Genomic DNA, 56,775 nt, shown 5'->3' with positions numbered 1-56,775 from the left:
TGCATCATGGGCGGCATCGGCGCGGCCAGCGTGCCGGGCGGTTCGCTGCCGGTGATCGCGACGATCCTGGTGACCTTCGGCATTCCGGCCGAAGGCATCGCGCTGATCCTGGGCGTCGACCGGTTCCTGGACATGTGCCGGACCACGGTCAACATTGGCGGCGACATGGTGGCCTCGGTCGTGATCGGGCGCAGCGAGGCCGCGCACGACCATGACGACCTCGAAACCGGCGCCGACGGCCAACTGCATGCGCACCACGTGCACGGCGACCCCGAAGCGCGGCAGCGGCCGGGTTGAGTCCCGGCCGGTCGCCGGCGGCCGCGCGATCTGCGCACGGGCCGGCAGCGGAGCGGCGGGCATGGGACAATGGGTGCTTCCGTCCGCCGCTCCCGAGCCCATGACCACGCCGACCCGTCGCGAACTCGCCAACGCCATCCGCTTCCTTGCCATCGACGCGGTCGATGCCGCCAAGTCGGGCCACCCCGGCATGCCGATGGGCATGGCCGACATCGCCGAAGTGCTGTGGAACGACCACCTCAGCCACAACCCGGGCAATCCGGGCTGGATCGACCGCGACCGCTTCGTGCTGTCCAACGGCCACGGTTCGATGCTGCAGTACGCGCTGCTGCACCTGTCGGGCTACGACCTGCCGATCGAGGAGCTGAAGAACTTCCGGCAGCTGCACAGCCGCACCGCCGGCCACCCCGAGCGCTACGAGACGCCGGGCGTCGAGACGACCACCGGGCCGCTGGGGCAGGGATTTGCCAATGCGGTCGGTTTCGCGCTCGCCGAGCGGCTGCTCGCTCAGCAGTTCAACCGCGATGGCTTCGACATCGTTGACCACCGCACCTGGGTGTTCCTGGGCGACGGCTGCTTGATGGAAGGCATCTCGCACGAGGCCGCGTCCCTGGCCGGCACCCTCGGTCTGGGCAAGCTGGTCGCGTTCTGGGATGACAACCGCATCTCGATCGACGGCAACACCGCCGGTTGGTTCACCGACGACACCCCGGCGCGCTTCGAAGCCTACGGCTGGCGCGTGATCCGCGACGTCGACGGCCACGACGCCGAGGCGATCTCGCGCGCGATCGGCGAGGCCGTTGCGCAGGACGACCGTCCGGTGCTGGTGTGCTGCCGTACGACGATCGGCTTCGGCTCGCCGAACCGCGGTGGCAAGGAGTCCTCACACGGCGCGCCGCTCGGCAAGGAAGAGTCGGACGCCACGCGCGCCGCGCTCGGCTGGACGCACGGCCCGTTCGAGATCCCCGAGGCGATCCGCGATGCCTGGCGCGCGAATGCGGCCGGCCAGGCTCGCGAGGACGCCTGGAACCAGCGCTTCGAGGCCTACCAAGCCGCGCATCCCGAACTGGCGGCTGAGCTGCTGCGCCGCACCCGCGGTGAGCTGCCTGCCGATTTCGCCAAGGCCGCGGACGCATTCGTCGCCAAGCTGCAGGCCGATGGCCCGACGATCGCCTCGCGCAAGGCTTCGCAGATGACGATCGAGGCGTTCGCGCCGCTGCTGCCCGAACTCGTCGGCGGCTCGGCCGACCTTGCGCACTCGAACCTGACGCTGTGGAAGGGCTGCAAGACTGCGGCCAGCCACGACGCCGATGCGAACTACGTCTACTACGGCGTGCGCGAGTTCGGCATGAGCGCGATCGCCAACGGCCTGGCGCTGCACGGCGGCTTCGTGCCGTTCGACGCCACCTTCCTGGTGTTCAGCGACTACGCCCGCAACGCGGTGCGCATGAGCGCGCTGATCCCGGCGCATGCGATCCACGTCTATACCCACGATTCGATCGGCCTGGGCGAAGACGGCCCGACGCACCAGCCGGTCGAGCACCTGGCGAGCCTGCGCTACATCCCCAACAACGACGTCTGGCGCCCCTGCGATGCGGTCGAGTCGGCGGTGGCCTGGAAGTCGGCGGTGCTGCGTAGCGACGGCCCGAGTTGCCTGGTGTTCTCCCGTCAGAACCTGCCGCACCAGGCGCGCGAGGCGGCGCAGGTCGCCGATATCGCGCGGGGCGGCTACGTGCTCAAGGACGCCGCCGGCACACCAGAGCTGATCCTGATCGCGACCGGCTCGGAAGTCGGGCTGGCGATGGAGGCGGCCGCGCAGCTCGGCGACGGCGTGCGCGTGGTGTCGATGCCCTCGACCGACGTGTTCGAGCGCCAGGACGCGGCCTATCGCGAATCGGTGCTGCCCAATGCGGTGCGTCGCCGCGTCGCGATCGAGGCCGGCGTCACCGGCTTCTGGCGGGCGTATGTCGGCCTCGACGGCGCGGTCATCGGCATCGACCGCTTCGGCGCCTCGGCCCCGGCGGACAAGCTCTACCCGTACTTCGGCATCACCGTCGAAAAGATCGTCGAGGCAGCCAAGGCGCTCTGAGCGCCGCGGCCGTCCCGATACCCGAAGGCCCGCGCAAGCGGGCCTTTTTTGCGCTCAAAACCGGGGTCAGCGTGCAATTTCGTCCAGTGAAATTGCACTCTGACCCCGGTTTTTGGCCTGCGCCGTGCGTCAGGAGGCTTTGGGCGCGGTTGCGTTCTTCAGGTCGTGCTTGCTGCCGCCACGGCAGGTCGGCGAGTCGGGCACCTGCGCCTCGGCTGCCCACTCCTCGGGTGTGAACGTGTGCAGCGCCAGGGCGTGGATGCGTTGCATCTGCTCGCCCAGCGTGCGGTAGACGAGCTGGTGGCGCTGGATCGCGCGCTTGCCCGTGAACGCCTCGCTGACGACCACCGCCTTGTAGTGCGTCTCAAGCCCGCGGCTGTGCATGTGGCTCTCGTCGTGCACTTCCAGGTGGCTGGGTTGCAAGGCGGCGAGGGCATCGCGCAGGTGGTCGGCTCGCGTGGTCATGGCATCGGCAGGGCAAGGAGGCAATGGTCATGATGGCGGCGATGGGCGGCATTGCAATCCCTGGCGGACTGCACGCATACCCCTCGTCGTCGGAACGGCGGGCAGTTGGCGTGTTCGGTGCCGGCAGGCCGCATGCCAGCACGGCACCTGTCCGGGGGCGCATGGAGGCTTGCCGGGGCCGGTCAGTCGCCCGACAAGGGGGGCGCGCTGTCGGCTGTCGCGGTGCGGCGCAGCCCCAGTGCGAGCAGGCGCGCGAGCAGGCGCTCTTGCAGCCCGTGAGGCGCATCGAGGGCCATGCGTTGCAGCGCGGCGGTGTCGTCGGTCCTGCCCTCACGTAGCGCCGCGAGCATGGTGCGCAGCTTGCCGGCACGGGTCGCGGAGGCCGATTTGAGCCAGGCCAACGCCTGCAGCAGGCGCTGTTCGACGGCGTCGAAGTCACTGCCCAGCGGATAGGCCGGCAGGGTGCCATCGCGGCGCAGCGGTGCCAGGGCGTCACGCAGGCGTACGGCGGTGTTCCGGTTCCAGGCCGGTGGCCGGACGAAGCGGGGATCGAGCTTGCCGGCCGCACGGGCGCGTTCGAGCAGCGCGGGCTGGTGCTCGGCATCGGCTATGCGCACCATCGCCCGCACGCAGTCCTCGTCGGTCGCGCCGCGCACGTCGGCGATGCCGTACTCGGTGATGTAGAGGTCGCGCAGGTGTCTTGGGATCGTCGTGTGCCCGTACTGCCAGCGGATGTTCGATTCATAGCGGCCGCCGGCCTCGCGCGTGGCGCGCAACAGCAGCGCCGAGCGCGCGTCGGGCAGCGCGTGTGACATCGCGACGAAGTTGTACTGCCCGCCCACGCCCGAGACCACGCGGCCATCGTCGAGGGCATCGGAGACCGCGGCGCCGAGCGCGGTCGCCATCATGCAACTGTTGAAGAAACGCGCATCGCGGCGCTGCAGGCGCTCGAGCCCTTCGTCGAGTCCGTAGAGCTCGTTGACCTCGCCCACGCGTTTCATGCCGATGCCGCGCCGGGTGTCGTCGTCGAGCCCGCGCAGCCAGGCGTAGAAGTCCGGCGAACCGAGGTAAAACGCGCCGTGCAGAAACTCCCCGTCGCGCTCGATCAGCTCCCGGTCCAGCGCGCTGGCGGTGCCGTCGTTGGCCCGCCGCATCAATGCGGCCTTGTCGACAACCTTGCGGCGGATCACGCCGACCTCGACCAGGCGCTTGAACCCCTCGTTGATCATTTCGCTGCAGCCGTACAGGCCGGTCTCGAACGGGTCGAGTCCACCGCAGGCCACGACGGTGGGATGCGCGATCAGGTCGGGATCGAGCGCCTGCAGCACCCGGCGGTAGGCGGCGTTGTCGATGTGGCGCAACGCCAGCGCGTGGCACAGCGCGTCGGCCAGCGCGCCGATGCCGATCTGCAGCGTACCGCCGTCGCGGACCAGCGTGCTGGCGTAGAACCCGATCGCGTAGTCGGCATCGGACACCGGCTGCCGCGGCAGGCCGAACAGGCGCGGGTACGGGGGCGGCGGCGTCACGACGAGGTCGAAGAATCCGGCATCGACCGCGGCCGTCCCGCCGAGCCACGGCAGTTCGGGGTCGATTTCGGCCACCAGCAGCGGGCGCGGGTGACCGGCCTGGACGAGGGCGTCGATGGTGTCGAAGGTCAGATCGGTGTTCGACGACAGCGACAGGCGGCTGCCGTCCTCGTTGGCCGCAACCTTCTGCACCAGCACGTTGACGCCTCGGTCGACGAGCGCGCGCGCCACGTGCGTGTAGTTGAGGCTGGCGTAGCGGCGCTGCGCCTGGGACGAGCCCAGCATCGCGCCGGACTGCATGTAGAACTCCTCGACGCTGATGTGCGGCGGCAGGGCGTCGCGCATCAACGCCTTCACGTAGTCGAGCCGGATGAAATCCTCGCCGAAGTGGCGTCGCGCGAATGGGCCGAGGAAGCGGCCCTGCAGGTCGCCCCCGCCCGAAGGCGGGTCGAGCGACAGAGCGGTGTAGAGGGTGAGCGGGCGCGAGGGGTCCGCGACTGCAGCGGCGTACAGGGCGTTGAGCAGCCGGTGCGGTTTGCCAATGCCCAGCGGGGCCCCGATGTGCAGCGGGCCGTCGACGTGGGCGCGGATGCGGGCAACGGCGGCGTCGAAGTCTTGGAGATGGGACGTCATGCCGGCAAGCCTACCGGACGTGCGCCTGGTCGCGCAGGCGGGCGGCGCTGCGTGTGGTTCGTGATGACGCATTCCCAAACCGGGGGCAGCGTGCTTGACTTCTTTATTCGGTGCGATGGGCTGGGTGATGGTGCTCGAAATTACACTCTGACCCCGGTTGTGGCTCAGGCGGCCGGGGTGCGCGGCGATTGCGCGGCGATTGCGCGGCGGTCGCGGTGACGTCGTCGATCCGCCAGTGGACGGCGCGGGCGGTCTCGCGCACGGCCTGCGCCATCGCGGTGCTGAGGGTGCCGTCTTCGGTCTCCACGAACACCACGCCCGACAGGCGTAGGCCTTCTTCATGGAAGCGCACGCGGCACGTGCGGACGCCGTCGAGGGCGCGAACGGCTTCGCCGACCCGGGCGGGCAGGGGATCGTGATCGCTGCGGTCGGCGTGCTGCGGGCGGGCGTCGTGCATGTCGCGCACGGCGTTGCGCAGGTTGCGCACCCCATCGCGCAGCACCTCGATGGCGATGAAGATCGCGGCCGCGGCGTCTGCCCACCACAGGCCGAAGCCGATGCCGAGCACGCCGGCGATGCCCGCGAGCGCGGTCATCCAGTCGGCCTTGTTCATGTCGGCGTCGGTGTAGAGCGGCTTGGACGACAGTTCGAGCGCCACCTTGAGCTTCAGGCGGCCCAGGATCACCGGCGGGATTGCCGAGACGGCGAGCGCGGCGATCATCAACCAGCCCTGCCAGACCACCGTGTCGCCGATGACGACGGTTCCCACGACCGGACGCGCCCGGGTGATCAATACGTGCAGGCCGTCGAGCACGAGCAGGGCGCCCATGCCGGTCAGCGCGACCGAGGACGCGAGGAAGGTGATGTCGAACGCGCGCTCGCGACCGTTGATGTAGGTGCGATCGACGCCGCGAGCGCGAAAGCGCAGCGCGATCAGGAACGCGGCCGGCGGCAACAGGCTCAGCAGGTCCTCGACCAGCGCGGTCTGCATCGCCTTCGAGCCGCCCATCGCGACGTACATCATCACCGACACCGCGCCCAGCAGTCCCAGCGACCACCAGCACAAGTGGGCGGCGCGCTGAAGTTCGCGCTGCTGCGCCGGCCCGAGCGGGTCGGGCGTGCGTTCGACGGGCGGCGGTTGCGGACGGAGGGCGTCGGCGCTCATCGCAGCGTCCGCTCGCGGGCGTGGAGATAGCGGTCGATCGACAACTGCCAGGCGTTCTCGGCGGGTGGCAGCGCGAACCGGCGTCGGGCGAAGCCGCCGCCGGGGGCGCGCAGTACGAACGCGCGCGACCAGCCGACATCCGTCCAGGGAGAGTCCGTGCCATGACCGCCGACGACCAAGTGCAAGCGGTTGCCGAGCAGGGCCGTCATCAACGGGTCGTGTCCGCCCTCGACCCACTCGATCGTGTAGCCGTGGTCGCGCGCGAAGGCCTGGACGAGTTCGATCTCACGACCGGTCGGCGCCCGGCCAGCGCGCACTTCGACGAACGGCGGATCGTGACTGACCCCGACACGCATGGTCTGTCGCGCGCGCTCGGTACTGCCCTGGGCATCGCGTGGGTAGCCGTCGCAAGCGCTCAGCGACAGCAGAAGCAGGGCGAGCCAGGCGCGGATGAACATGGAGGGCGTTATCGGCCAGCCGATGTGCAGGCACGGTGGATGCCAGACCGTCCAGAACCGGGGTCAGAGTGCAATTTATGGTTACGTTTGCGGGGAAATTGCACTCTGACCCCGGTTTGGGTGGCGGGATTGATTGAGAATCGTTAGCATTCGCGTATCGGCGCGATGCGGCTGTGTCGCGCGGTTCCCCTCCCCGCCACAACCAGAAGAATCCCCATGCGCCGTCGTCCTCTGCATGTCGCCCCCATCCGGCGGGCACCGCTCGCCTGTGCGACTCTGGTCGCGCTGTCCTCCCTGGGCTTCGCGTCGGGCGCGATCGCCGACGATGCCGCCGACCGGGTCACCACCCTCGACGGTCTGCAGGTCAAGGGCGAGCGCGCCGAGGGCTACTCGGTGCGCCGGACGTCGGCCGGTACGCGCTTCGACCTGACTGCGCGCGAGATCCCGCAGTCGGTCAGCATCATCAGCCACGAGCGCATTGCCGACCAGAATCTCGATGACATCATCGACGTGCTGGCCAACACCACCGGTGTCAGCAGCACGCAGTCCGACAGCGAGCGCACCGAGTTCTATGCACGCGGGTTCTACATCGACAGCTACCAGTTCGACGGGCTGCCGACCCAGATGGTGCAGAACTGGAGCTATGGCGATTCGGGGCTCGACCTGGCGCTGTACGACCGTGTCGAGATCGTGCGTGGGGCGACCGGCCTGCTCAGCGGCGCGGGCAATCCGTCGGCCTCGGTCAACCTGGTCCGCAAGCATGCCGACAGCGCCGAGCTGACGGGTAGCGTGTCGCTCAACATCGGCGAGTGGGGCCGTAACCGCACGACTGTCGACGTGACCACACCGCTCAATGCCAGCGGCACCGTGCGCGCTCGTGCGATCGGCAGCTATCTCGAGACCGATGCCCAGATGGAGCGCTACAGCCAGCGCAAGCAGTTGGGCTACGTGGTGATCGATGCCGATCTCACGCCCGACACCCAGCTCAGCGTCGGCTACGACTACCAGCACAAGCGCGCCGACGGGGCGACGTGGGGCGGCTTCCCGATGCTGTATTCGGACGGTACTCGAACCCCGTACGGCCCATCGTTCAACGCCAACCCCGAGTGGACCTACTGGGACACCACCAGCAAGCGCGCGTTCGCGACCCTCACACATGCCTTCGCCAGCGGCTGGAACCTGCGCGTGGGCGCCACCCACGACCGCACCAAGGCCAACGACAAGCTGTTCTACCCGGCATACAACGACTGGGTCACCGGCGGCTCGCTGCTCGACCGCGACACCGGTGCGGGCGTGACGCCGTCGGCGGGCCTGTACAACACCGAGCGCCAGGTCGACGCGGTGGACGGCTATGTCGAAGGCCCCTTCCAGCTGTTCGGCCGCGAGCATCAAGTGATGGGCGGCCTGAGCTATAACAAGCGCGACTTCGCCAACTACGGTGATTACCAGGGCGGCTGGGCACCGATCGTCTATCCGGACGACCTCCGGAACTTCCCGCAGCCGATCTGGAACCCGCTGAGCCTGGCCAGCGAGGGCACCATCACCCAGAAGGCGGCCTACGCGGCCACGCGCCTGTCGCTGGCCGATCCGTTGAAGCTGATCGTCGGCGCGCGCTACACCGAGTGGCAGAGCGAGGGCGAACTGGCCGATCGCAGCCACACCTCGACCACGCCGTATGCCGGCCTGGTGTTCGAGATCAACGACACGTATTCGACCTACGCCAGCTACACCGAAATCTTCCAGCCGCAGGTCGCGCGCGACATCAATTACAACTATCTGGATCCGGTCGACGGCAAGAGTTACGAGGTGGGTGTCAAGGGTGCATGGTTCGACAACCGCTTGAATGCATCGTTCGCTGTATTCCGGATCGAGCAGGACAACGTGGCCCAGATCACGACCACACCGATTCCGGGCCATCCGAACGAGTTCGCCTCCATCGCCGCGCGCGGCACCGTCAGCCGTGGCTTCGAGTTCGAGGTGAACGGCCAACTGGCACCGGGCTGGAACGCGACGTTCGGTGCATCGCGCTACGTGGCCAAGGATATCAATGGCGCCGACATCAACACGCGCCTGCCGCAGTCCACGCTCAAGGCGTTCACCAGCTACACCCCGCGCAGCCTGCCGGCGCTGACCGTCGGCGGCGGTGTGAACTGGCAGAACCGTATCTACTACCCGGTGCCGGCCTACGACCTGCAGCTCGAGCAGAGCGGCTATGCGCTGGTCAACGCCTTCGTGCGCTATCAGCTGGGTTCGGAGTGGACCGTGCAGGCCAACCTCAACAATCTGCTGGACAAGGAATACTTGGCGCAGGTCAACGGTTACGGCGCCTACGGCGAGAAGCGCAACGGCCAGCTGACCTTCACCTACAGCTTCTGAGCCTGCCCGCAGGCACCCTGCCTGCGGTTGCGCACGGGGCGTCGCGACGACCGCGACGCCCGTTCGGGTACTTCACTGGTCGAGCATCTCCGGCCGAAACAGCGCGCGCAGCGAGCGCGTCGGGCCGGCGATCATGAAGCGACCGTCGCCCCGGTAGTGCACGGTCCGCGGCCATACCGGCCGCGCCGCGACGTGTGCGCGGACCACGCGCCAGACGAACAGCGGATAGTCGGCGGTGATCCGGGTCTCGTGCAGCCGGCATTCGAAGTTCGCATGGCACTCGGCGATCCGTGGCGCCCCGACGTCGGTCGCCGCCTGCGCGGTCAGCCCGAAACGTTCGAACTTGTCGCCCTCACGGCCGCTGCAATTGCCGATGCCCACGACGGTGTCGAGCAGGGCATCGGTGGGAAGGTTGATCACGCATTCGCGACTGCGCTTGGCCAGTGCGTGGCTGCGATTGGCCTGCCAGATGTAGGTGCCGACCAGGTCGTCGCCCAGCATCATGTGCCAGCCCAGCGTCATGATCCCGCGCTCGCCGCGGTGGGCGGTCGACAGCAGCACGACCGGTCCCGGTTCCAGGTAGCGTCGGGTGTGTTCGACCGGAACCGACTGCTTGCGTGGACGACGCATCGGCGATGCCTTGAGGCGAGAGCGCTCAGTGTGTGCGGCGCGCCGTCGGGGAGGCGTGACCGCGGCGCCATGTCGCCAGTACCAACGTCAGGGTCGCGAGCAGACAGAGCAGGCCGAACACGTCGCCGACCCGCGCGTAGGGCGTCATGCCGGGTGAAGTGCGTGGCAACTCGGCCAGGAGCCGGGCGCCGGGCAGTGGTGCACTCGGCGCCTCGGCGATAAGCCGGCCCCAGCCGTCGCTGACGCTCATCAGGCCTTCGCGCGCGGGACGAACAACCGCGTAGCCATTCTCCACCCCGCGTACCAGGGTCATGCGCGCGCCCATCCAGGCGTCGACATAGTCGAAGTCCCAGGCCGGCACCAGCATCAGTCCGACAGCATCGCGACCGTAGCGGCGGCCGACGCTGGCGAAGTGCATGTCTTTGCAGATCGCAAGGCCAGTCCGCAGGCCGTCGATCTCCTGCACCGCGATCTCGCTGCCGTGGCGGTAGCCCTGGCGGCGCTCGGGCGGGGCCAGCCGCAGCTTCTCGTAGTCCTGGCGCAGCCGCCCTTCGGGGTCGAACAGCCAGGCCTGGTTGCGCGGCGCGCGGCCATCGTCGATCCCGACGCCCACTTCGAGCCACACGCCGTGCTGGCGGGCGAGCGCGGCGAAGTCGCGTTGCCAGACCGTCGCGGCTGCGGGCGCCAGGATGGCGGCCTTCTCCGGCAGCACGATCAACTCGGCGCCTTCGTCGGCCAGTTGGGCCACCAGGCGGGCATAGCCCTCGCGGACTTCGGTCGCGACGGCCTCGGGCATGCGCGGCAGCACGAGGTCGTCGATCGACGCCAGACCGATGCGCAGGTGGCCGCTGGCCTCCGGGGCAGCTTGCAGTCGGGCGCTGCCGTAGCCGAACGCCGCCAGCGGCACGATTGCGGCCACGGCGAGCGCGAGGATGCGCTGCCGGGCAGGCCAGGAGGTCGCGAGCCACAAGGCGAGCCCGGACGCGGGCAGGCAGAGCACGAACAGCAGGGCCGGCGTGCCGCCCAGCGCGGTGGTCTGCAGCATCGGCAGCCACTCGCTCTGGCTGTAGGCGGCGCTGCCCCACTGGCCGTCGGGCAGCTGTCGGCCCATGACCAGGTCGATGGCGGCCCACGTCAGTGGGTAGGCCAACACGGTCCACCAGCGGGCGAAGCGCAGCACGATGCGCTGCGCCAGCATGATCGCCAGCCACCAGCCCGCTGCGAACCCGCACACGGCGAGCGCCGCGAACGGGGCCGGCATCAGCATGCGCAGATAGCTGGCATAGGTCGTGGCCGCGACCAGCGTGGCGATCAGGACCGCCAGGTGCGCCAGCCCGCGGCGGCGCAGCGACAGCGCGAGCCACAGTGTAGGTACGGGGGCGAACCAGATCAGCCAGGCATTGGGCTCCGGCCCGATGGCCGAGCGCAGCAGCAGGCCGGCCGCCACCGCAAGCAGGACAACGACGATGGGACGCTGAAGCAGCGACGGAGTGCGCGACTGGAGCATGGGTGCCGACACGAGATGCGGGAGCGGCAGGATGGCGATCCCAGGCGACGGCACGCAGTGCCGAAGGTCATCGATGTGTGAGCGCTTCGCCCTCACAGCGCGTCGTCGATGCGACCGGTCCGTCGAGCACATGCACGGTATCGGCCAGCCGCCGGACCTCGTCGGGATGGTGACTGACGTAGAGCATCGGCAGTCGGACTTCGTCGCGGACGCGCTGCAGCCAGGGAATCAATTCCTCCCGGCGCGCCTGGTCGAGCGCCGACAGCGGCTCGTCGAACAGCAGCACCGCCGGCTGCGAAAGCAGGGCGCGGCCGATCGCGACGCGCTGCGCCTCACCGCCCGACAGGTGCGCCGGTCGTCGCGCGAGCAGATGGCCGATGCCGAGCAGCTCGACCACGTCATCCAGCGCAATGGTCTGGGGGCCCGTGTGGCGTCCGTAGCGCAGGTTGCGCCGCACATCCAGGTGCGGGAACAACCGGGCGTCCTGGAACACGTAGCCCACGCGTCGCCGATGCACCGGCAGGTCGATCCGGCGTGCGCTGTCGAACAGCACGCGGCCGTCGATCTCGATGCGCCCGGCGTGGGGGCGCACCAGGCCAGCGATCGCATTGAGCACACTGGTCTTGCCTGCGCCGGATGGCCCGGTCAGCGCAACCACGCGCTGATCGGCGTCGATACGCACCGCGCGCGCGAAGCTGCCCAGGCGCAGCTGGATGTCGATCGCCAGGCTCATGCGTCACGGCCTGTGCGCTGGCGGCGAACCAGCCACTCGGAGGCCAAGAGCGCCGCCAGCGAGATCGCGACCGCGACCAGCGCAAGGCGCCAGATGCCGGCTTCGCCGCCGGGCACCTGCAGCAGGCCATAGATCGCCGAGGACATGGTCTGCGTTTCGCCAGGGATGTTGGAGACGAAGGTGATCGTCGCGCCGAACTCGCCCAGCGCCTTGGCGAATGCGAGGACGGCGCCGGCCACCACGCCCGGCCAGGCCAGCGGCAGCGTGATCGTCAGGAATACGCGCCACGGCCCGGCGCCGAGCGTCGCGGCCGCCTGCTCGAGCCGGCGGTCGACGTTCTCGATCGACAAACGGATCGTGCGCACCATCAGCGGAAAGCCCATCAGCGCGCTGGCGAGCGCGGCACCGGTCCAGCGGAACGCGACGCTGATGCCGAGGGTCTCTTCGAGCCACAGGCCCACCGGGCCGTTGCCACCGAGCATCACCAGCAATGCGTACCCCACCACGACCGGCGGCAGCACCAGCGGCAGATGCACCAGGGCGTCGAGCAGCGCCTTGCCCGGAAAGCGCCGGCGTGCCAGCAGCCAGGCGATCGCGATGCCGAGCGGCAGGCTGCCGAGCGCGGCCGCGGTCGCGACCTTGAGGCTCAGCCCGATCGCGACCAGCTCGTCCGGCGAGAAGGCGTACCAGGCGGTCGACGCCATCGTGCGGCTCAGCGGATCGTGAAGCCGTGGCGGCGGAAGATCTCCGCCGCGGCATCGCCGTCGAGCCAGTGCATGAACGCGTCGGCCTGGCGCGGTTGCGCACTGCCCGCCACCCGCGCGACCGGATAGATGATCTCCGGATGGCTGCCGGCCGGAAACGTCGCCAGCACCTTGACCCGCGGCTCGGCGCGCGCGTCGCTTGCGTAGACCACGCCCAGCGGCGCCTCGCCGCGGGCGACCAGCGCCAGCGCGGCGCGCACGCTGTCGGACTCGGCGACGCGTGGGCGCAGCACGCTCCAGGTGCCGAAGGACTCGAACGCCGCCTTGGCGTACTTGCCGGCCGGCACACTGGCGGTGAGGGCCAGCGACAGCCGGCCGCGCGGGCCCAGCAGCGGCAGCAGGTCGCTGCGCGCGTCCAGCGCGAACGGCTGCGCGGCGCTGTCGGCCGGCGCGATCAGCACCAGGCGGTTACCCAGCAGGTTGCGTCGCGATGCGGCGTCGATCATCCCGCGCTGCGCCAGCCAATCCATCCAGTCCTGGTCGGCGGAGACGAACACGTCGGCCGGCGCGCGCTGCGCGATCTGGCGCGCCAATGCCGAACTGGCCGCGTACGACACACGGACCGGCTGGCCGGTCTGGCGCGTGTACTGCGCGGCGGCGGCATCGAGCGATTCCTTGAGGCTGGCGGCCGCGAACACCGTCAGCGGGGCCTGCGCGGAGGCGGGCACGGCCGCGAACAGGAGCAGGGCGGGCAGCAGCCAGGCACGGAGATGGCTGGAGAACGAGGGGAGCATCGCAAGGCGTCCGGTTCGGGATCAGGGGGCAGCGACCACGACGATCTGCTCGACCTGGCGCACGCTGCGCGCCGCGCGCGTGTCGCCGTCGATCACCAACCGCAGTGGACCGTGGGCCGCATCCAGCGGCTGGCCATCGCAGCGGTCGGCCAGCAGGACGGTGCGGCCACCGAGCGTGGGGTCGAGCTCGGCCAGCGAGAACAGCGCACGGTAGCCGTCGCGCGCGCGCACCAGCACGTAGCGTGTCAGGTCGCCGCCACGCAGCGGGGCGACCGGCATCGCGCCGCTGGCCTGCAGCAGCGCAGCCAGCGACACGCCTTCGCAACGGCGTGCATGGCCGTGGTCGTCGAACGCGAGGTCGCGCCGTTGCAGCGTCGCGCGCGCGCCCTCGTCGAGCGGCACCACGTGCGGCGATGCGGCCACCGGTGCGGACGCGCGCCCGGCGGTCGCATGCCCGCCTGCCTCCTGCGCGCCGGCCCAGGCAGGCAGCATCAGCAACAGCGCTGGCACCAAGCGGCGGGACAGGGGCATCGTCGGACCTCGGCGTTATGTTCGTCCGAGAATAACGATGCGGCGATACCGGGTAAAGCGCGGGGGCATCGCGTCGCTACAACGTGTCGATCGGCAGCTTGAGATAGCGCACGCCGTTGGCTTCGGGCTCGGGCAGCGCCCCGGCGCGCAGATTGGTCTGCACCGCCGGCAGCAGCAGTGCCGGCATCGCCAGTGTCGCATCGCGCGCGGTGCGCATCGCGACGAACGTTGCTTCATCGATGCCCTCGCGCACGTGGATGTTCTCGCGCCGCTGGCAGCCGATCGTCGTCTCGCAGGCCACCGGGCGACCGCCCGGCCCGTAGTCGTGGCAGACGAACACGCGGGTGCTGTCGGGGAGGGCGAACAGCCGCTGGATCGAGCGGTACAGCGTCGCCGCATCGCCACCCGGGAAATCGCAGCGCGCGGTACCGCCGTCGGGCATGAACAACGAGTCGCCGGTGAACAGCGCATCGCCGATCAGATACGCACTGCTGTCGCTGGTGTGTCCGGGCACGGGGATGGCCCGTGCGGTCATCTCGCCGATGGCGAACTCGGCATTGGGCGCGAACAGTCGGTCGAACTGCGAGCCGTCCTCCAGGACGTGTTCGCCGAGGTTGAAGATCGGCCGGAAGGTCTTCTGCACTGTGCGGATGCCCTCGCCGATCGCCAGGCGGGCGGCGGGCAATTGCCGGCGCAGCCAGTCGCCTGCCGAAAGATGATCGGCATGGGCATGGGTTTCCAGGATCCACTGCACGTCGAGCTCGTGGCTGCGCACATGATCGAGCAGGTGGCCGGCCGACACCGTGGCGGTCCTGGCCGATGCGGCGTCGAAGTCGAGCACCGGGTCGATGAGCGCAGCCGCGCGCGAGCGCCGATCGCGGACGACGTAGCTCCACGTGCTGCTGGCGGCGTGGAAGAACGGGGTGACCTCGGGCGGCATGGACGGCTCCTGCGGGCGGGCCAGCGCACTGTAGGAGCCCGCCGTGACGGGAAGGTTCGCGCGATTCAGGGCGCCGCGGGCGCCAGCGCGGCATTGAGCAGGGCGCCGAGCCGGGCGCCGGCGTCGCGCAACTGCCGCTCGGCGGTCGGTAGGTGGACGCTCACATAGTCCTGGCCGAGCCGGCCGCGCGCGGGATACACGCCGGGTGCGACCGCGATGCGGCAGGCGGCTTCGGCCCAGTCCTGCGCGGGCGGTGGCAGCACGCGTGCCGCGGGTGCAGGCGGCGGCAGCGTGCTCAGATGCGCCAGCCAGTCGGCATCGCTGCGCCCGATGCTGTTGAGCATGCCGCTGTCCCAGAACGCGTGCAGGTTGGTGCCGCGTCCGCGGTGATTGATCTGGTGGGTGTTGCCGCCCTTGTCGTGGGCGTAGCCGGCGTGCATCGGCTGGTGCGCGTCGCCGACGAAGTGCACGACGAACTTCAGCGCGGTGACGCGTTGTGCGCGCGGACGCGCGGTGTCGGCCAGGATCGCGGTCTGGGCGACGATCGCCTCGACCACGCAATCGCCGTTCGGGCAGTCGCGCGTGGCCTGGTAGCGGCAGGCCGACTCGCCGATGTTGACGTAATGCCATTTCGCCGAGCGGCGGCCCAGTGCCGGGTCGTGCTCCCGCAGGGCATCGGCCCAGGAGGCGATACCACCCAGGGTTGGATCGGGTTCGCCTGCGAGCAGCGCATCGACCTGCGCCCGCGCCTGCGGCGTGAGGTCGCGCTCGGCAAGCTGGGCGACCAGCCGGTGGCCGAGTTGGCCCCAGGCGAGTGCGGACGAGGAGGTCGCCGCGAGGGCGAGCAGGCAAAACGACAGAACGAAACGGCGCATCCGATCCATTGTATCGGATGCGCCGCCTGTCGGACTCGATGGATCAGAACTTCAGGACGTACGCCGCGCCGTAGACCAGCGGGTCGATGTTCGCGGTGCCCAGCTTGACGCCATCCACGCGGACATCGCTGTCGATGTCCATCCAGCGCGCGTCGACGCGGATCGCACCGTTGCCGACCTTGAAGTCGACGCCGACGTGCGCGGCCAGACCCCAGGAGTTGCTCAGTGCCAGACGCGATCCGGCCAGCGCACCGCGAGTTTCTTCGTCGAAGAAGGTGGTGTAGTTGACGCCGACGCCAACCAGCGGCGAGACCGCGCCGGCGCTGTTGAAGTGGTACTGCAGGCTCACCGTCGGCGGCAGGTGCTTGGTGCTGCCGACCTTGCCCAGGCCCTTGATGTCGATGTCGTGGCGGAAGGGCGTGGCGGCCAGCACTTCGACGCCGAGGTTGTCGCGCACGAAGTACTCGACCGCGATCGTCGGGCGGGTGCTGCTGCCGATCGACAGCGGCAGGGTGCCGTTGGCCAGCGTGCCGTTGTCGGACTTGGGATTGACGTTGTGGGCGCCGATCGCGACGGTCCACTCGCCGGCCGACTGGGCGGCGGCGGGGAGGGCGGGAACAGCGCAGGCGAGGGCAAGCAGGGCAATGGACAGCGGACGCATCGTGGCGGTCTCTTCGTGGGAACTGGCGCCAGTCTCCGCCGCTTGCCAGGTGTGCGCCTTGATCCCGATCAACGCCATGGCGATCGTTCTGCGCTTGGGCCGCGCGACTACGCGCGATCCGGGCTCGCGGTAGAATCGGCGGTGCTGTCTCCGATGCCGGCATCGCCGGCATGGCGTTCCTTCCCTTTCACGTGCCGCACCCGCGCGGCTGCAGGAGTCCGGATTCATGGCGATCAAGGTAGGCATCAACGGCTTCGGCCGCATCGGCCGCAACGTGCTGCGCTCTGCGGTGGAGAATTTCGACGGCGAGATCGAGATCGTCGCGATCAACGATCTGCTCGAGCCCGACTACCTGGCCTACATGCTGCAGTACGACTCGGTGCATGGCCGGTTCCAGGGCGAGGTGTCGGTCGACGGCGACACGCTCGTGGTCAACGGCGCCCGGATCCGCCTGACCCAGGAACGTGACCCGGCGAACCTGAAGTGGGACGCGGTCGGCGCCGAGGTCGTGATTGAGTCCACCGGTCTGTTCCTGACCAAGGACACCGCGCAGAAGCACATCGATGCCGGCGCCAAGAAGGTCATCCTGTCGGCGCCGTCGAAGGACGACACGCCGATGTTCGTCTACGGTGTCAACCACGACAGCTACGCGGGCCAGGCGATCGTCTCCAATGCCTCGTGCACGACCAATTGCCTGGCCCCGCTGGCCAAGGTCATCCACGACAAGTGGGGCATCAAGCGTGGCCTGATGACCACCGTGCACGCGGCGACCGCGACCCAGAAGACCGTCGACGGCCCGTCCAACAAGGACTGGCGCGGCGGTCGCGGCATCCTGGAGAACATCATCCCGTCCTCGACCGGTGCGGCCAAGGCGGTCGGCGTGGTGATCCCCTCGCTCAACAAGAAGCTCACCGGCATGAGCTTCCGCGTGCCGACCTCGGACGTGTCGGTGGTCGACCTGACCGCCGAACTGGAGAAGCCGGCGACCTACGACGAGATCAAGGCCGAGATCAAGGCGCAGAGCGAAGGCGCGCTCAAGGGCGTGCTGGGCTACACCGAGGACAAGGTGGTGGCGACCGATTTCCGCGGCGATGCGCGCACCTCGATCTTCGATGCCGAGGCCGGCATCGCGCTCGACGCCACGTTCGTCAAGCTCGTGGCCTGGTACGACAACGAGTGGGGCTACTCCAACAAGTGCCTGGAACTGGCCCGGGTGGTTGCCGGCAAGTAAGCCGTCGCACGCCCATGCTCGACCCGAAGCCCCGCCTCGTGCGGGGCTTCTCGTTTTCGCGCCCGGCCGGGTAAGGTGCGCCCAGACGCGCCGTCGGCGCGGACGGATAGGCGCCATGGAAGCATTGCTCTTGCTGGGGGTCGCGCTGTTGGTGGCCGTGCCGGTCATGCTGATCGTCACGGCGGTGGCGGTCTCCGACCTGCGTCGCCGGGTGACCGGGCTCGAGTCCCAGCTCGAAGCGCTGCAGGCGCGCGCGAGCGCAACGCCGGGCGCGGCGGTCGCTGCCGCTGCGCCGGCGGCGGACGGGCAGGACGACGCGTTCGACGATGCCTCCAGCCCATGGGCTGATGACGGCCCAATCACAGACCGCAACCAGGCGTCGTCGTTGGCCAACCCCTCGCCGCCGCGGCCTGCCTCGGTGCCACCGCCGTTGCCGTCGGCACCGCCGCGCGCGGCCTGGCTCGATGCCGACCCAGGTCCCGCGCCTGTTCGGTCCGAGACGGCGCCCGGATCGCCGACGCCGCCGGCAGGTCCCGATCCGCTGTCGCGTGCGGCGCGCTGGGTGCGCAGCTGGTTCACCACCGGCAACGTACCGGTGAAGATCGGCATGCTGGTGCTGTTCGCCGGCGTCGCCGCACTGCTCAAGTACGCCAGCGACCAGGGGTACCTGTCGGTGCCGGTGGAGCTGCGGCTGGCCGCGGTCGCGGCCGCGGCGATCGGCGGCCTGGCGTTCGGCTGGCACCGCCGCGACAGCCACCGCACGTTTGCGCTGAGCCTGCAGGGCGGGATGATCGGCATCCTGCTGCTGGTCGTGTTCGCGGCGTACAAGCAGTTCGGCCTGCTGCCCGGCAGCATCGCGTTCGCCGCCAGTGTGGCGCTGGTCGCCGGTGCCGGCGTGCTGGCGGTGCTGCAGAATGCCCGCGCGTTGGCGGTGTTCGCGGTGCTGGCCGGGTTCCTGGCGCCGATCTGGCTGTCGAGCGGCGGCGGCAGCCATGTCGCGCTGTTCGCGTACTACGCGGTGCTCAATGCCGCGATCCTGGGGATCGCCTGGTTCCGGGCTTGGCGGGTGCTCAACCTGCTGGGCTTTGCCTTCACCTTCGGCATCGGCACGATCTGGGGCGTGCTGCGCTACACCCCTTCGGACTTCGCCACGACCCAGCCGTTCCTGGCGCTGTTCTTCGCGTTCTACCTCGCCATCCCACTGCTCTACGCGCGGCGCCGGCCGCCGTCGCGGCGCGATCTCGTCGACGGCTGCCTGGTGTTCGGCACCCCGCTGGTCGCGTTCTCGCTGCAGGCCGGCCTGCTGCAGGGGCGCACGTTCGCGCTCGCGCTGTGCGCGCTGGGCGTGGCCGCGGTCTACGCCGCGCTGGCCTGGGCGCTGCTGCGGCGCCGCCGTGAGGCGGTGCTCGGCCAGGCCTACGCACTGCTCGCGGTCGGCTTCGCCACGCTGGCGGTGCCGCTGGCGCTGTCGGCACGCGCGACCGCCTGCGTGTTCGCACTTGAAGGCGCCGGCCTGGTCTGGCTGGGCCTGCGCCAGCGCCGCCTGCTGCCGCAATTGTCCGGCGTGGGGCTGCAACTGGCCGCGGCGGTGGCCTATGCGCTCGGCGCCACCGCCTGGCCGCGCCCGGTCGAGCCGGTGTTCGCCAACGGCGGCTTCGTCGGTGCGTTGCTGATCGCGCTGTCGGGCCTGGCGATTGCGGCCGCCTACCGGCAGGCCGGGCGCGTGCCGGTCGCGCGCATCGCCTATGTCTGGGCGCTGGCCTGGTGGCTGGGCGCCTGGAGCCAGGAACTGGCACGCGCAGTGCTGTCGACTTGGCTGCCGGACGCGATGCTTGTGCTGGCCGCGGTCACAGGCTGGCTCGCGGCCGAGGTCCATCACCGACGGCCCGACCCGGCGCTCGGTGGGACGCTGTTCGCCGCGCTGTTGGTCGCTGCGCCGTTGGCGTTCTGGCAGATGCATGCACACGTGCAGCCGTTCGCCGGCTACGGCGCCCCCGCCTGGGCGGTGTTCGCCGTGCTTGGCTTCCGCGGCCTGGTGTGCCTGCGCGCGGGCGAGGATCGCCTGGCGCGCGCTGCGCAACTGCTGTGGTGGCTGCTTTGGCCGCTGGTGCTGTCGCTGCTGCTGGCACACGTCGCCGACATGGCCGGGCTGGCCGGCGGCTGGTTCGCGGTCGCGATCGCCTTGCCATGGCTGGTCGTCTCGGCGCTGTCGTTGTGGCGTTGGCCATGGCTGGCGCAGCCGCTGGGCGAGCGCTTCGATCCGGTGCGCACGTTGTTGCGCGGCGTGTTGTTGAGCGTGCTCGCGTTGTGGTGGCTGGTCGCGCTGGGTAATCGTGGCGACAGTGCGCCGCTGCCCTGGATTGCGTTGCTCAATCCGCTCGACCTGGCCCAAATCGCCGTTGTGCTGCTGTTGGCCCGCTGGATGTGGTCGCCCGATGGCACCGCGCCGCCGGGCGCGCCGCGCGTCCCGCTGCTGTCGCTGCTGGCGTTCGTGCTCTTCACCGCGATCACTCTGCGCGCCGCGCACCACTGGGGCGGCGCGCCGTGGAATCCGCGCCTGGCCGGCAGCAGCTTGGCCCAGACCAGCCTGACGGTGGTCTGGAGCATTCTTGGTGTGCTGGGCTGGATCATCGGTTCGCGCCGCGGCCAGCGCGCGCTTTGGCTCGCCGGTGCGGTGCTGATGGCGGTGGTGCTGGCCAAGCTGGTGCTGGTCGATCGCGGCCACCTCGGCAACCTTTGGGGCATCGGCTCGTTCATCGCCTACGGCCTGCTGTGCACGGTCGTGGGCTTCTTCGCGCCGGCGCCGCCGCGCGCCGTCGCTCCCCGCGAGGAGGCGCCCGCATGATCCGATTCCGTCCCGCCATCGCTGCCTGTCTGCTCGGCGCATCCGCGCTCGCCGCCGCGCAAGCGGACTTCGCTGTGCAGTGGCCACTGACGCTCGAGGAGCCGTCGGCGAGTGCCTATCGCATCACGCTCACACCCGAGATCTACGCCCAGCTCTGGTCGCCGTCGCTGCGCGACGTGATCGTGGTCGACGGTGACGGCCGACCGGTGCCGGCGGCCTTCGTCGATGCCTCGATGGCGCCGGCGACGCCGACACGGCGCGAACTGCCGTGGTTCCCGCTGCCCGCCGACACCGGGCGCCGTGATGGCGACATCGCTGCGATCAGCGAGATCGCCGCCGACGGGAGCCTGCGGCGTGTGCAGATGCGCGCGTCGGGCGGCGATGCCGCCGGTGCGTTCCTGGTCGATGCCAGCGCGATCGAGGGGCCGGTGGACGCGCTCGCGCTGCGCTGGGACGACGCGCAGCCGCCGTTCGAGCAGGCCTACCGGATCGAGATGTCGGACGACCTGCGCCAGTGGCGCAGCGTGCACGATGAGGCCCGGGTGCTCGACCTGCGCCGCGACGCCCAGCGGCTGATCGAACGGCGCATCGCGTTGCCCACCCCGATCCATGCGCGCTATCTGCGACTCACGCCGCTGCGTGCGGCCGCCGCGCCGCTCCGGTTGCAGGCGGTCGAGGCCGAACTGGCGCCGGTGCAGGCGCCGGTGGCCTGGCACTGGCAGGTGCCGGCACCGCAGCCGGCCGGCGAGCGCGGCGCGATCGTCTATCGCAGCGATGGTCGCTTCCCGGTCGAGCGGATCGAGATCGCGCTGGCCGGCAACGGCACCGGGCGCTGGACGCTCGAGCGACGCGATGCCGACGATGCCCCCTGGCGCGTCGTGGCCGCCGATCACGTGGTGTACCAGGCCGGTAGCGGCCCGGACCTGCGTCGGTCGCCGCCGTTGGCGCTACCGGCGCCGGTCCGCGATCGCCAATGGCGGTTGACGCCGACCACCGCGGCGCCGGGCGCGCCGCCGGCGCTGCGTCTGGGTTACCGGCCCGAGACGCTGGTGTTCGTCGCCGAGGGGCGTGCGCCCTATGCGTTGCAGGCCGGCAGCGCCCGTGCGGCGCGCACCGATGCGCCGGTCGCGCCACTGCTCGATGCGCTGCGCGCCCAGCATGGCCCCGGCTGGCGTCCGGCGAACGCCGCGCCCGGCGCGATGGCACCGCTGGCCGGCGCGGCGGCACTGCAAGCGCCGGTGCCCACGCGCGACTGGAAGACTTGGACGCTGTGGGGGGTGCTGCTGCTCGGCGTGCTCGTCGTGGGCGGCTTCGCGCTGAGCCTGCTGCGCGGGCGCAAGGACGTCTGAGGCCACTGCGCCGCGTTTGCCTGTCCGCGACGGCTGCGCCGACAATGCCGGGTGCGCACCGCGTGCCGGGCTGCCTGTCACGCACGATTCCGAAGCCGCAATGCGGCGCCATGGAGGGCATGGCGCGACCCTTTTCCTTCTTTTCAAGCGAGTCCAGTCCCCATGACCATCGTTCGCATGACCGACCTCGACCTTTCCGGAAAGCGTGTGCTGATCCGGCAGGGCGAGCCGGTCTGAGCGGACTGCCCTCAGGCAGTACGCGCGGCGAGCGCCCGGCCAGGGATGGCCGGGCCGGTGCATCCGAAGCCGCAATGCGGCGCCATGGAGGGCATGGCGCGGCCCTTTTCCTTCTTTTCAAGCGAGTCCAGTCCCCATGACCATCGTTCGCATGACCGACCTCGACCTTTCCGGAAAGCGTGTGCTGATCCGACAGGACCTCAATGTCCCCGTCGACGGCGGCAAGGTCACGTCCGATCAGCGCATCCTCGCCTCGCTGCCGACGCTGCGTCAGGCGCTGGCACAGAACGCGGCCGTGATGGTGACCTCGCATCTGGGCCGGCCGAAGGAGGGCTGCTGGAGCGAGGCCGATTCATTGGCCCCGGTCGCCGCGCGCCTGTCCGAGCTGCTCGGCATCGAGGTGCCGCTGCTGCGCGACTGGGTCGACGGCGTCGAGGTCGCCCCCGGCCAGCTGGTGCTGCTGGAGAACTGCCGCATGAATGTCGGCGAGAAGGCCGACGACGAGGCGCTGGCGCGCAAGTACGCAGCGCTGGCCGACGTGTTCGTCATGGACGCGTTCGGCACCGCGCATCGCGCCCAGGCCTCGACGCACGGTGTGATCCGCTTCGCGCCGCAGGCCGCCGGCGGTCCGCTGCTGATGGCCGAGCTCGACGCATTGGCCAAGGCGCTCGACGCGCCGGCGCGTCCGCTGCTGGCGATCGTGGCGGGCAGCAAGGTGTCGACCAAGCTCGAGCTGCTGTCGTCGCTGGTGGGCAAGGTCGATCAGTTGATCGTCGGCGGCGGCATCGCCAACACCTTCATCGCCGCGCTCGGGCACGGGGTGGGCAAGTCGCTGGTCGAGACCGATCTGATCGACACTGCCAAGCAGATCATGGCCGACGCCAAGGCGCGCGGCGCCGAGATTCCGGTGCCGACCGACGTCGTGGTGGCGCCCGCCTTTGCGGCCGATGCGCCGGCGACGGTCAAGGCCGTGGACGCGGTCGAGGCCGGCGACATGATTCTCGACATCGGTCCGGACACCGCGAAGCGCTATGCGGCGATGATCGCCGACGCCGGCACCGTGGTCTGGAACGGCCCGGTCGGAGTCTTCGAGTTCGATGCGTTCGGCCACGGCACTGAGGCGCTGGCGCGTGCGATCGCCTCGTCGAAGGCATTCTCGATCGCTGGCGGCGGCGATACGCTGGCCGCGGTCGACAAGTACGGCATCGCCGACGAGGTGTCCTACATCTCGACCGGCGGCGGTGCGTTCCTGGAGTTCCTCGAGGGCAAGACGCTGCCGGCGGTCGCGGCGTTGGAGGCGCGCGGGGCGTGAGCGGGAATGCGCTGTTCTTCGATCTCGACGGCACGCTGATCGATTCGGAGCCCGGCATCCTGGGCGGCATCGCGCATGCGCTCGAGGTACTGGGCCATGCGCCGCTGTCGCGCGAGACGCTGCTGCCGTGGATCGGTCCGCCGCTGCGCGACAGTTTCGACGCGTTGTTTGCCGGGGATGCAGCCCGTACCGAGCGCGCCATCGCGGTCTATCGCGATCGCTACGACACGATCGGATGGCGCGAGCACGCCGTCTATCCCGGTGTGGCGGAGGCGATCGAGACGCTGCGGGCCGATGGCCGCACGCTGGCGGTGGTCACCTCGAAGAACGAACGCTTTGCGCGGCGCATCGTCGAGGGCCTGCCGTTCGGCGATGCATTCGCGACGATCGTCGGCGCAAGCGACGACGGCGTGCGCCGCTACAAACGCGAACTCATCGCCGAGGCACTGTCGCGGCTGGCGTTGTCGGCCGCGTGCTGCACGATGATCGGCGACCGGCGCATGGACATGGAGGGCGCGCGCCAGCACGCGATGCGCGCGATCGGCGTGTCGTGGGGCTTCGGTTCGGCCGACGAACTGCGCAAGGCCGGCGCCGACCAAGTGGTCGATTCGCCGGCTGCGCTGGTCGCACAGGTGGGCTGACCGTAAGCGGTCGCCATGCCGTTGCAAGCGTTTCCAAGTAAGCTCGCAGGCGGCATGCCGTTCCGGGATGCCTCGGGCGCGTCGCCCGCCAGCGCGCGCTTGACCATCGGTGGACACTAAGATCGCGGAATGACTGCCAACGAATTGACTCCCGTCCCGGCGCATCGGCGCCGTACACGTATCCTCGCCACGCTCGGACCTGCCACCGACGCGCCGGGCGTGCTCGACGCGCTGATCGCCGCCGGCGTCAATGCCGTCCGCCTCAACTTCTCGCATGGCGACCCGGCATCGCAGAAGGTGCGCGCCGAGGCTGTCCGCGCCGCGGCCGACCGAGCCGGGGTCGAGATCGGCATCCTGGCCGACCTGCCGGGCCCGAAGATCCGCATCGAAAAGTTCGCCGACGGCAAGGTGACGCTGCGCGCAGGCGCGCGCTTCGACCTGGTCGCCGACCCCGACGCGCCCTTGGGCACGGTCGACGAGGTCGGCGTCAGTTATCTCGGCTTGCCGGACGACGTGGCGGCAGGCGACGTGCTGCTGCTCGACGATGGCCTGATGCAGTTGCAGGTGACCGCGGTGGAGGGCGTGCGCATCGTCACCACCGTACTCAACGACGGCGTGCTGTCGAACCGCAAGGGTCTCAACAAGCAGGGCGGTGGCCTGTCGCTGGGCGCGTTGACCGATCACGACCGTGCGCTGATCAAGATCGCCGCGGAGATCGGTGTCGACTTCATCGCGGTGTCGTTCTGCCGCAATGCGGCCGACATGGAAGAAGCGCGTTCGATCGCGCGTGCGCATGGCAGCGATGCCGCGCTGGTGTCGAAGATCGAACGTACCGAGGCAATTGAGAATCTCGCCGAGATCATCGATGCCAGCGACGTGGTGATGGTCGCGCGCGGCGACCTAGGTGTGGAGATCGGCGACGCCGAACTGCCGGGCCTGCAGAAGAAAATCATCCGCGAGTCGCTGGCGCGCAACAAGGTGGTGATCACCGCCACCCAGATGCTGCAGTCGATGGTCGAAAGTCCGATGCCCACGCGCGCCGAGGTGCTCGACGTGGCCAACTCGGTCATCGACGGCACCGATGCGGTGATGCTCTCGGCCGAGACTGCCGCCGGTGCGTATCCGGTGCGCGCGGTCGAGGCGATGGCGCGGGTCTGCGTCGGCGCCGAGCGCCAGTTCGCGCAGGACACCGACTTCGAGAAGGCGCAGCGCAACCTCGAACGCGCCGACCACGCGATCGCGATGGCCGCGATGTTCCTGTCCGAGCACGTCGGCGTCGGCGCGATCGTCGCGATGACCGAATCGGGCGGCACCGCGCGCTACCTGTCGCGTTTCCGCGGCGGCGCGTCGATCTACGCGTTCTCGCGCCACGCCGGCGCACGTCGGCGTATGTCACTGATGCGCGATGTGTTCCCATTCAACTACGACAGCCGCGGTCAGACCCCGCGCGAAGCCGCGCGCGGCAGCATCCGCCTGTTGGTCGACGCCGGCCTGCTGGGGCCGGGCGAACGTGTGGTGTTCACCAGTGGCGAGCACATGGAGACACACGGCGCGACCAACACCCTGCGCCTGCTGCAGGTCGGCGGCGACGGTCGGGCCGAGGGCCTGGGCGAGCTGTAGCCGGCCCGTGCGCGGGACCGCCACCGGCTGTCCCGCGCGGCCTGCGCGGATCGCGACGTGCTGTAAACGTTTTCCCCGACGTTGCACGCGATTTCGGCGCGCGGCGGCGCTGGGCGCTGGGCGCTTCGTCGAAGCCGGCGGGCTATAATGGGCGCCTTTCCCCGCCGATGGACGTCACCGCCACATGAGCATCGAACAGCTTGCAGACATCGCCCAGGCCATGGTCGCCCCGGGCAAGGGCATCATCGCGATCGACGAGTCCACCTCCACCATCGCCAAGCGGTTCGAGGGCGTGGGCATTCCGAACAACGAGGAGAACCGTCGCGCCTACCGCGAACTGCTGCTGACCACGCCCAAGCTGTCGGACCACATCAGCGGTGCGATCCTGTTCGACGAGACGATCCGTCAGTCGACCAAGGACGGGGTGCCGTTCGCCAAGTACATGAGCGATCACGGCATGATCCCGGGCATCAAGGTCGACAAGGGCACGCACGCGCTCGCCGGGTTCCCGGGCGAGGTCGTCACCGAGGGCCTGGATGGGCTGCGCGCGCGCCTGGAGGAGTACTACAAGCTTGGCGCCCGCTTCGCCAAGTGGCGCGCGGTGATCAACATCGGCGAGGACATCCCGTCCGGCACCTGCATCGAGGCCAACGCCCACGCGCTTGCCCGCTACGCGGCGCTGTGCCAGGAGCAGGGCCTGGTGCCGATGGTCGAGCCGGAAGTGCTGATGGACGGCAGCCACGACATCGAGACCTGCTATGAGGTCACCGAGGTCACGCTGCGCGCGCTGTTCGACGCGCTGTACAACCAGAACGTCATGCTCGAAGGCACGATCCTCAAGGCGTCGATGGTGCTGCCGGGCAAGGACAGCGGCGAGACTGCCGAGGTCGACGAGGTCGCCGAGGCCACGCTGATGTGCCTGAAGTCGGCGGTGCCGGCGATCCTGCCGGGCATCGTGTTCCTGTCGGGCGGGCAGAGCGACGAGCAGTCGACCGCACATCTGGATGCGATGAACCGCCTTGGGCCGAACCCCTGGCCGCTGTCGTTCTCCTATGGCCGTGCGATGCAGCAGGCCGCCTTGAAGCTGTGGTCGCAGGACCTGGCCAACAACGTCGCCAAGGCGCAGGAGACGGTGTTCGCCCGCGCCCGCGACAACGGCCTGGCCGCGCAGGGCAAGTGGAAGAAGGGCTGAGCCTGATCTCCCGTTCGCTCATCGAAACGCCGGCCTTGCGCCGGCGTTTCGCGTTGTGGGCCCGCCCCGTCTGTCCGCCCCCAAAACCCAAAAACCTGCAAAACCGGGGCTCCGTGTCAATTTCGCCCCCGCCAATTTGCCCTCTCACCCCGGTTTTCGGGTGCGCACCTGAGTCGGCGGCCTGACCGCTGGTCGTGCGGCTCAGGCCGCCAGCGCCGCGGTGTAGCGCGCCAGCATCACCGGGTCGTGGCAGCAGAACAACACGTCCAATGGGTCCTCGGCCAGGCTGTCGCGCACTTGCGCCACGGCGATCGCGACCGCGGCATCGGGCGGGTAGCCGTAGATCCCGCAGCTGATCGCCGGGAACGCGATCGACGCCAGTCCATGCACCCGCGCCAGTGCCAGCGCGTTGCGGTAACAGGCGGCGAGCAGCGCTGGCTCGCCGTACCGGCCGCCCTGCCAGACCGGGCCGACGGTGTGGATCACATGGCGCGCCGGCAACGCGAAGCCAGGCGTGATCCTCGCTTCGCCGGTCGGGCAACGGACACCCGGCCGCGATTCGGGCAGGGCGCGGCAGGCATGCAGCAGCGCCGGGCCGGCCGCGCGATGGATGGCGCCATCGACGCCGCCGCCGCCGAGCAAGGACGGGTTGGCGGCGTTGACGATCGCGTCGACCTCACAGCGGGTGATGTCGGCATGCAGGGCGCGGAGATGGTCCATCGGCGCAGCATATCGACGGCGGCTGGATGGTGGCATCACGCCGTCTGCGCGATGCTGGCGGCCGATCCTGTCCTTGAGAGCGACTTTTCGATGAGCGATCGCGCGCCATTGCACGTCCCCTCCCCCGTCCACGATCTGCTGCGCCGCGGGCGCAAGGTGGAGGCGATCAAGATTCTGCGCGATGCCAATCCGGGGCTGTCGCTGCGGGCCGCCAAAGACTCGGTCGACGCACTTGACGGGCGCGACGACCGGTACCGCCCGTCATCGCAGGCGAGCCCCGTGGGCGAGGCGACGCTGCCCACCGAGGTCGCGGCGCGGATCGCGACGGGCAACACCGAGGACGCGGCGCGGCGCTTGCGCGAGTTCGACCCGGCACTCGACGACGAGGCGGCGCGGCAGACCGTGTCCCGGCACGCCTCGCCGCTGCTGCGCGAGGCGCGCCAGGAGACCGTGGTCGCCGGCGATAGTGGCCGCTACGGCTGGCTGCTCTGGGTGGCGCTGCTGTTGGCGCTCAGCGTCGGCCTGGCGCTGTGGATGGCGCGAGGCTAGCGCCGGGTCGCGCTCAGGGCAGGCCCGCCAGCCAGTCGTCGTCCGAGCCTTCGTTGACGTCGGCAAACAGCGGCGTGGAGAAGTAGCGCTCGCCGGTGTCGGGCAGCATCGTCAGGATCACCTCGCCGTCGCTGGCGGTCTTGGCGACCTCGAGCGCGGCGGCGGCGGTGGCGCCGGCCGAGATGCCGACGAAGATGCCTTCTTCGGCCGCGAGCCGGCGCGCGGTCTCGATCGCCAGCCCGTCGTCGACCGAGAGTACCTGCGCGGCGATGTCGCGATTGAGCACCTCGGGTACGAAGTCCGGGGTCCAGCCCTGGATCTTGTGCGGCGCCCAGTCCTTGCCTTGCAGCATGGCCGCGCCCGCAGGTTCGGCCGCGGTGACCTTGACCTCGGGCCGCGCGACCTTGAGGACCTCGCCCACGCCGGTCAGCGTGCCGCCGGTGCCCCAGCCGGTGACGAAGTGGTCGAGCCGGCGGCCGGCGAAGTCGCGCAGGATCTCGGCCGCGGTGGTGTTGCGGTGGTAGGCGGGATTGGCGGGGTTGGCGAATTGGCTGGCGAGGAACCAGCCGTGTTGCTCGGCCAGTTCCTTGGCCTTGCGGACCATGCCCGAGCCGCGCTCGGCGGCCGGGGTCAGGATCACCTTGGCGCCGTATGCGCGCATCAGCTTGCGGCGCTCGATCGAGAACGTCTCGACCATCGTGGCGACGAACTTGTAGCCGCGCGCGGCCGCGACCATCGCCAGAGCGACGCCGGTGTTGCCGGAGGTGGCCTCGACGATCGTGTCGCCAGGCTTGAGCAGGCCGCGGCGCTCGGCGTCGAGGACGATGGCCAGGGCCAGGCGGTCCTTGACCGAACCGCCAGGATTGAAGGATTCGACCTTGGCGTAGAGTGTGACGTTGGCCGGCGCCAGCCTGTTCAGCCGGACGATGGGCGTGTTGCCGACGGTGTCGAGGATGCTGTCGTACAGGGCCATGGGGAACTCGCGGGGGCAGGCGCGGTGCGCGGTCGTCCCAGACTGCGACAAAACGCGCCGGCGGACCATGCGTTGACATGGAACGCTGTTTTTTCGACACCATCCGATGGCACGGTCGGCGTCACGGGCCAGCGGGTACACTCCGGCGCTTTCACCGTCTCAGGGTCCTCCCTTGTCCGAGCTAGCCCCAGGCCGCCGCGGCACCGTGTCGTGCGCGCTCGTCGCCCTCCTCGCATCGATGCTGGCCGCCTGTGGCAGCCCCGAAAGCGCGGCCCGCCCCGAGGGCGGTGCAGCGGTTCCGGTGACGACGACGGTGACCGCGCTGCGGGACTGGAACGACACGGTCGCGGCGTTGGGCACGGTCAAGGCACGCGAGTCGATCATGCTCACGGCCAAGGTCAGCGAGACCGTGCAGCGGGTGCATTTCGACAGCGGCGACGATGTCGATGCCGGCATGGTGCTGGTCACGCTGACCGGCGGCCAGCAGCAGGCGGCGCTCGAGGCGGCAGAGGCGGCGGCGATCGAGGCCGAGCAGCAGTATCGTCGCGGCGCCGGCCTGGTGGACCAGCAGTTGATCGCGCGTGCATCGCTCGACACCCTGCGGGCGACCCGCGATGCCGCCCGTGCGAACGTCGCCGAGATGCGGGCCAATGTCGGCGACCGTACCATTCGCGCGCCGTTCGCTGGCGTGCTGGGCATCCGCCAGGTCAGCCCGGGCGCGCTGGTGACGCCCGGCACCGCGATCGCGACGCTCGACGACATCTCGACGGTCTATGTCGACTTCCCTGTGCCCGAGACCCGGCTGGCGGCCATTGCGCCGGGTCAGCGGGTGTTCGGGCGCAGTGCCGCGTATCCGGCCGACGAGTTCGAGGGCGTGGTGCAGACGATCGACGCCCGCGTCGATGCCAACACCCGCGCGGTGACGGTGCGGGGCGCCTTCGGCAATCCCGATCGCCGGCTGCGGCCGGGCATGCTGATCCAGGTGCGGCTGCAGCAGCGCACGCGGCAAGCGCTGATGGTGCCGGAGATCGCGGTGATCCAGGTCGGCCGCGACACGTTCGTCTACCGCGTTCGCGAGGATGAGACGGTCGAGCAGGCGCCGGTCGAGATCGGTGTGCGCCAGGATGGCCTGGCCGAACTGGTCGAGGGTCTGACGCCAGGCGAGCGCATCGTGCTCGACGGCACGGGCAAACTGCGGCCGGGCATGAAGATCGTCGAAGGCACGGTGCAGGAGGCCAAGGCGCAGCCGGCCGAGGACGCCGACGCGCCAGGAGACGAGGTGCGATGAAACTGTCGGATGTCTCCATCCGCCGGCCGGTGTTCGCGGCCGTCATGAGCCTGTTGCTGGTGGCGCTGGGCATCATGGCCTTCACCCGGCTGACGCTGCGCGAGTTGCCGAACATCGATCCGCCGATCGTCTCGGTCGACGTCAGCTATCCCGGGGCATCGGCTGCCGTGGTCGAGACCCGCATCACGCAGATTCTCGAGGACGCGCTGTCGGGTATCGAGGGCATCCGCACGATCGAGTCGCGCAGCCGTAACGGTCGATCCGATGTCACCATCGAGTTCAACCTGAGCCGCGATATCGAGGCCGCCGCCAACGACGTGCGCGATGCGATCAGCCGGGTCATGGATCGGATGCCGGTCGAGGCCGACCCGCCCGAGATCTCCAAGGTCGAAGCCGACGCCGACGCGATCGTCTGGCTGAACCTGCGCTCGAGCACGATGAACACGCTCGAGCTGACCGACTACACCGACCGTTACATTCTCGATCGTTTGTCCTCGCTCGACGGCGTGGCGCGTGTGCATCTGAGCGGTGGGCACCGCTATGCGATGCGGATCTGGCTCGACCGCGACGAGATGGCTGCGCGCAACATCACCGCCGCCGATGTCGAGAACGCGTTGCGCACCGAGAACGTCGAACTGCCGGCCGGCCGGATCGAGTCGCAGACCCGCGACTTCACGTTGCGCGTGGAGCGGGGCTTCCGCGAGCCGTCGCAATTTGCACAGATCCCGGTGCGCCGCGGCAGCGACGGTTACGTCGTGCGTCTGGGCGATGTCGCGCAGATCGAACTGGGCTCGGCCGAGCGGCGCTCCTACATGCGCAGCAACTCGGTGCACAATGTGGGCCTGGGCATCGTGCGCACCTCGACCGCCAATGCACTCGATGTCGCACGCGCCGCGCGCGCCGAGGCCGAGCGCATCCAGCAGACGCTGCCCGAAGGCACCGAGATTTTCGTCGCCTCCGACAACACCGTGTTCATCGACGCGGCGATCACCCGCGTCTACTGGACGCTGGGCGAGGCGATGGCGCTGGTGTTCCTGGTGATCTGGTTGTTCCTGGGCAGCCTGCGCGCGGCGTTGATCCCGGCGCTGACCGTGCCGGTGTGCTTGATCGCCGCGTTCATCGCGCTGTACGTGTTCGGCTTCTCGATCAACCTGCTCACGCTGCTGGCGCTGGTGCTGTGCATCGGCCTGGTCGTGGACGATGCGATCATCGTGCTGGAGAACGTGCAGCGCCGCGCCGATCTGGGCGAGCCGCCGCTGGTGGCCGCGCGCCGCGGCACCGCGCAAGTCGCCTTCGCGGTGACCTCCACGACCGCGGTGCTGGTCGCGGTGTTCCTGCCGGTCGGCTTCATGGAGGGCAATTCGGGGCGGCTGTTCCGCGAGTTGTCGGTCGCGCTGGCCGGCGCGGTCGCGCTGTCGGCGTTCATCGCGCTCACGCTCACGCCGATGATGTGCTCCAAGCTGGTGCGGCCGCACACCAAGCAGCGCGGCTTCAATGCGTGGATGAACCGGCAACTGGCGCGGCTGGGCAGCGGCTACGGCCGCCGCGTGGACACGCTGGTCGCGTTGCCGGCCGGGCGCCTGTTGTTGCTGCTCGTGGCGGCGATCGCGGTGTGCGTGGCGGCCGCGGTGCTGCTGTTTGCGCGCGTGCCCAGCGAACTGTCGCCGGCCGAGGACCGCGGGCGGTTCTTCGTCGGCGTCGACGGCCCCGAGGGCGCGGGCTTCGACTACACCGTCGGGCAGATGCAGCACGTCGAGGCGATCTTCGCGCCACTGGTCGGCGACGACCAGCCGATCGCCCGCGCCAACTCCCGCGTGCCGCGCGGCTGGGGCGGCAGCGAGGACATGCACACCGGCCAGGTAATCGTGTTCTTGCAGGACTGGAAGCACCGCAAGGAAAGCACGGTCGACGTCGTCGAGACGTTGCGCGCCGAGTTCGCCAAGCTGCCCGGCGTGCAGGTGCGCGCCAATGTACCGGGCGGTCTGGTCGGCAGCCGCGGTCAGCGCTACCAGTTGGTGCTCGGCGGGCCGGACTACGCGGAGATCGCGCAATGGCGCGATCGCATGCTCGCGCGCATGCGCGAGAATCCGGGCATCCAGGACCCCGACTCGGACTACAAGGAAACGCGGCCGCAGATGCGCGTGGACATCGACCGCCAGCGCGCGGCCGACCTGGGCGTGTCGGTGCAGGAGATCGGACGCACGCTCGAGACGATGATGGGCTCGCGCCAGGTCACCACGTTCGTCGACAACGGCGAGGAGTACGACGTGCTGCTGCAAGCCGGACGCAAGCGGCGCATGAATCCGGCCGATCTCGCCGACACCTATGTGCGCGGTCGCGACCAGGCGCTGGTGCCGTTGGCCAATCTGGTCACGCTCAGCGAGATCGCCGAACCGGGCAGCTTCAACCGCTTCAACCGGCTGCGTGCGATCACCATCAGTGCCGGGCTGGCGCCCGGCTATTCGATGGGCGAGGCGCTGGAGTGGACGCGTCAGGTCGCTGCCGAGGAACTGCCCGACTATGCGCAGATCGACTGGAAGGGCGAGAGCCGCGAGTTCCAGGAAGCCGGTGGCGCGGTGCTGCTGACGTTCGCGATGGCATTGATGATCGTCTACCTGGTGCTGGCCGCGCAGTTCGAGAGCTTCATCCACCCGCTGGTGATCATGTTGACCGTGCCGCTGGCGGTACTCGGTGCGTTGCTGGGCCTGTGGGCGACAGGGGGGACGCTGAACCTCTTCAGCCAGATCGGGATCGTCATGCTGATCGGCCTGGCGGCCAAGAACGGCATCCTGATCGTCGAGTTCGCCAACCAGTTGCGGGACGAGGGGCGGAGCGTCCGCGAGGCGATCGCCGAGGCCTCGGCGGTGCGCCTGCGTCCGATCCTGATGACGTCCACCGCGACGATCGTCGGCGCGATCCCGCTGGTCGTGGCCGGCGGTCCCGGTTCGGCGAGTCGGGCGACGATCGGCATCGTGATCATCTTCGGCGTCGCATTCTCGACCCTGCTGTCGCTGTTCGTGGTCCCGGCGTTCTACGCCCTGCTCGCGCCGTTCACGCGCTCCCCCGAAGCCCTGGCCCAGGAACTCGAGCGCCTGGAAGCCGAAACCCCCGCCGTCGGCGGCCACGCCTGACCCAAGAACCGGGGTCAGAGTGCATTTTTAGGTGCAATCGGGCGCGCGAAATTGCACTCTGACCCCGGTTCTGGGTGGAGGCGGGCGATGCGTTGGGACGACGTGCGGCTCGAAGGCGACGGCTTCGTGCTGCGACGCTGGCGCGACGCCGATCTCGAGGCGTTGCTGCGCCATGCCGACGATCCGCTGGTCGTGCGCGGGCTCAGCGACCGCTTTCCCCATCCCTATACGCGCGCCGACGGCGCGGCGTTCCTGGCTGGTGAGGTCGTCGACCTGTCGGGGCCGGTGCTGGCGATCGACATCGACGGCGAGGCCTGCGGCAGCATCGATGCCCGCCAGGGCGCGGGCGAACGCGCGCATTCGGCCGAACTCGGCTACTGGCTGGCGCGCGTGCACTGGAACCGCCGCATCATGCGCCGGGTGGTCACGGCCTATGTGCCCTGGGTGATGGACGCGCTGGACCTGAGGCGCCTGCAAGCCAACGTGCTCGACCTCAACCCGGCCTCGGCGCGGGTGCTCGTCTGCAATGGCTTCGTGGAGGAGGGCCGGCTGCGCGGCGCAGTACGCAAGGCCGATGGGCTGCACGATCTCCGGCTGTTCGGGCTGGTGCGCGAGGGTCCGCCTTCCTCGGGCTGACCCGAGGCGTGGGAAGGCGCAATGTCCGCAGCTGCGACAGTGCGTCGCATTCGACCCCCTGATCGTGGAAAATCGATCCTTCGTGTGTCGTCCGCGTCATCCGCCCCCGTCCAGCCCGGAGCCAGACCGATGGATCAACTGCTCACCGCCCTCAATGGTCTGATCTGGAGCAAGGCGCTGATTGCGCTGTGCCTGGGCGCCGGCCTGTGGTTCACGCTTCGCACGCGCTTCATGCAGGTGCGCGGCTTTGTCGAGATGACCCGACTCACCTTCACCGGCCAGAAATCCGATGCCGGCGTGTCTTCGTTCCAGGCACTGGCGATGTCGATGGCCGGGCGCATCGGGATCGGCAACATCGCCGGCGTCGCCACCGCGATTGCGTTTGGCGGCCCGGGCGCGGTGTTCTGGATGTGGGTGATGGGGTTCCTCGGCGCCTCCACCTCCTACGTCGAGTGCACCCTGGCGCAGATCTACAAGGAAAAGGATGCAGAGGGCCGCTACCGCGGTGGCCCGGCCTACTACATCGAAAAGGCGATGGGCCTGAAGTGGTATGCGCTGGCGTTCGCATTCGCGACCCTGGTGGCAGCGGGCCTGCTGATGCCAGGTGTGCAGGCCAATGCGATCGCCGACAGCATCGCCAACGTCTGCGCTGGCAGCACGGTCTGCGGCGACCTGTCCGGCCAGTGGATGGGCATCGATGCGCGGATCGCGCTCAAGGCGGGCATCGGCATCACCGTGGCGCTGCTGCTGGCGGTCATCATCTTCGGTGGCGTCAAGCGCATCGCCGCGTTCGCCGAACTGGTGGTCCCGTTCATGGCGATCGCCTACATCCTCACCGCAGTCACGGTGATGGTCATCAACTACGATTTCGTGCCGACGATGTTCCGCATCATCTTCGAGAGCGCGTTCGGCGTGCATGCCGGGTTCGGCGCAATGCTCGGGTTGGCCGTGGAATGGGGCGTCAAGCGCGGCATCTACGCCAACGAGGCCGGTCAGGGCACCGGGCCCCATGCCGCCGCGGCGGCCGAGGTGTCGCACCCGGCCAAGCAGGGCTATGTGCAGGCCTGGGCGATCTACTTCGACACGATGCTGGTCTGTACCTCGACCGCATTCCTGATCCTGGCGACGGGGATGTACAACGTGGTCGGCCCCGAGGGGGCGATGCTGCACGAGGCGCTTCCGGGGGTGGAGGCCGGATCGGGCTTTGCGCAGGCGGGTATCGAGTCGATTCTGCCCGGCTGGGGCGCCCTCTTTGTTGCAATCGCGTTGTTCTTTTTCGCGTTCACCACGATCATGGCCTATTACTACATGGCCGAGACCAACCTGACCTACCTCAACAAGCACGTGGCGCGGCCGGGGCGGACGCTGCTGCTGCGGGTAGCGCTGCTGGGCATGGTGATCTTTGGTGCGATCCGCAGCGCCGAGATGGCGTGGATGCTCGGCGACATCGGCGTCGGCGTGATGGCCTGGCTCAACATCGTTGCGATCCTGATCCTGCAAAAGCCGGCGTTGCAGGCGCTGCGCGATTACGAAAGCCAGAAGAAGCAGGGGCTCGATCCGGTCTTCGACCCCGATAAGCTGGGCATCCGCAATGCCGACTTCTGGAAACGCACACCATGACCGATGCAGGACGTCGCCCGCCACGCGGGCCGGCAGGACGGGGCGAGGTCGGTCCCAGGCAGGCCAGCCCGTGGGGCGCACGCGCAGTCTCGCCGGCCGGCCCGCGAATCGCGGCTGTGGCGCCCGGCGGTGACGGCGACGGCGGCGAGCGCCGGGAAATGCGTCTGTATGGACGCAACGCCATCGATGCGGTGTTCGCCAAGCGGCCCGAGGCGATCCGCAAGCTGTATCTGCTCGAGGCGCGCATCCCGCAGTTGCAGCCCATGCTCAAGTGGTGCGCGGCCCATCGTGTGGGCTACCGCGTCGTCGGCGAGGACGATCTGCGCAAGCTGGCGGCGAGCACGCATCACGAGGGCATCGTCGCCGACGTGCTGCGCGAGGCGCCGCTGCCGCTCGGCGATTGGCTGCAGGCGTTGCCCGCGGGGCCGGCCTGCGCGCTGTGGCTCGATGGCGTCGGCAACCCGCACAACCTCGGCGCGATCCTGCGTTCGGCCGCGCACTTTGGCGTCGGTGCCGTGTTGCTGCCCAGGGACGCCACGCTCGCGCTGTCGGGCGCGGCCGCGCGTGTCGCCGAAGGCGGCGCGGAGGCCGTGCGCTTCGTCCGCCTGGGCCGGGAGGATAACGCGTTGGCGCAGTTGCGCAGTGCCGGCTTCCAACTGGCGGCCACGGTCGTGCGCGGCGGCGAGGATCTTTTCAAAGCCGCGTTGCCGTCGCGGCTGGTCTACGTGCTCGGCGCCGAAGGCGAGGGCATGGACGCGGCACTCGCCGACGCCTGCGATCGCAAGCTCGGCATCCCGGGCAGCGGCGCGGTCGAAAGTCTCAACGTCGCCTCGGCTACCGCCGTGCTGCTGGCCCAGTGGGCCGCCCTCCGGACGTGAGGGCGGCGCTGCGCGCACGCGCGCGCCACGGCGTCGCTCCGCTCGCGTACGCACTCGCGGCGCTCTATCTGCTGGCCGGTCTATGGGCAATGTGGCGACTTGCACCGCGGGTGCCCTATGCAGACGGCTGGCGCTACATCGCGGTCTTGGCGGACGCGCGGTTCGTCGACGGGGTGCTGATGGTCAGCAACGGCCACCGCGAGGTGCTCCCCAACATGGTCCGCTGGCTTGACTTGCGGCTGTTCGGCGCCTCGCAGGGACTGCAGATCCTGGTCGGCATCGGACTGCTGCTGGCGACGCTCGCGGCGCTGTGGCGCCCGCTGGCGACGGCCAGGCCTGCAGTGCGCGCGGTCGCCTTCCTATGGGCGGTGGTCGGGCTGTGCTGGCTCGGCAACGCGCGTGCGCTGGTCCACGCGCAGGAAAGCGTGCACGCCTATCTGGTCACGCTGGCGCTCGCGCTGGGCGTGGGTCTGCTCGCCGCGCGGCCGCGCAATGCTGCGCAGGCGTGGTGCCACGGCTGGCTCGCCGGTACTTGCGGGCTCGTGGCCACGTTCTCGTTCGGATCGGGCATCGCATGCTTCGGCGCGTTTGGAGCGGTGCTGTGGCTGCGCCGCGCGGCTTGGCGTGACGCCGTCCCGGTGCTGCTCTGCGCGGGCGTGGCCGTAGGGATGACCATACTCGCCGGCGTCGGCGGCGAGCGGATCGGCGTTGCGCCGGTCGTGCAGGCCGATCGCCTGTTGCGCTGGCTTGCCGCCCCGTCGCTGTACGCGGCGTGGCCGCTGCTTGACCCAGAGATGGCGGCACGGCTTCCAGTCGCGCCGGTTCGTAGCGTTGCCGTGGCAGTGTCGGAGTGCATTGCGGCGATGGCCGGTTCGGCGCTGACCGCGCGCTGGCCGCATCTGCTCACCGGTGCGCTTGGCGCGGCCTGGCTTCTGGTCGCGAGCTTACACTGCCGTCGTGCGCCGGCCGTGCAGGTGGTTGTGGGTCTCGGGATTGCTTGGTTCGCACTGGGCGTGGGCGTGCTGATCGCGCTGGCGCGGCTGGAGTACTTCACATTGTTCCCGGACCAGTTGCTGGCGACCCGCTACGTCGTCTGGTCGAGCCTGTTCTGGGCGGGCCTGGCGTACGCGGCTGTCGCGGGTGCGCGCACGGCGATTGGACCGTTTGCCGCGCTCGTCGTTGCGGCACTGCTGCTGCCCAGCCAGCTCTGGATGTGGCGGTACGCCGAACGCATCGCGCAGGTCGCGACCCCGATCGCTGCTTCGGTGGCGGTCGGTGTGCTCGATCCCGAGTTGACGCTGGGCGAGAACGTGGTCGAAGAACTCCGCGTGGCCGCCGGGCCGCTTGCGCGACGCGGCGCTGCGATGCATGCCTGGCCTGAGGCCCGCTGGCTTGGGCGCGCGCCGGGCACCGACGTTGTGCGCGAGAACGACGTCGGCACCGTGACGGTTGCTGTATTCGACGACGACCTCGTGCCCGACCGCGTGGCGCAGCGGGTCACATTCGCCGCGCCGCAGGAGGGCTTGGATCGCTGGCTGCTGCTCGATGCTGACGGCGTCGCGCGCGGTCTCGCGCTTCGTGATCCGCTCGATCGCACGCGCGCGATCGGCTGGATGCAGGACGCGAGCGCCGCATCACCTCGCGTGGCGACGCTACGGGGCGACGCCGACAGATAAGCCCGCGTCGGCGATCGTGATCCGCGGCGTGGCTCTGCTGCAAGAGGCAAGTGTCATTGCGTGCCGATGCGATGCGGGACGTGGCGACTGCGCCGCTGTGCCGTGTGGGCCACCGGCATCACACGGACGACGAGTACGCGACCCGCGTCTACACGGCGCGCGATCACGCGCGTCGACGTGAGGCGGGCCGGCGCAGCGCCCCAAGGAGGGGGCAGAGAGGCACGCTGATCGAGACGCGAGCCGCGTGGTGACGGCCCATCAGCGCCCGCCGCCTGTCCATCCTCCGGAACCGGCCCGGCCAGGGCGTCGCCGCGACTGCCGATCAGTGCGCGGGGGAGTCGTGCGCCTTGGGCGCGCTGCCGAAGCTTTCGTCGGACTCTGCGGCCAGCCACGCGAACACTGCATAGGCGGCCGTGTTCTGCGCGACCGCGTCGGGGTCGACCTTGTCTAACGTATCGTCGGCGTTGTGGTGCAGATCGAAGTAGTCGGTGCCGTCCTGGCCCAGCCAGCCCCAGGCACCGCCCTTGGCCGCCAGCGGCGAGATATCCGGGCCTGGGCTGCCCTTGTCCTGCAGATAGTCGATCCCGAGCGGGCGCAGTACCTCGGCGATCGCATCGCTGGTCGCACGCTGCCCCGCCGGGGCGCTGGTGTTGAAGCCGTAGATGCGACCGGCGCCGAAGTCGCTCTCGGCGCCGATCACATGCCGGGCGATCACATCGGCGCCGCCATGCGCCTCGGCGTAGGCGCGCGCGCCGAGCAGGCCCTGCTCTTCGTTCGCGAACGCGACCACGCGCACGCTGCGACGCGGGCGCTGCGGCTGCTGCGCGATCAGGTGCCCGGCGGCCATCGTGATGCCCACGCCCGAGGCGTCGTCGACCGCGCCGGTGCCCAGGTCCCAGGAATCGAGATGGCCGGCGATCAGGACGATCTCCTCCGGTCGCTCGCGGCCGGTGAGTTCGGCGATCACGTTCTGCGACGTGTACTCGCCGTTCCAGCCGCAATCGAGTGCAAGCGCGACTTCCACCGGTCCCAGCCGCAACAGGCGCGCGAGCTGGTCGGCGTCGGGCAGCGACAACGCCGCCGACGGGATCGGGGTCACGTCGGCATCGAAACGGGTGATGCCGGTGTTGGCGACCCGATGCGGACTGGTGCCGATCGAGCGCATCAAGTACGCGGCGGCGCCCTTGCGCGCGGCGATCGACGGCCCGCGACTGCGGATCGCACCGGCGGCGCTGTACCCGCTGCCGTCGCGCGAGCGCGCCATCGGAATATCGACGAACACGATGCGCCCCCGCAGCGTCGCCGCGTCGGCGGCCTCGAGCGCGGCCAGGCTGTCGAAGCGCACGATCTGTGCCGACACCTCGCCCCCGGGACTGCCGCCCAGTGCGGTGAGCACCAGCGGCTGGGCATGGGCGCCGACGACCGCCGCGCGCTCGCTGCGCCGTTCCCACTTCGGGAAGGTCACCGGCTCGGTCCATACCCGGTCGTAGCCGAGTTCGACGAACCGCGCCTTGGCCCATTCGACCGCGCGCGCGTCGGCCGCGCTACCGGGCAGGCGCGGTCCGATCTGCGTGGTCAGCGACTCGATCAGCCGGTAGGCAGTGCCGTCCTGCAATGCGCGCTCGCGCAACTGCGCTGCGGCGTCCAGTGACGTCTGTGCCACCGGCGCGGATGCGGTCTCGCGCGCGGTCCCGGTGCCCGGAACCAGCAAGGCGCCCGACAGCAGGGCCAGGGCGAGAGCGTTGAGAAGGGGGGCAGGGCGCATGCGCGATCTCCGGCTGCAATAGGAACGGGCCGCGCGCATTGTCGCGCGCGGCCCGCTCGAGGCGATGTGCCGGAGGTCCCGGCGCAGGATGCGGATCAGGCGAGCGGCGCGTCGGGCTTGCGCAGGCAATCGCGGATCTCGCGCAACAGCTTGACTTCCTCGCTGGGTTCGGCCGGCTTCTCTTCGACCGGCGCCTCGGCCTGCTTGCGCTTGAGACGGTTGATGAAGCGCACTGCGATGAAGATCGCGAACGCGACGATGATGAACTGCACGATGGTGTTGACGACGTTGCCGATGCCCAGCACCAGCGCCGGGATCTCCTCGCCGGCCGCGTCGACCTGGGCCGCGCGCAATGTGATCGCCCATCGGGAGAAATCGATGCCGCCGGTCAGCAGGCCGATGAACGGCATGATGAGGTTTTCGACGAGTGCGGTAACGATCTTGCCGAACGCCGCGCCGATGACGACGCCGACCGCCAGGTCGATGACGTTGCCGCGGACGGCGAATTCCCTGAACTCGGCGAGTATGCCCATGATGTCTCCTGCGCGGTAAGTGAGATGCGCACGGGACTATAGCGGGGCCGAAGTCACCTTGCAGTGGAGGTCGAGCACGTCGTCGAGCCGGGCGACACAGACATCGCCCGGCTGCAGCGCAGCGACGCCGGCCGGGGTCCCCATGAACACCAGATCGCCGGCGCGCACCGCGAACAGCTTGGACAGTTCGTGCAGGATCTCGGGCACGTCCCAGATCAGCTGCGCGAGCGTCGACGATTGCCGCAGCACCCCGTTGACTTCGAGCGACAACGTCCGCGGCGACAGCGCGCCGACGGCGGCGGCCGGCACCAGTTCGCCGACCGGTGCCGAGGCGTCGAAGCCCTTGGCCACGTCCCAGGGCAGGCCCTTGGCCTTGGCGGCGGCCTGCAGGTCGCGACGGGTGAGGTCCAGGCCGACCGCGTAGCCGTAGACAAGCTCGGCGGCGCTGTCGACCGGCAGTTCGCCGGGCGGCGCGTCGCGGCCGATGGCCACGACCAGTTCGACCTCGTGATGCAACTCACGCGTGGCGCTGGGGTAGGGCACCTCGCCGGAAGTGACGACCGCATCGGCAGGTTTGGAGAAGAACACCGGCGTGCCGCGCTCGGCCTTCGACGCTGGGGCCTGGGCGCCCATTTCGCGGGCGTGGTCGGCGAAATTGCGGCCTACGCAGTAGACGCGCCGGACCGGGAACTGGCCGCCACCGCGCACCGCCAGGCGGGTCGGCGCCGCGGCGGGCACCACGTCGTACGACGGATCGGTCATCGGCTCAGCTCTGGCGTTCGGGCGCCGCTGCACTCAGCGCAGCAATGGCTGGTCGCGATTGCGCACGACGCGGTACTCGGCCTCGACGATGCGCTCGTCACGGGGCGGCGTCGCATCGCCGCGCATCAGCAAGCGGCGGGCAAGCCCGAACAGCAGCATTGCGGCGCCGACGAACAGGCCGGCCACCAGCAACACCGCGAGCAGGGCAACGCCGACCAGGCCCAGCAACACCCGCAACGCCGGGTGCCGCGGCTTGCGCGGCGCGAACACCGCACGGACACCGGAGGCATCGAAACGGGCGTGGAGATCGCGGAAGAAGGCGTTGGACATGGCGGCTGCAATGCTCGTGACACAATGGCCGGGTTGGCCGAGGGGTCCAGTATCGGTCGCTCGCCTCCTGGAGTTGTAATGCCTTCGTTAAATCCATGTGACGACGCCCGCTTGCTCGCGCTCGATGCGATCGCCGATGGCGGCTTTGCGGAGGTCGAAGGTGTGGTCGACGGGGAGGCCGAGTCGCTGGTGTTGCACCGCCACGGCAGTGAGGTGCGCGCCTGGCTCAATATCTGTCCGCATGCCGGCCGTCGTCTCGACTGGGCGCCCGGTCAGTTCCTGGCCTCCAAGGACGGCCATCTGGTCTGCGCCGCGCATGGCGCGAGTTTCAATACCGCCGATGGCGTGTGCGTCGCCGGGCCGTGCAAGGGCGAAGCGCTGCGTGCCGTGCCGGTGCAGGTGCGCGAAGGGCAGGTGCTGCTGGGCTGATTGCCGTCGGCGCCGGTTGCCGTCGGCGCCGGGGGGGGGGCGGCCGCGTCAGTGGAACAGCAGGTTGACCATCAGCACCACGATCGCGGTGTACATCAGCGAGATCGGCAATCCGATCCGCCACAGTTGCTTGGCCGTGTAGCCGGCCGGGCCGATGATCATCGACATCACCGGATTGGACTGGGTGACGAAGTTGTTGGAGGCCGACAGTGCGACGATCAGTGCAAATGCGGTCGGGTTGCCGCCGGCGGCCAGCGCCAGATTGATCGCCAGCGGGACCACGACGATCGTCGCGCCGACGTGGCTGATGACCAGCGAGAACGCGGTGGTCAGCAGCGCGACCGCGATCTCGAGCAGCCAGACCGGAAGGCCGGTCGGCAGCCGCTCGATGCTGTGGCCGGCGACCCAGGCTGCCGCGCCGCTGGAGTCCATCGCCCAGCCAAGCGGGATCAGGCAGGCCATCAGGAACACGGTCTTCCAGTTGATCGCGCTGTAGGCCTCGTCCATCTTCAGCACGCCGAACACCAGCATGCCCGCCACGCCGGTCATCAGCGCGACCGAGGTGGGAATGCGCGAGGACAGCGCGATCAGCATCGTCACGGCGAAGATCGCCATCGCGATCTTGAACTTGTGCGGCCGCTGCTCGCCCTTGGGATAGTCGGTCACGATCAGGAAATCGAGCGACTTGGCGGTGCGCGCCAGGTCCTGCCAGATGCTGTGCAGCACCAGCATGTCACCGGCGCGCAGGGTCATCTTGCGCACGTTCTCGCGCAGCACCGTCTTATCGCGATTGATCGCCAGCAGGCGGACGCCGTACTTCCTGCCCAGGCTCAGTTCGGCGGCCGACTTGCCGATGAACTTCGAGGTCGGCGGGATCACCGCCTCGGCGATGCCGGCGCGACTGGGATTGAACAGGTCGCCGAAGTGCCGCAGGCGCGAACTCATGCGCAGGAACTGGTTCTGCGCGAAGTCGGCCACCTGCTGCCGGGGGCCCATCGCGCCGAGCACGCTGCCCACCCAGATGCGTGAGTCGGCCGGCGGTGCCAGGCGCGACTCGTTCTCCGACTTGAGCGCCAGCAGCAGCGGCGCGTGGTGGATCGCCTCGGCCTCGGCAAACGTCATCCCCACCAGCGGACTTTCTGCAGTGACCACGAGCTCGAAGACGTCGCCTTCGATGCCGTAGGCACTGGCGAAGTAGCTCTGGGTGCGCGCCGGGGTCACCGGGCCGTCGCCGCCGTCGCTCAGTTCGCCCAACTGCCGGTTGCCGAAGAAATGGAAGTAGGCGAGCCCGGCGATCAGCAGCGCCAGGCCGATCGGCAACGGCGCGAACATGTTCAGCGATTCCAGTGTCGCCGCGCCGGAGGGCATGTTCGCGTTGGCCGCGGTCAGCAGGTCGTTGAGCAGGATCAGCGGCGAGGTGCCGACCATGGTCAGCGCGCCGCCCATGACGATAGCCACGCAGACCGGCAGCAGGATCTGCGCCAGGCGTAGCCCTGAGCGCGAGGCCAGCCGGGCCGCGACCGGCATGTACAGCGCCATCACCGATGGGTTCTGCATGACCGACGAATTGAGGCCGGCGGTGGCTGCGGTCAGCAGCAACAGGCGGTTCTCCATGCCGCGTGCCCGTCGCAACAGCCAGCCGGCGAGGCGGTTGAGCGCGCCGGTCCGGTCCAGCCCCATGCCCAGAATCATGGTCGCGATGACACTGATCACCGCGTTGGAGGAAAAGCCGTTGAAGACGTCCTCGGGCGCCACCAGGCCGGTCAGTCCCAGCATCACCAGCACCACCAGGGCGACCAGGTCGGCGCGTACGCGCTGGAACAGGAACAGCACCATCGTCAGGCCCACCAGGGCCAGGACGATCTTCATGTCGGTGGTGAGCGCGAGTCCGGTATCCATCAGCGCGGTGACGGGGACGTGGCGGCGGGTGATTGGATGCGCACCGTTCCCGGCGGGCCCGGGCGCCAGTGGTGACGCGCTTTCCGACGCGAAGAGGAACGGCGGAAGCCGGTGTGCTTCCGTGCCGGGGGCGCGCCCTGCTGGTCCCAGTCACCCATCACCGATTACGGATCCCGGTCGTAGATCAGATCCCAGACCCCGTGGCCCAGCTTCAGGCCGCGGCTCTCGAAATGCGTCTGCGGGCGCCAGGGCGGTCGCGGCACATGGCCGCGCGGGCCGGCGCGGTTGCGCAGGCCGGGCGTGGCGTCGAGCACGTCCCACATCTGCTCGGCGTAGTCCTGCCAGTCGGTCGCCAGATGCAGGCGGCCGCCCGCGCGCAGCTTGGACACCAGCAGCGCGGCGAACGTCGGCTGCACCAGCCGGCGCTTGTTGTGGCGCTTCTTGTGCCAGGGGTCGGGGAAGTAGATCCGGATCTCGTCGAGCGCGCCGTCGGCGATCTCGTTGCGCAGCACCTCGACCGCGTCGTGGTGGTACACACGCACGTGGTCGCTGCCGTCCTCGGCCAGGCCGTTGAGCACACGGCCGACGCCCGGTGCATGCACTTCGATGCCGATGTGGTCGCGTGCCGCATCCATCCGCGCCGAATGGCGCAGCGCTTCGCCGTTGCCGAAGCCGATCTCCAGGATCCGCAAGGCCTGCCTTCCGAACACGGCGTCGAGGTCGCGCGGCGTGCCGGTGTAGTCCAGGCCGAAGCGCGGCCAGGCCTCGTCGAACGCACGTTGCTGTGCAGGCGTGAACCGGCCCTGGCGCAACACGAAGCTGCGCACCTCGCGCCGGCCTTCGGTCACCGTGAACGGCTTGGGCGGCGCCTTGGCCCCTTCGCTGGAGAACGGGTCTGTCATCGCGCAGGCGTCAGCCGACCAGGCCGTCGACCGGCGACGAGGCGCTGGCGAAGCGCTTGCGCGGGATGCGTCCGGCCAGGAAGGCTTCGCGGCCGGCCTCGACGGCCTTGCGCATCGCCGAGGCCATCAGCACCGGGTCGCGGGCGCCGGCGATCGCCGTGTTCATCAGTACGCCGTCGCAGCCCAGTTCCATCGCGATCGCCGCATCCGAAGCCGTGCCGACGCCGGCGTCGACGATGATCGGGACCTTCGCGTTCTCGACGATCTCCAGCAGGTTGTAGCGGTTTTGGATGCCTAGGCCCGAGCCGATCGGCGCGGCCAGCGGCATCACCGCCACGCAGCCGATCTCCTCAAGACGCTTGGCCAGGATCGGATCGTCGGAGGTGTAGACCATGACCTCGAAGCCGTCGGCGACCAGTTGCTCGGCGGCCTTGAGCGTCTGCACCACGTCGGGGAACAGCGTGCGCTGGTCACCCAGCACCTCGAGCTTGGTCAGGTTGTGGCCGTCGAGGAGTTCGCGGGCCAGGCGGCAGGTGCGCACGGCTTCTTCGGCGGTGTAGCAACCGGCTGTATTGGGCAGGATCGTGTAGCGGTCGGGCGGCAGCACGTCGAGCAGGTTGGGCTCGCCGGGATTCTGGCCGATGTTGGTGCGGCGGATCGCGACGGTGACGATCTGCGCGCCGGCCGCCTCGGTGGCGCGGCGGGTCTGCTCGAGGTCCTGGAACTTGCCGGTGCCGGTCAGCAGGCGGGAACGGTAGGTCTTGCCGGCGACGACGAGGCCGGCGTCGTGCGAGGGGGAAGGAATGCTCATGCCGGGATTATCGCCCAAGCGGCGTGGGTGTGTGCCGGAGACGACCGCGGCGCGTTCGCGAGCGGTTCTTAGAAAGGCGTTCGCGAATGCGTCCGAGCCGGATGGCTCGGACAAGCGCATTCGCTCACCCCCCGCCCAGGGCGTGGACGATCTCGACGTGGTCGCCGTCGGTCAGGACGTGGGCGTCATGGCGACCACGCGGGACGATCTCGCCGTTGACCTCCACCGCCACGCGGCGCCCGCCCAGTCCCTGGGTCTGCAGCAGGGCGGCGATCGTGCTGCCCGGATCGATGTCGGCGTTTTCGCCGTTGAGTCGGATGTTCATGCCGCGATTGTCCCCGTTCGCAGGGCGCGGCGCACGTTGCCCCCGCGAGCGGGCATGACGCAGTGCGGCGTGCTGCGCCCGACGTGTGGCGGGATCATCGCGGCAATGCGGTCCCGTACGGGGCCCGGTCGCCAACGGGCGGATAATCGCCGCCCTTTTTCAGGAGAGTCCCCCATGTCGTCGTCCAGGCCGATCCGTGCCGCCCTTGCCGTCGCGCTTGCCGCAGCGGCCGTTCCGGCGCTCGCCGCCGACACCTTTTCCCGCACCGTGTTCTTCGGCGACAGCCTGACCGATTCCGGCTACTTCCGGCCGGTGCTGGTGCGCAAGGTCGGGCCACAGACTGCGATCCTTGGCCGGTTCACGACCAACCCCGGCCTGACTTGGGCCGAGCACGTGGCCGATCGCTACGGCACCAACGCCAGTGCCAATGGCAACGGCCAGACCGGCGACAACTATGCCGTCGGCGGTGCCCGCGTCGCGATCGATACCGAGGGCGCCCTCGGTGCGACGCCTTCGCTGGCGACCCAGATGCGCACGTACCTGTCGGCCAATGGCGGCCGCGCCGATGCCGATGCGCTGTATTCGGTCTGGGGCGGCGCCAACGATCTGTTCGCGGTGGCGGCCAACCCCGGCCAGGCGCAGCAGATCATCGGCGCGGCGGTGACCGCGCAGGTCGGCCTGGTCGGTGCCCTGCAGGGCGCGGGCGCGCGTTATGTGCTGGTGCCGTCGATCCCGGACGTCGGGCTGACCCCGCAGTTCCGGGCCGGTGGCGCTGCGGCGATGGCGCAGGGCACCGCGCTGTCGGCGGCCTACAACGATGCGCTGTACGGCGGCCTCGCTTCCCAGGGCCTGCGGGTGATCCCGGTCGACACCTTCCACTTCCTGCAGGAAGTGGTCGCCGATCCCGCGCGCTACGGCTTCACCAACGTCACGTCGGTCGCCTGCGCCCCTGCAGGTGCCTCGTCGCTGTTCTGCAATCCGAACTCGCTGGTTGCGCCCGACGCGGCCGACACCTATCTGTTCGCGGACGGCGTGCACCCGGCCAGCCGCGCGCAGGCGATGATCGCCGATCTGGCCGTGTCGATGATCGACGGCCCGCAGCAGATCGCCGTGCTGCCGCAGTCGGCGTCGATGACCGGCCGCGCGCGTGCCGATCGCGTCGCCAACCGGATGAGCCTGGCCGCCGTGCCGGTCGAGGGCCGCCGCTGGTGGGCCGACGTGCGCGCCGACATGCAGCGTTACGACCATGGCGACACCTACGATGGCGTCGGCCCGGCACTGACCGCCGGTCTGGACTGGACGATGGGCACCGCGACCTTCGGCGGCTTCGTCGGCTACGGCCGGCAAGGCAACGACTGGGGCCTGCGCCGCGGCAGCTGGGACCAGAGCGAGGCGACCGTCGGCGGCTTCGCGCATTGGCGCAGCGCGGCCGGCGGCTGGGTGAACCTGCAGCTGAGCTACAGCTGGCTGGACTTCGACACCGACCGCGCCGTGCAGATCGGGCCGGCCACGCGAGTGCACAGCGGCCAGGCCGACGGCAGCAACACGACCGCCGCGCTGTATGCCGGCTGGACCTTCGGCAATGGCCCGCTGGAGCATGGGCCGGTGCTGTCGCTGGTGGGGCAGCGCATCGAGGTCGACGGCTTCGCCGAGAGCGATCCGGCGATGTCCACTTCGCTGGCCTACCCCTCGCAGGACATCGACTCGTTGATCGGCAGCGCCGGTTGGCAGTTCGCCTATGCCGGTGACAGTGGCGTGCGGCCGTACGCGCGGCTGACGGTCGATCGTGAGTTCGAGGACGCGCCGACCCAGGCCTGGGCCCGCGCGCAGTCGCTGCCTTCGATGCTGGACTATGCGGTGCCGGCCCGCGGCTACGACCGCAGCTATGGCACCGCGACGCTCGGCACCCAGGCGCGCCTGTTCGGCCTGGATGCCAATGTCGGCGCCACCCTGACGGTCGGTCAGAAGGCCGGCAGCCACACCACGGTGTTCGCGACCCTGGGCGCTGGCTTCTGACCGCCGCGCGGCCGGCACGCCGCCGCCCGCGCGGCGGCGTTGCCAAGCCGCGCCGCGGCGGCATAGACTGAGGCCCTGCGCGGGTGTAGTTCAATGGTAGAACTGCAGCTTCCCAAGCTGCTAGCGTGGGTTCGATTCCCATCACCCGCTCCAGTTCCAGCGGCGGCACCATCGGCGATGGTGCCGCCGTTTTCGTTGCAGCTGTTCCCGTCGATCCTCGATGCGGCCCGTCGGCGCCGCGTGCTTGCCCGGTCCTGCGATGAAGCTTGCGATCCTGTCCCGCAACACCAAGCTCTATTCCACGCGCCGGCTGGTCGAGGCCGCACGGACGCGCGGGCACACCGTGCGCGTGCTCGATCCGCTGCGCTGCTACATGCGCATCAGCAGCGAAGGCTTTTCGCTGCGCTACAAGGGGCGCCCGATCGAGGCCTTCGATGCGGTAATCCCGCGCTTCGGCACCTCGGTGGCGCGCTATGGCAACGCGGTGCTGCACCAGCTCGAGTTGATGGGCAGCTTTGCGCCCAATCCCTCGGCGGCATTCGCACGCGCGCGCGACAAGCTGCGCTGCCAGCAACTGCTGGCTGCCGAGGGCATCGGCCTGCCGGTCACGGTGTTCGGCGACAACCCCGACGACACCGACGACCTGCTGGCGATGCTCGGCCCGCCGCCGCACGTGATCAAGCTCAACGAAGGCATGCAGGGCGCCGGTGTCATGCTGACCGAAAAGCCCTCGGCGTCGCGTGGCGCGGTCGAGGCCCTGCGCGGCCTGTACGCCAACTTCCTGGTGCAGGAATTCATCGCCGAAGCCCAGGGCGCGGACCTGCGTTGCTTTGTGGTCGGCGACCGGGTGATCGGCGCGATGCAGCGGCAGGCACCGGCGGGAGACTTCCGCTCCAACCTCCATCGCGGCGGCAGCGCGAGTGCGGTGGCGGCGACTGAGGAAGAGCAGGCGGTCGCGGTGCGGGCCGCGCAGGTGGTCGGTCTGGGGATCGCCGGGGTCGACTTGATCCGTTCGGACCGGGGGCCGCTGGTGCTCGAGGTCAACGCCTCGCCGGGCCTGGAAGGCATCGAGGCGGTAACCGGGCAGGATATCGCCGGAGGCATCGTCGAGCATCTTGCCGCACGGGTCGGGGCGGGACGCCCTCGACGGACACGTCGCAGCGGATCCAACGGAACCTGAACGTTTTTTTTCCGTATTTCGACGGTCCCACCCCTAATCTGAGCATCCGGAATGCGCTTGCGCTCTCTCTCCCGGCTTCGGCCGGGCGCAGCGGATAACGGCAATCGGGGCAACACTCCTTTGACCCGGGCGGCCAACGTCCGGGTCTTTTTGTATGCGTGGTCCTGACAACCGGCATGGAACCATATGGGGCTGTGCCATCATCCCTGCGCGGCGCTGATGCGACGCGTCACTCACGAGCCGAGAATCCGAATCGACATGCATATCCTCGTCATCGAAGACAACCAGGACATCGCCGCGAATCTCGGGGATTACCTCGAGGACCGCGGCCACACCGTCGACTTCGCCGCCGACGGCGTCACCGGCCTGCATCTGGCGGTGGTCCACGATTTCGATGCGATCGTGCTCGACCTCAACCTGCCGGGCATGGATGGGCTGGAGGTCTGCCGCAAGCTGCGCAACGATGCGCGCAAGCAGACGCCGGTCCTGATGCTCACCGCGCGCGACAGCCTTGACAACAAGCTCGCCGGGTTCGACTCGGGTGCCGACGATTATCTGGTCAAGCCGTTCGCGCTGCAGGAGGTCGAGGTCCGGCTCAATGCGCTGTCGCGGCGCGGCAAGGGCGCGCACACGCGCGTGCTGGAGGTCGGTGAGCTCGAGTACAACCTCGATACGCTCGAGGTGCGCCGCCAGGGCAAGCTGCTGCAGCTCAACCCCACCGCGCTCAAGATCCTGCAGTCGCTGATGGAGGCTTCGCCGGCAGTGGTCACGCGCCAGGAGCTCGAGACCCGTGTCTGGGGCGAGGAATTGCCGGACTCCGACTCGCTGCGCGTGCACATCCATGGCCTGCGCGCGGTCGTCGACAAGCCGTTCGATCCGCCCTACATCCAGACACGGCACGGTATCGGCTACCGGATCGCCGTGCCCGATGCCGCCAACTGAGGCCGCGGGGGGCCGCCCGGCCCGGGTCCGCGAGCGCCGCTACCGGCGGCGCCTGCGCAGCCGCATCATCCTGTCGTTCGTGCTGCTTGGGCTCGGGCTCACGACCCTGTTCGCGTTCCTGACCCAGGAAGCCCGAGATCGTGTCGAGACGGCGCTGGTCGAGGACCTGATGAATCGCAATATCGACGAGTACGCGCGGCGCTACTACGTCGATCCGACACGCAATCCGGCAGCGCCAGTGCAGCAGATCCAGGGCCGGGTGATTCGCCGTGACCGCTTCGAGCAACTGCGCCAGGAACAGCCCGACTGGTACGACCTGGGTGATGGCATCCACAACCTCAGCGGCATCGACGAGGACGGTACGCCGTTCGCCTACAAGCTCGCCGTGCGCAAGATGCCCGACGAGTGGTTCTTCCTCGCCTACGACATGACCGAGACCATGCGTGGCGCGACCCAGTTCCAGCGGGCGATCTTCGGCTCGGTGGTGCTGGTCTCGCTGCTGTCGCTGCTGATCGGCTGGTGGTCGGCAGCGCGCGTGATGAGCCCGGTCTCGGAACTGGCCAAGCGGCTCAGCCGCTCGGGCGACAGTTCGCGGCCGCAAGCGCTGGCGCCGCATTTTCCCGACGACGAGGTCGGGCAACTGGCCAGCGCGCTGGACGACTACGCGTTCCGGCTGACCGAAGTGGTGCAGCGCGACCGCGAGTTCAACGCTGACGTCAGCCATGAACTGCGCACGCCATTGGCGGTCATCAAGGGCGCAGTGGAGTTGTTGCTGTCAAGGCCGGACCTGGACGAGAAGACCCGGACACGGCTGCTGCGCATCCAGCGTGCCGAGCAGCAGTGCACCGATCTGATCAGTGCGTTGTTGCTGCTCTCGCGCGAGGAGCGCGGTCACGGCGCGACCGACATCGGCCGCGTCGTCGAGCAGTTGTTCGATGCCCACCGGCCGCAACTGGTCGGCAAGCCGCTGGTGCTGCGCCTGGAGGCCGAGCAAGCGCTCGTCGTCGATGCGCCCGAGGCCGCCGTCACCGTGGCACTGGGCAACCTGGTCGGCAATGCGATCAAGTACACCCAGGAAGGCGAAGTGGTCGTGCGCGTCCATGCGCACACCGTGGAGGTTGCCGACAGTGGTCCGGGCCTGAGCGCGGAGGACGCGGCCCGGCTGTTCGAGCGCGGGTATCGCGGTACGCACGCCGAGCACTCGCAGGGCGGCGGGATCGGCCTGTCGATCGTACGCCGGCTGTGCGATCTCTACGGCTGGCAGGTGCGGGTGGTGCCCGGGGTGGTCCGCGGGGTCGTGGCGACCCTGTCGTTCCGGCCCGACTGAGCTGCGTCGCATAGGGATCGCCTCCTGCCGCCTCCGGGGCTGTCGACGAGCATGCGTGCTGCGGCGCGTGACGCTAGAGCCGGATCCACCAGCAGTCGAAATGGCGGTGCAGCGAGAACACGGTCTGCGACGCACCGGTGCCGCCGCGGCCGGTCTGGGTCACGCGCAGCGAGGACGGGGGCTGTACGCGCGTGCTGGCTGGCAGGTCCTGCACGCCGGTCCAGCCTGCGAACCCCCCCGGCGTGCGCGTTGTGGGGGCGGGTCGCTGCGCGACGATGTCCACCAGCGGCTGCTGCGCGATCGTGTCCAGCCGGTCGAGGATCCGATCGCTGCCGGCGCTGCTGATGCCGCGCCAGTGGTAGAGCGAGGCCAGGCGGTTGGTGTCGCGGCTGTCGATCGCGTAGCTCAATTCCTGGATCAGGCCGCGCAGGTGGCGCTGGCACCCGCTGCGGTAGGCGGTGACTGCGGCCGTGCCTGCGCCCCGCTTGGGACCGGTCGTCGCACCGACCGCGCTGCAGGCCCGGTCGGTGTAGACGGTGCCGCCGTCGGGCGCGACACAGCGCCGGATCTGGGCATGCGCCATCTTGCCAGGCGTCGCGGCGACGACGGCGAGCAGCGGAAGCAGCAGCGTGACGGCGTGGCGCGGCATCGGCGCAGCCTAGCGCCTGGTCAGTGACCGCGACAGTGACCTCAGGCCAGGCGGGAGAGGATGGCCTGGGTCGGCTTGGCCAGGTTGAGCGTGTAGAAATGCAACGCCGGCGCGCCGCCGGCGATCAGCCGTTCGCACAGGCGGGTGACGATGTCCGCGCCAAGCGCGCGGATCGCTGCCACGTCGTCGCCGTGGGCCGCCATGCTGCGCTGCATCCAGCGCGGGATCTCCGCGCCGCAGGCTTCCGAGAATCTGCGCAGCTGGCTGAAGTTGGAGATCGGCATGATGCCCGGCACGATCGGGACTTCGACGCCCGCGCGGCGCGCGTTGTCGACGAAGTGGAAGTAGGCGTCGGCGTTGTAGAAGTACTGGGTGATCGCCGCATCGGCGCCGGCATCGATCTTGGCCTTGAAGTGCGCCAGGTCCCGACGGGCGTCCTCGGCCTGCGGATGCACTTCCGGGTAGCAGCCGACCTCGATGCGGAAGCGGTCGCCGAACTCGCTGCGGATGAACGCGACCAGGTCCGAGGCATGGCGCAGGTCGCCGGGTTGGCCCATGCCCGAGGGCAGGTCGCCGCGCAGCGCGACGATGCGGGTGCAGCCGATCGCGCGATAGAGCTTGAGCAGCTCGCGGATCTCCTCGCGGCTGCCACCGACGCACGACAGATGCGGGGCCGCCTCCAGCCCGTGTTGCTGCTTGAGCCGGCGCACGGTCTCGGGCGTGTGGCTCAGGGTCGAGCCGCCGGCGCCGAAGGTGCAGGACACGTATTCGGGACCATACGCGGCGAGCTTCCCGGCCGTCCGGTGCAACTGCTGGCGTTGCTCGTCGGTCTTGGGCGGGTAGAACTCGAAGCTGATCGGGATCATGCGCGACCTGGAACGGAGGTGAGGCAAAAAGCATATCTCTTTATCGCGATGGATATAAGAGATTGTGGCAAGGAGGGGCGGGCGGGGGCGTTCCCATCGGCTTGACGCGGAGCTCACTAGGCTCCCGCCAGGACGTCGCACGCGGCGACCCGGTCCGGGCGCGTCCGATGCCTGTCGTTCGAGGAGTCCGAAATGAAAAAGTTCTTCAGGGTGGCCGTCGGCATTGTCGTCGTGCTCGCGATCGCAGTCGGCGTGTTCCTGTACTGGCCGCTGTTCGAACGCGCGCCACCGGAACCCGAGAATGCCGAGCCGGTGGATGTGGTGCTGATCGGCGCCGGGATCATGAGCGTCACCCTGGCCACCTACCTGCAGGAACTCGAACCCGACTGGCGGATCGAGATCTACGAACGTTTGGACGGCGTCGCGCTGGAGAGCTCGGACGGTTGGAACAATGCCGGCACCGGGCATTCGGGGTTCGCCGAACTCAACTACACGCCCGAGCGCGAGGACGGTTCGATCGAGACCGCGCGTGCGGTCGACATCGCCGAACAGTTCGAGATCTCGCGCCAGTTCTGGTCCCATCAGGTCGAGGCCGGGCGGCTGGGGACGCCCACCGATTTCATCAATCCGACCCCGCATATGAGCTTCGTCTGGGGCGACGACAACATCGACTATCTGCGTCGCCGCCACGCGGCGCTGTCCAAGGAGCCGTTGTTCCACGGCATGGCCTATTCGGACGATCCGGCGCAGATCGCGCGCTGGGCGCCTCTGATGATGGAAGGACGGGACCCGGCCCAGCGGATCGCCGCGACCTGGATGCCGCTGGGCACCGACGTCAACTTCGGCGTGATCACCCGGCAGCTGACGCAAGCGCTGGCGCGCAGTCCGCGGTTCGGGCTGCACCTGCGTCACGAGGTGCGCAAGCTGCAGCGCGAGGACGATGGCAACTGGACGGTCGCCGTGCACGACCTGGCAAACGATCAAACGCGGTCGATCCGTGCCCGGTTCGTGTTCGTCGGCGCCGGCGGCGCGGCGCTGACGCTGTTGCAGCATTCGGGCATCCCCGAAGCCGCCGACTATGGCGGCTTCCCGGTCGGCGGCCAGTTCCTGGCAACCGACAATCCCGCGGTCACGGCACGCCACGATGTGAAGGCCTACGGCAAGGCCGAAGCGGGCTCGCCGCCGATGTCGGTGCCGCATCTGGATGCGCGCAGACTCGACGGCAAGCCGGTGCTGCTGTTCGGCCCGTTCGCGTTGCAGAGCACGCGGTTCCTCAAGCACGGCTCGTGGTTCGACCTGTTCTCGTCGGTCAACAACCACAACGTCACCGGCATGCTGCGCGTCGGCGCCGAGAATCGCGACCTGGTGGGCTATCTGATCCAGCAGGCCCGGCTGTCGGACGCCGACCGGTTCGCCGAGTTGCAGAAGTACTACCCCGATGCCGCGCCGGCCGATTGGCGCCTGGTGACCGCGGGGCAGCGCGTGCAGGTCATCAAGCGCGATCCTGAGAAGGGCGCGGTCCTGCAGTTCGGCACTGAGATCGTGACCGACGCCGACGGCAGCATCGCGGCGTTGCTGGGGGCCTCGCCCGGCGCATCGACCTCGCCCAAGATCATGCTCGACGTGTTGCGGCGTGCCTATCCCGAGCGCATGGAGGGGGCGTGGCGCGATCGGATCCGCGCCATCGTGCCTTCGTACGGGCAGTCGCTGAATACCGATGTGGCACTGACCAACCGCATCCGCGGGATGACCAGCCGTGTGTTGCGTCTGCCATATCTCGAGGTGCCCCAGGCTGCGGTCGGGGACGGGCAGCCGCCCGCCGCGAACGACGAACTGCACGGGCCCGACGAAGGACCGGACGAGGCCGCGCTCGATCGGCGCATGCAGGCGCTGTAGGTGCCTTGGAGGCGGGCCGTTTGGGGTCCGCCTCGTGCGCCGCGGTCCGCGCGGTTACCCTGGCGCGCCATGCCGACGGCCCGAAGATGTCCATCGTTCTCACCCCCTTCGCCCGCCCCCGTCTGTTCCCTCGCGTCCCGCGCGGCAACACGATCCAGGACACGACGCCCGAGGCATTCGAGGCGCATCTCAACGCACAGGCGCCGGTCGCGGTGCTCGACGGCTATGCGCCGTTCTGCAAGCTGCATGTGCACCGCAACTGGACGTCGACGCGTTGCCTGACCGTGCCGATCACCGAGGCGAACCGGCATCTGCTGCGCTCGGCCTACGAAGCGCGCAATACGGCCGAGTTGCCGGTGCTGGTGCGCTGGTTCGAGGGGGTGACCCCGCCGCGCGCGGCGTATCTGGTGGTGATCCTCTACAGCGCCGAGCAACTGGCGAAGGAGGGCGCGCCGATCGAAGCCGACTGGGGCGTGGTCGGCTGTCTGTATACCGCCGAGCCTGCGGAGATCCCGATGGCGCCGATCACGATGATGCGCAATGCGCTCGGGGTCGAGGAGGGCGGCTCGGGCGTGCCGCTGGACCCGGAGGCCTATCGGCGCAGCGTCGCGTTCTGGGAACGCAACGCCAACTGGCGACCCTGATCGCGCGGGCGCCGACGGTGCCATCGCGTCCCGGCATCGCGCCCGCGCTCCCGAGGATCTACGGCAACGAATGCAGCCGCACGCCCTGGACGACGCGGTTCACCGTGCCCTGCGCATTCGGGCTGTCGGGCCGCACGCCCAGCGCCCGCGAGGCGTGGAACGCGAACAGCTGCGCCACCGCGACATAGGGCCACAGCAGGTCGAGATCGTGGGCGCGCGCGAGCCCGGGCACGTGCACCGCATCGCGCGCCGGGCCATGCGGTTGGGCAGCGGTGACCTCGATCACGCGCGCGGCCACGCCATCGCCGCGCAGCTCGTCGAGCAGGTCGAGATCGTAGCGCCGGGTCAGCGGGTCGTTGGACACGAACACCACCACCAGCGTGCGTGCGGTGACGAAGGTCTTGGGGCCGTGGCGGAAGCCCATCGGCGATTCGAAGCAGGTCGCGATCGCGCCGTTGCTCAGTTCGCCCAGCTTGAGCGCGGCCTCGCGCGCCAGGCCCTTGAACAGTGCGCTGCCCAGATACACCACGCGCTCGAACCCGCACAGCGCCAGCTCCTGGGTCAGCCCGCGCGCCTGCTGCAGCACGGCTTCGGTGGCCGACGCCATCGCGGGCACGCGCGCCTCCAGGGCGTGCGGCCCGCCCAGTGCGGCCAGCGTCGCGAGCATCATGCAGCTGAAGCTCGAGGTCATCGCGAAGCTGACGTCGTGGGTTTCGGGCGGCAGCAGCAGGGTCATCGACCGCCGCACCGCGACCCGGCCCAGCGCACCGTCGGCGTTGCAGGTCACCACCAAGTGGCGCACGTCGTCGACCAGCGCCTCGGCCAGCTCGACCGCCGCCACGCTCTCGGGGCTGTTGCCCGAGCGCCCGAACGAGACCAGCAGCAGCGGCCGGCCGGGATCGAGATACAGCCGCGGCGCGCTGACCAGGTCGGTCGTGGGCACCGCATCGACGCGCGCAGCGAGGCTGCGGTCGAGCCACGGCGCCAGGCATTCGCCGATATAGGCCGAGGTGCCGGCGCCGGTCAGGATCACCCGCGCCGTCGGGTCGCCCGACACCGGCGCGATGAAGGCGGCGAGCTGCTCGGCCATCCCGGCGACCAGCGCATGGGTGCGCAGGAGCATGCGCGGCTGCTGTTCGATCTCGCGCGCGGTCCACAGCGCGCCGCTGGCGGCCAGGTCGGGTTCGGGCAGGCCGAGAAGGTCAGGACTGGGCATC

General features: G+C 69.6%; 50 protein-coding genes and 1 tRNA gene (1 of these 51 only partly in view). 25 read left to right on the top strand and 26 right to left on the bottom strand.

Features of this window, described 5'->3' with window-relative positions; genetic code table 11:
- Together ABE488_RS03935 and tkt are read left to right on the top strand one after the other, a co-directional pair.
- On the top strand, positions 1–297 hold the 3' end of the coding sequence (locus tag ABE488_RS03935; protein ID WP_346447236.1) for a dicarboxylate/amino acid:cation symporter. The gene continues 1,122 nt to the left of window position 1, outside the view; only the last 297 of its 1,419 coding nucleotides appear in the window; the start codon falls outside the window, past its left edge; it ends in the stop codon at positions 295–297.
- A gap of 100 nt (positions 298–397) precedes the next feature.
- Positions 398–2,386 carry a transketolase gene (gene tkt, locus ABE488_RS03930; RefSeq protein ID WP_346447235.1) on the top strand — a complete coding sequence of 663 codons (1,989 nt, stop codon included), beginning with the start codon at positions 398–400 and terminating at the stop codon, positions 2,384–2,386.
- A gap of 129 nt (positions 2,387–2,515) precedes the next feature.
- Here tkt and ABE488_RS03925 read toward each other — a convergent pair whose 3' ends face one another.
- From ABE488_RS03925 to ABE488_RS03910, 4 genes are all read right to left on the bottom strand, one after another.
- Positions 2,516–2,851, bottom strand: a complete 336-nt coding sequence (locus tag ABE488_RS03925) for a BolA family protein (RefSeq protein WP_346447234.1) — start codon at positions 2,849–2,851, stop codon at positions 2,516–2,518.
- 182 nt (positions 2,852–3,033) lie between these two features.
- The gene (locus ABE488_RS03920) at positions 3,034–5,010 is read right to left on the bottom strand and encodes an acetyl-CoA hydrolase/transferase C-terminal domain-containing protein (RefSeq protein ID WP_346444533.1); all 1,977 of its coding nucleotides are present in this window, start codon (positions 5,008–5,010) and stop codon (positions 3,034–3,036) included.
- Positions 5,011–5,113: 103 nt separating this feature from the next.
- Positions 5,114–6,175, bottom strand: a complete 1,062-nt coding sequence (locus ABE488_RS03915) for a cation transporter (RefSeq protein ID WP_346447233.1) — start codon at positions 6,173–6,175, stop codon at positions 5,114–5,116.
- The gene (locus tag ABE488_RS03910; RefSeq protein ID WP_346447232.1) at positions 6,172–6,633 is read right to left on the bottom strand and encodes a transporter substrate-binding domain-containing protein; all 462 of its coding nucleotides are present in this window, start codon (positions 6,631–6,633) and stop codon (positions 6,172–6,174) included. Before ABE488_RS03910 ends, ABE488_RS03915 begins: the two co-directional genes overlap by 4 nt.
- A gap of 216 nt (positions 6,634–6,849) precedes the next feature.
- On the opposite strand from ABE488_RS03910, the gene fhuE reads away from it, so the two are divergent.
- Complete coding sequence (gene fhuE, locus ABE488_RS03905; protein WP_346447231.1) at positions 6,850–9,009, top strand: ferric-rhodotorulic acid/ferric-coprogen receptor FhuE; 2,160 nt, start codon at positions 6,850–6,852, stop codon at positions 9,007–9,009.
- 72 nt (positions 9,010–9,081) lie between these two features.
- On the opposite strand, the gene ABE488_RS03900 is transcribed toward fhuE, so the two are convergent.
- The 9 genes from ABE488_RS03900 to ABE488_RS03860 form a co-directional block, all read right to left on the bottom strand.
- Complete coding sequence (locus ABE488_RS03900; protein ID WP_346444540.1) at positions 9,082–9,639, bottom strand: flavin reductase family protein; 558 nt, start codon at positions 9,637–9,639, stop codon at positions 9,082–9,084.
- Positions 9,640–9,664: 25 nt separating this feature from the next.
- Complete coding sequence (locus tag ABE488_RS03895) at positions 9,665–11,146, bottom strand: nitrilase-related carbon-nitrogen hydrolase (RefSeq protein WP_346447230.1); 1,482 nt, start codon at positions 11,144–11,146, stop codon at positions 9,665–9,667.
- Between the two features lie 67 nt (positions 11,147–11,213).
- The gene (gene modC, locus ABE488_RS03890) at positions 11,214–11,879 is read right to left on the bottom strand and encodes a molybdenum ABC transporter ATP-binding protein (protein ID WP_346444544.1); all 666 of its coding nucleotides are present in this window, start codon (positions 11,877–11,879) and stop codon (positions 11,214–11,216) included.
- Positions 11,876–12,583, bottom strand: coding sequence for a molybdate ABC transporter permease subunit (gene modB, locus ABE488_RS03885; RefSeq protein WP_346447229.1), 708 nt, complete (start codon positions 12,581–12,583; stop codon positions 11,876–11,878). The genes modC and modB overlap by 4 nt, the downstream gene beginning before the upstream one ends.
- An 8-nt stretch (positions 12,584–12,591) precedes the next feature.
- On the bottom strand, positions 12,592–13,377 hold the full coding sequence (gene modA / locus ABE488_RS03880; RefSeq protein WP_346447228.1) for a molybdate ABC transporter substrate-binding protein: 786 nt from the start codon (positions 13,375–13,377) through the stop codon (positions 12,592–12,594).
- A 21-nt stretch (positions 13,378–13,398) separates the two neighbouring features.
- A complete protein-coding gene (locus tag ABE488_RS03875) occupies positions 13,399–13,908 on the bottom strand; it encodes a molybdopterin-dependent oxidoreductase (protein ID WP_346447227.1) in 510 nt (169 codons plus the stop codon).
- Positions 13,909–13,984: 76 nt separating this feature from the next.
- A complete protein-coding gene (locus tag ABE488_RS03870; protein ID WP_346447226.1) occupies positions 13,985–14,848 on the bottom strand; it encodes an MBL fold metallo-hydrolase in 864 nt (287 codons plus the stop codon).
- A 65-nt stretch (positions 14,849–14,913) separates the two neighbouring features.
- Positions 14,914–15,723 carry a S1/P1 nuclease gene (locus ABE488_RS03865; protein WP_346447225.1) on the bottom strand — a complete coding sequence of 270 codons (810 nt, stop codon included), beginning with the start codon at positions 15,721–15,723 and terminating at the stop codon, positions 14,914–14,916.
- Positions 15,724–15,766: 43 nt separating this feature from the next.
- A complete protein-coding gene (locus ABE488_RS03860; RefSeq protein WP_346444611.1) occupies positions 15,767–16,384 on the bottom strand; it encodes an OmpW family outer membrane protein in 618 nt (205 codons plus the stop codon).
- 226 nt (positions 16,385–16,610) lie between these two features.
- Between ABE488_RS03860 and gap the strand changes: the two genes are divergently transcribed.
- The 7 genes from gap to ABE488_RS03825 all read left to right on the top strand — a co-directional run bounded on the left by gap (position 16,611) and on the right by ABE488_RS03825 (position 26,811).
- Positions 16,611–17,615, top strand: coding sequence for a type I glyceraldehyde-3-phosphate dehydrogenase (gene gap / locus ABE488_RS03855; RefSeq protein ID WP_346447224.1), 1,005 nt, complete (start codon positions 16,611–16,613; stop codon positions 17,613–17,615).
- 115 nt (positions 17,616–17,730) lie between these two features.
- On the top strand, positions 17,731–20,460 hold the full coding sequence (locus tag ABE488_RS03850; RefSeq protein WP_346447223.1) for a DUF2339 domain-containing protein: 2,730 nt from the start codon (positions 17,731–17,733) through the stop codon (positions 20,458–20,460).
- A complete protein-coding gene (locus ABE488_RS03845; RefSeq protein WP_346447222.1) occupies positions 20,457–21,809 on the top strand; it encodes a DUF3999 domain-containing protein in 1,353 nt (450 codons plus the stop codon). The genes ABE488_RS03850 and ABE488_RS03845 overlap by 4 nt, the downstream gene beginning before the upstream one ends.
- A 373-nt stretch (positions 21,810–22,182) precedes the next feature.
- Positions 22,183–23,358, top strand: a complete 1,176-nt coding sequence (locus ABE488_RS03840) for a phosphoglycerate kinase (protein WP_346447221.1) — start codon at positions 22,183–22,185, stop codon at positions 23,356–23,358.
- Entirely contained in the window at positions 23,355–23,999 is a 645-nt protein-coding gene (locus tag ABE488_RS03835) for an HAD hydrolase-like protein (RefSeq protein WP_346447220.1), read from the top strand. The genes ABE488_RS03840 and ABE488_RS03835 overlap by 4 nt, the downstream gene beginning before the upstream one ends.
- A gap of 129 nt (positions 24,000–24,128) precedes the next feature.
- Positions 24,129–25,619, top strand: a complete 1,491-nt coding sequence (gene pyk, locus ABE488_RS03830; RefSeq protein ID WP_346444564.1) for a pyruvate kinase — start codon at positions 24,129–24,131, stop codon at positions 25,617–25,619.
- Between the two features lie 184 nt (positions 25,620–25,803).
- Positions 25,804–26,811 carry a class I fructose-bisphosphate aldolase gene (locus ABE488_RS03825; RefSeq protein ID WP_346444565.1) on the top strand — a complete coding sequence of 336 codons (1,008 nt, stop codon included), beginning with the start codon at positions 25,804–25,806 and terminating at the stop codon, positions 26,809–26,811.
- Positions 26,812–27,012: 201 nt separating this feature from the next.
- Here ABE488_RS03825 and ABE488_RS03820 read toward each other — a convergent pair whose 3' ends face one another.
- Positions 27,013–27,531, bottom strand: a complete 519-nt coding sequence (locus tag ABE488_RS03820) for an O-acetyl-ADP-ribose deacetylase (RefSeq protein WP_346447219.1) — start codon at positions 27,529–27,531, stop codon at positions 27,013–27,015.
- 51 nt (positions 27,532–27,582) lie between these two features.
- Between ABE488_RS03820 and ABE488_RS03815 the strand changes: the two genes are divergently transcribed.
- Complete coding sequence (locus ABE488_RS03815) at positions 27,583–28,080, top strand: hypothetical protein (RefSeq protein ID WP_346447218.1); 498 nt, start codon at positions 27,583–27,585, stop codon at positions 28,078–28,080.
- 13 nt (positions 28,081–28,093) lie between these two features.
- Here ABE488_RS03815 and cysK read toward each other — a convergent pair whose 3' ends face one another.
- The gene (cysK, locus tag ABE488_RS03810) at positions 28,094–29,053 is read right to left on the bottom strand and encodes a cysteine synthase A (RefSeq protein WP_346444571.1); all 960 of its coding nucleotides are present in this window, start codon (positions 29,051–29,053) and stop codon (positions 28,094–28,096) included.
- A gap of 172 nt (positions 29,054–29,225) precedes the next feature.
- Here cysK and ABE488_RS03805 point away from each other — a divergent pair, with 172 nt between their 5' ends.
- From ABE488_RS03805 to ABE488_RS03780, 6 genes are all read left to right on the top strand, one after another.
- Positions 29,226–30,341 carry an efflux RND transporter periplasmic adaptor subunit gene (locus tag ABE488_RS03805; protein ID WP_346447217.1) on the top strand — a complete coding sequence of 372 codons (1,116 nt, stop codon included), beginning with the start codon at positions 29,226–29,228 and terminating at the stop codon, positions 30,339–30,341.
- A complete protein-coding gene (locus ABE488_RS03800; protein ID WP_346447216.1) occupies positions 30,338–33,472 on the top strand; it encodes an efflux RND transporter permease subunit in 3,135 nt (1,044 codons plus the stop codon). The genes ABE488_RS03805 and ABE488_RS03800 overlap by 4 nt, the downstream gene beginning before the upstream one ends.
- Positions 33,473–33,559: 87 nt before the next feature.
- The gene (locus ABE488_RS03795; protein ID WP_346447215.1) at positions 33,560–34,108 is read left to right on the top strand and encodes a GNAT family protein; all 549 of its coding nucleotides are present in this window, start codon (positions 33,560–33,562) and stop codon (positions 34,106–34,108) included.
- Positions 34,109–34,237: 129 nt separating this feature from the next.
- Positions 34,238–35,728, top strand: coding sequence for an alanine/glycine:cation symporter family protein (locus ABE488_RS03790; RefSeq protein ID WP_346444577.1), 1,491 nt, complete (start codon positions 34,238–34,240; stop codon positions 35,726–35,728).
- A complete protein-coding gene (locus tag ABE488_RS03785) occupies positions 35,725–36,606 on the top strand; it encodes a TrmH family RNA methyltransferase (protein WP_346447214.1) in 882 nt (293 codons plus the stop codon). The genes ABE488_RS03790 and ABE488_RS03785 overlap by 4 nt, the downstream gene beginning before the upstream one ends.
- Entirely contained in the window at positions 36,585–38,282 is a 1,698-nt protein-coding gene (locus ABE488_RS03780) for a hypothetical protein (RefSeq protein ID WP_346447213.1), read from the top strand. The genes ABE488_RS03785 and ABE488_RS03780 overlap by 22 nt, the downstream gene beginning before the upstream one ends.
- A gap of 322 nt (positions 38,283–38,604) precedes the next feature.
- Here the strand turns inward: ABE488_RS03780 and ABE488_RS03775 are convergent, their stop codons facing one another.
- The 4 genes from ABE488_RS03775 to ABE488_RS03760 all read right to left on the bottom strand — a co-directional run bounded on the left by ABE488_RS03775 (position 38,605) and on the right by ABE488_RS03760 (position 41,672).
- Positions 38,605–40,047 carry a M28 family peptidase gene (locus ABE488_RS03775; RefSeq protein WP_346447212.1) on the bottom strand — a complete coding sequence of 481 codons (1,443 nt, stop codon included), beginning with the start codon at positions 40,045–40,047 and terminating at the stop codon, positions 38,605–38,607.
- A 95-nt stretch (positions 40,048–40,142) separates the two neighbouring features.
- Complete coding sequence (gene mscL, locus ABE488_RS03770) at positions 40,143–40,580, bottom strand: large-conductance mechanosensitive channel protein MscL (RefSeq protein ID WP_346447211.1); 438 nt, start codon at positions 40,578–40,580, stop codon at positions 40,143–40,145.
- Positions 40,581–40,616: 36 nt separating this feature from the next.
- A complete protein-coding gene (locus ABE488_RS03765; RefSeq protein ID WP_346447210.1) occupies positions 40,617–41,342 on the bottom strand; it encodes a fumarylacetoacetate hydrolase family protein in 726 nt (241 codons plus the stop codon).
- A gap of 33 nt (positions 41,343–41,375) precedes the next feature.
- The gene (locus ABE488_RS03760; RefSeq protein ID WP_346444587.1) at positions 41,376–41,672 is read right to left on the bottom strand and encodes a hypothetical protein; all 297 of its coding nucleotides are present in this window, start codon (positions 41,670–41,672) and stop codon (positions 41,376–41,378) included.
- Positions 41,673–41,750: 78 nt separating this feature from the next.
- Between ABE488_RS03760 and ABE488_RS03755 the strand changes: the two genes are divergently transcribed.
- On the top strand, positions 41,751–42,101 hold the full coding sequence (locus ABE488_RS03755) for a Rieske (2Fe-2S) protein (protein ID WP_346447209.1): 351 nt from the start codon (positions 41,751–41,753) through the stop codon (positions 42,099–42,101).
- Positions 42,102–42,149: 48 nt separating this feature from the next.
- On the opposite strand, the gene ABE488_RS03750 is transcribed toward ABE488_RS03755, so the two are convergent.
- From ABE488_RS03750 to thiS, 4 genes are all read right to left on the bottom strand, one after another.
- Entirely contained in the window at positions 42,150–44,000 is a 1,851-nt protein-coding gene (locus ABE488_RS03750) for an SLC13 family permease (protein WP_346444590.1), read from the bottom strand.
- Positions 44,001–44,164: 164 nt separating this feature from the next.
- On the bottom strand, positions 44,165–44,902 hold the full coding sequence (trmB, locus tag ABE488_RS03745) for a tRNA (guanosine(46)-N7)-methyltransferase TrmB (protein ID WP_346447208.1): 738 nt from the start codon (positions 44,900–44,902) through the stop codon (positions 44,165–44,167).
- A gap of 10 nt (positions 44,903–44,912) precedes the next feature.
- On the bottom strand, positions 44,913–45,713 hold the full coding sequence (locus ABE488_RS03740) for a thiazole synthase (RefSeq protein WP_346447207.1): 801 nt from the start codon (positions 45,711–45,713) through the stop codon (positions 44,913–44,915).
- 124 nt (positions 45,714–45,837) lie between these two features.
- Positions 45,838–46,038, bottom strand: coding sequence for a sulfur carrier protein ThiS (gene thiS, locus ABE488_RS03735; RefSeq protein WP_346447206.1), 201 nt, complete (start codon positions 46,036–46,038; stop codon positions 45,838–45,840).
- Between the two features lie 174 nt (positions 46,039–46,212).
- Here thiS and ABE488_RS03730 point away from each other — a divergent pair, with 174 nt between their 5' ends.
- The 5 genes from ABE488_RS03730 (at position 46,213) to ABE488_RS03710 (ending at position 51,503) form a co-directional block, all read left to right on the top strand.
- Entirely contained in the window at positions 46,213–48,054 is a 1,842-nt protein-coding gene (locus ABE488_RS03730; protein WP_346447205.1) for an autotransporter domain-containing protein, read from the top strand.
- A 79-nt stretch (positions 48,055–48,133) separates the two neighbouring features.
- Positions 48,134–48,207: transfer RNA gene (locus ABE488_RS03725), tRNA-Gly, on the top strand.
- Between the two features lie 106 nt (positions 48,208–48,313).
- Positions 48,314–49,234, top strand: a complete 921-nt coding sequence (gene rimK, locus ABE488_RS03720; protein ID WP_346444597.1) for a 30S ribosomal protein S6--L-glutamate ligase — start codon at positions 48,314–48,316, stop codon at positions 49,232–49,234.
- A 258-nt stretch (positions 49,235–49,492) separates the two neighbouring features.
- Positions 49,493–50,176 (top strand): response regulator transcription factor, encoded by a 684-nt coding sequence (locus ABE488_RS03715; RefSeq protein WP_183426700.1) that lies wholly within the window; start codon positions 49,493–49,495, stop codon positions 50,174–50,176.
- Positions 50,163–51,503 (top strand): HAMP domain-containing sensor histidine kinase, encoded by a 1,341-nt coding sequence (locus ABE488_RS03710; RefSeq protein ID WP_346444599.1) that lies wholly within the window; start codon positions 50,163–50,165, stop codon positions 51,501–51,503. Before ABE488_RS03715 ends, ABE488_RS03710 begins: the two co-directional genes overlap by 14 nt.
- A 73-nt stretch (positions 51,504–51,576) precedes the next feature.
- Here ABE488_RS03710 and ABE488_RS03705 read toward each other — a convergent pair whose 3' ends face one another.
- Positions 51,577–52,152 carry a hypothetical protein gene (locus ABE488_RS03705; RefSeq protein ID WP_346444601.1) on the bottom strand — a complete coding sequence of 192 codons (576 nt, stop codon included), beginning with the start codon at positions 52,150–52,152 and terminating at the stop codon, positions 51,577–51,579.
- Positions 52,153–52,193: 41 nt separating this feature from the next.
- Entirely contained in the window at positions 52,194–53,018 is an 825-nt protein-coding gene (gene metF / locus ABE488_RS03700; RefSeq protein WP_346444603.1) for a methylenetetrahydrofolate reductase [NAD(P)H], read from the bottom strand.
- A 192-nt stretch (positions 53,019–53,210) separates the two neighbouring features.
- Here metF and mqo point away from each other — a divergent pair, with 192 nt between their 5' ends.
- Positions 53,211–54,914, top strand: a complete 1,704-nt coding sequence (mqo, locus tag ABE488_RS03695; RefSeq protein WP_346447204.1) for a malate dehydrogenase (quinone) — start codon at positions 53,211–53,213, stop codon at positions 54,912–54,914.
- Between the two features lie 86 nt (positions 54,915–55,000).
- Entirely contained in the window at positions 55,001–55,558 is a 558-nt protein-coding gene (locus ABE488_RS03690) for a DUF3228 family protein (protein WP_346447203.1), read from the top strand.
- Between the two features lie 58 nt (positions 55,559–55,616).
- Here ABE488_RS03690 and ABE488_RS03685 read toward each other — a convergent pair whose 3' ends face one another.
- The gene (locus ABE488_RS03685) at positions 55,617–56,774 is read right to left on the bottom strand and encodes an SIS domain-containing protein (protein WP_346447202.1); all 1,158 of its coding nucleotides are present in this window, start codon (positions 56,772–56,774) and stop codon (positions 55,617–55,619) included.
- Position 56,775: the final 1 nt, after the last annotated feature.

This window comes from Luteimonas sp. TWI662, from assembly GCF_039673825.1.
Taxonomy (GTDB): Bacteria; Pseudomonadota; Gammaproteobacteria; order Xanthomonadales; family Xanthomonadaceae; genus Luteimonas.
The sequence above is the reverse complement of the archived record's forward strand: the minus strand, read 5'-3'. Positions and strand labels throughout refer to the sequence as shown.

Coding starts and splice junctions, on each gene's coding strand:
- tkt (WP_346447235.1), top strand. CDS start 398: ATGACCACGCCGACCCGTCGCGAACTCGCCAACGCCATCCGCTTCCTT.
- ABE488_RS03925 (WP_346447234.1), bottom strand. CDS start 2,851: ATGACCACGCGAGCCGACCACCTGCGCGATGCCCTCGCCGCCTTGCAA.
- ABE488_RS03920 (WP_346444533.1), bottom strand. CDS start 5,010: ATGACGTCCCATCTCCAAGACTTCGACGCCGCCGTTGCCCGCATCCGC.
- ABE488_RS03915 (WP_346447233.1), bottom strand. CDS start 6,175: ATGAGCGCCGACGCCCTCCGTCCGCAACCGCCGCCCGTCGAACGCACG.
- ABE488_RS03910 (WP_346447232.1), bottom strand. CDS start 6,633: ATGTTCATCCGCGCCTGGCTCGCCCTGCTTCTGCTGTCGCTGAGCGCT.
- fhuE (WP_346447231.1), top strand. CDS start 6,850: ATGCGCCGTCGTCCTCTGCATGTCGCCCCCATCCGGCGGGCACCGCTC.
- ABE488_RS03900 (WP_346444540.1), bottom strand. CDS start 9,639: ATGCGTCGTCCACGCAAGCAGTCGGTTCCGGTCGAACACACCCGACGC.
- ABE488_RS03895 (WP_346447230.1), bottom strand. CDS start 11,146: ATGCTCCAGTCGCGCACTCCGTCGCTGCTTCAGCGTCCCATCGTCGTT.
- modC (WP_346444544.1), bottom strand. CDS start 11,879: ATGAGCCTGGCGATCGACATCCAGCTGCGCCTGGGCAGCTTCGCGCGC.
- modB (WP_346447229.1), bottom strand. CDS start 12,583: ATGGCGTCGACCGCCTGGTACGCCTTCTCGCCGGACGAGCTGGTCGCG.
- modA (WP_346447228.1), bottom strand. CDS start 13,377: ATGCTCCCCTCGTTCTCCAGCCATCTCCGTGCCTGGCTGCTGCCCGCC.
- ABE488_RS03875 (WP_346447227.1), bottom strand. CDS start 13,908: ATGCCCCTGTCCCGCCGCTTGGTGCCAGCGCTGTTGCTGATGCTGCCT.
- ABE488_RS03870 (WP_346447226.1), bottom strand. CDS start 14,848: ATGCCGCCCGAGGTCACCCCGTTCTTCCACGCCGCCAGCAGCACGTGG.
- ABE488_RS03865 (WP_346447225.1), bottom strand. CDS start 15,723: ATGCGCCGTTTCGTTCTGTCGTTTTGCCTGCTCGCCCTCGCGGCGACC.
- ABE488_RS03860 (WP_346444611.1), bottom strand. CDS start 16,384: ATGCGTCCGCTGTCCATTGCCCTGCTTGCCCTCGCCTGCGCTGTTCCC.
- gap (WP_346447224.1), top strand. CDS start 16,611: ATGGCGATCAAGGTAGGCATCAACGGCTTCGGCCGCATCGGCCGCAAC.
- ABE488_RS03850 (WP_346447223.1), top strand. CDS start 17,731: ATGGAAGCATTGCTCTTGCTGGGGGTCGCGCTGTTGGTGGCCGTGCCG.
- ABE488_RS03845 (WP_346447222.1), top strand. CDS start 20,457: ATGATCCGATTCCGTCCCGCCATCGCTGCCTGTCTGCTCGGCGCATCC.
- ABE488_RS03840 (WP_346447221.1), top strand. CDS start 22,183: ATGACCATCGTTCGCATGACCGACCTCGACCTTTCCGGAAAGCGTGTG.
- pyk (WP_346444564.1), top strand. CDS start 24,129: ATGACTGCCAACGAATTGACTCCCGTCCCGGCGCATCGGCGCCGTACA.
- ABE488_RS03825 (WP_346444565.1), top strand. CDS start 25,804: ATGAGCATCGAACAGCTTGCAGACATCGCCCAGGCCATGGTCGCCCCG.
- ABE488_RS03820 (WP_346447219.1), bottom strand. CDS start 27,531: ATGGACCATCTCCGCGCCCTGCATGCCGACATCACCCGCTGTGAGGTC.
- ABE488_RS03815 (WP_346447218.1), top strand. CDS start 27,583: ATGCTGGCGGCCGATCCTGTCCTTGAGAGCGACTTTTCGATGAGCGAT.
- cysK (WP_346444571.1), bottom strand. CDS start 29,053: ATGGCCCTGTACGACAGCATCCTCGACACCGTCGGCAACACGCCCATC.
- ABE488_RS03800 (WP_346447216.1), top strand. CDS start 30,338: ATGAAACTGTCGGATGTCTCCATCCGCCGGCCGGTGTTCGCGGCCGTC.
- ABE488_RS03795 (WP_346447215.1), top strand. CDS start 33,560: ATGCGTTGGGACGACGTGCGGCTCGAAGGCGACGGCTTCGTGCTGCGA.
- ABE488_RS03790 (WP_346444577.1), top strand. CDS start 34,238: ATGGATCAACTGCTCACCGCCCTCAATGGTCTGATCTGGAGCAAGGCG.
- ABE488_RS03785 (WP_346447214.1), top strand. CDS start 35,725: ATGACCGATGCAGGACGTCGCCCGCCACGCGGGCCGGCAGGACGGGGC.
- ABE488_RS03775 (WP_346447212.1), bottom strand. CDS start 40,047: ATGCGCCCTGCCCCCCTTCTCAACGCTCTCGCCCTGGCCCTGCTGTCG.
- mscL (WP_346447211.1), bottom strand. CDS start 40,580: ATGGGCATACTCGCCGAGTTCAGGGAATTCGCCGTCCGCGGCAACGTC.
- ABE488_RS03765 (WP_346447210.1), bottom strand. CDS start 41,342: ATGACCGATCCGTCGTACGACGTGGTGCCCGCCGCGGCGCCGACCCGC.
- ABE488_RS03760 (WP_346444587.1), bottom strand. CDS start 41,672: ATGTCCAACGCCTTCTTCCGCGATCTCCACGCCCGTTTCGATGCCTCC.
- ABE488_RS03755 (WP_346447209.1), top strand. CDS start 41,751: ATGCCTTCGTTAAATCCATGTGACGACGCCCGCTTGCTCGCGCTCGAT.
- ABE488_RS03750 (WP_346444590.1), bottom strand. CDS start 44,000: ATGGATACCGGACTCGCGCTCACCACCGACATGAAGATCGTCCTGGCC.
- trmB (WP_346447208.1), bottom strand. CDS start 44,902: ATGACAGACCCGTTCTCCAGCGAAGGGGCCAAGGCGCCGCCCAAGCCG.
- ABE488_RS03740 (WP_346447207.1), bottom strand. CDS start 45,713: ATGAGCATTCCTTCCCCCTCGCACGACGCCGGCCTCGTCGTCGCCGGC.
- thiS (WP_346447206.1), bottom strand. CDS start 46,038: ATGAACATCCGACTCAACGGCGAAAACGCCGACATCGATCCGGGCAGC.
- ABE488_RS03730 (WP_346447205.1), top strand. CDS start 46,213: ATGTCGTCGTCCAGGCCGATCCGTGCCGCCCTTGCCGTCGCGCTTGCC.
- rimK (WP_346444597.1), top strand. CDS start 48,314: ATGAAGCTTGCGATCCTGTCCCGCAACACCAAGCTCTATTCCACGCGC.
- ABE488_RS03715 (WP_183426700.1), top strand. CDS start 49,493: ATGCATATCCTCGTCATCGAAGACAACCAGGACATCGCCGCGAATCTC.
- ABE488_RS03710 (WP_346444599.1), top strand. CDS start 50,163: ATGCCGCCAACTGAGGCCGCGGGGGGCCGCCCGGCCCGGGTCCGCGAG.
- ABE488_RS03705 (WP_346444601.1), bottom strand. CDS start 52,152: ATGCCGCGCCACGCCGTCACGCTGCTGCTTCCGCTGCTCGCCGTCGTC.
- metF (WP_346444603.1), bottom strand. CDS start 53,018: ATGATCCCGATCAGCTTCGAGTTCTACCCGCCCAAGACCGACGAGCAA.
- mqo (WP_346447204.1), top strand. CDS start 53,211: ATGAAAAAGTTCTTCAGGGTGGCCGTCGGCATTGTCGTCGTGCTCGCG.
- ABE488_RS03690 (WP_346447203.1), top strand. CDS start 55,001: ATGTCCATCGTTCTCACCCCCTTCGCCCGCCCCCGTCTGTTCCCTCGC.
- ABE488_RS03685 (WP_346447202.1), bottom strand. CDS start 56,774: ATGCCCAGTCCTGACCTTCTCGGCCTGCCCGAACCCGACCTGGCCGCC.